52 protein-coding genes and 2 pseudogenes (2 of these 54 cut by a window edge) are annotated in these 56476 nt (G+C 74.3%); 31 read left to right on the top strand and 23 right to left on the bottom strand.

Features of this window, described 5'->3' with window-relative positions; all coding sequences use genetic code 11:
• The 3 genes from ASG76_RS05240 to ASG76_RS05230 form a co-directional block, all read right to left on the bottom strand.
• Positions 1–371, bottom strand: the beginning of a protein-coding gene (locus ASG76_RS05240) for an alcohol dehydrogenase catalytic domain-containing protein (protein ID WP_056600859.1). The gene continues 733 nt to the left of window position 1, outside the view; the window shows 371 of its 1104 coding nt (coding positions 1–371); the start codon lies at positions 369–371; its stop codon lies off the left edge, out of view.
• 44 nt (positions 372–415) lie between these two features.
• Complete coding sequence (locus ASG76_RS05235; protein WP_056600857.1) at positions 416–1981, bottom strand: peptide chain release factor 3; 1566 nt, start codon at positions 1979–1981, stop codon at positions 416–418.
• A 61-nt stretch (positions 1982–2042) separates the two neighbouring features.
• Positions 2043–3029 (bottom strand): Acg family FMN-binding oxidoreductase, encoded by a 987-nt coding sequence (locus ASG76_RS05230; RefSeq protein WP_056600855.1) that lies wholly within the window; start codon positions 3027–3029, stop codon positions 2043–2045.
• Positions 3030–3239: 210 nt separating this feature from the next.
• Here ASG76_RS05230 and ASG76_RS05225 point away from each other — a divergent pair, with 210 nt between their 5' ends.
• From ASG76_RS05225 to ASG76_RS19845, 3 genes are all read left to right on the top strand, one after another.
• Positions 3240–4847 carry a GAF domain-containing protein gene (locus ASG76_RS05225; protein ID WP_157558955.1) on the top strand — a complete coding sequence of 536 codons (1608 nt, stop codon included), beginning with the start codon at positions 3240–3242 and terminating at the stop codon, positions 4845–4847.
• Between the two features lie 81 nt (positions 4848–4928).
• Positions 4929–5483 (top strand): response regulator transcription factor, encoded by a 555-nt coding sequence (locus ASG76_RS05220; RefSeq protein ID WP_321164075.1) that lies wholly within the window; start codon positions 4929–4931, stop codon positions 5481–5483.
• Complete coding sequence (locus ASG76_RS19845; RefSeq protein WP_414858313.1) at positions 5480–5572, top strand: hypothetical protein; 93 nt, start codon at positions 5480–5482, stop codon at positions 5570–5572. The genes ASG76_RS05220 and ASG76_RS19845 overlap by 4 nt, the downstream gene beginning before the upstream one ends.
• Here the strand turns inward: ASG76_RS19845 and ASG76_RS05215 are convergent.
• Positions 5569–7038: a DUF4389 domain-containing protein gene (locus ASG76_RS05215; RefSeq protein ID WP_056601043.1), complete on the bottom strand. Its 1470-nt coding sequence runs from the start codon at positions 7036–7038 to the stop codon at positions 5569–5571. The two genes, ASG76_RS19845 and ASG76_RS05215, sit on opposite strands and share 4 nt — an antisense overlap.
• Positions 7039–7374: 336 nt before the next feature.
• Here ASG76_RS05215 and ASG76_RS19025 point away from each other — a divergent pair, with 336 nt between their 5' ends.
• The 5 genes and pseudogenes from ASG76_RS19025 (at position 7375) to ASG76_RS19555 (ending at position 10405) form a co-directional block, all read left to right on the top strand.
• Complete coding sequence (locus tag ASG76_RS19025) at positions 7375–7527, top strand: hypothetical protein (RefSeq protein ID WP_157558954.1); 153 nt, start codon at positions 7375–7377, stop codon at positions 7525–7527.
• Positions 7528–7555: 28 nt separating this feature from the next.
• The gene (locus tag ASG76_RS05210) at positions 7556–7837 is read left to right on the top strand and encodes a hypothetical protein (protein ID WP_056600850.1); all 282 of its coding nucleotides are present in this window, start codon (positions 7556–7558) and stop codon (positions 7835–7837) included.
• A pseudogene (locus ASG76_RS05205) lies at positions 7827–9383 on the top strand (cation-translocating P-type ATPase); the annotation flags it as partial. The gene ASG76_RS05210 and the pseudogene ASG76_RS05205, both read left to right, overlap by 11 nt.
• A gap of 209 nt (positions 9384–9592) precedes the next feature.
• Positions 9593–9805, top strand: a pseudogene (locus tag ASG76_RS19840) (hypothetical protein); the annotation flags it as partial.
• A 15-nt stretch (positions 9806–9820) separates the two neighbouring features.
• A complete protein-coding gene (locus ASG76_RS19555; RefSeq protein WP_162254084.1) occupies positions 9821–10405 on the top strand; it encodes a cation transporting ATPase C-terminal domain-containing protein in 585 nt (194 codons plus the stop codon).
• On the opposite strand, the gene ASG76_RS05200 is transcribed toward ASG76_RS19555, so the two are convergent.
• From ASG76_RS05200 to ASG76_RS05175, 6 genes are read right to left on the bottom strand one after another with little or no spacing between them, the layout of a single operon-like run.
• The gene (locus tag ASG76_RS05200) at positions 10365–10613 is read right to left on the bottom strand and encodes a DUF1918 domain-containing protein (RefSeq protein WP_056600844.1); all 249 of its coding nucleotides are present in this window, start codon (positions 10611–10613) and stop codon (positions 10365–10367) included. The two genes, ASG76_RS19555 and ASG76_RS05200, sit on opposite strands and share 41 nt — an antisense overlap.
• On the bottom strand, positions 10610–12718 hold the full coding sequence (locus ASG76_RS05195; RefSeq protein WP_056600842.1) for a glycogen debranching N-terminal domain-containing protein: 2109 nt from the start codon (positions 12716–12718) through the stop codon (positions 10610–10612). Before ASG76_RS05195 ends, ASG76_RS05200 begins: the two co-directional genes overlap by 4 nt.
• Positions 12715–13824, bottom strand: a complete 1110-nt coding sequence (locus tag ASG76_RS05190) for a glycosyltransferase (RefSeq protein ID WP_082587263.1) — start codon at positions 13822–13824, stop codon at positions 12715–12717. Before ASG76_RS05190 ends, ASG76_RS05195 begins: the two co-directional genes overlap by 4 nt.
• Complete coding sequence (locus tag ASG76_RS05185; RefSeq protein WP_056600840.1) at positions 13821–14045, bottom strand: hypothetical protein; 225 nt, start codon at positions 14043–14045, stop codon at positions 13821–13823. The genes ASG76_RS05190 and ASG76_RS05185 overlap by 4 nt, the downstream gene beginning before the upstream one ends.
• Before the next feature lie 11 nt (positions 14046–14056).
• Complete coding sequence (locus ASG76_RS05180) at positions 14057–14800, bottom strand: universal stress protein (RefSeq protein WP_056600838.1); 744 nt, start codon at positions 14798–14800, stop codon at positions 14057–14059.
• Complete coding sequence (locus ASG76_RS05175) at positions 14797–17748, bottom strand: glycoside hydrolase family 65 protein (protein ID WP_056600836.1); 2952 nt, start codon at positions 17746–17748, stop codon at positions 14797–14799. Before ASG76_RS05175 ends, ASG76_RS05180 begins: the two co-directional genes overlap by 4 nt.
• Positions 17749–18107: 359 nt before the next feature.
• On the opposite strand from ASG76_RS05175, the gene ASG76_RS05170 reads away from it, so the two are divergent.
• Positions 18108–18830 carry a response regulator gene (locus ASG76_RS05170; protein WP_056600834.1) on the top strand — a complete coding sequence of 241 codons (723 nt, stop codon included), beginning with the start codon at positions 18108–18110 and terminating at the stop codon, positions 18828–18830.
• Between the two features lie 4 nt (positions 18831–18834).
• Here ASG76_RS05170 and ASG76_RS05165 read toward each other — a convergent pair whose 3' ends face one another.
• Complete coding sequence (locus tag ASG76_RS05165; RefSeq protein WP_056600833.1) at positions 18835–19860, bottom strand: class I fructose-bisphosphate aldolase; 1026 nt, start codon at positions 19858–19860, stop codon at positions 18835–18837.
• A 202-nt stretch (positions 19861–20062) separates the two neighbouring features.
• Between ASG76_RS05165 and ASG76_RS05160 the strand changes: the two genes are divergently transcribed.
• Both ASG76_RS05160 and ASG76_RS05155 read left to right on the top strand, forming a co-directional pair.
• Complete coding sequence (locus ASG76_RS05160; protein ID WP_056600830.1) at positions 20063–20641, top strand: hypothetical protein; 579 nt, start codon at positions 20063–20065, stop codon at positions 20639–20641.
• 12 nt (positions 20642–20653) lie between these two features.
• Complete coding sequence (locus ASG76_RS05155) at positions 20654–21532, top strand: universal stress protein (protein WP_056600828.1); 879 nt, start codon at positions 20654–20656, stop codon at positions 21530–21532.
• A 22-nt stretch (positions 21533–21554) separates the two neighbouring features.
• Here ASG76_RS05155 and ASG76_RS05150 read toward each other — a convergent pair whose 3' ends face one another.
• The 5 genes from ASG76_RS05150 to ASG76_RS05130 form a co-directional block, all read right to left on the bottom strand.
• On the bottom strand, positions 21555–22805 hold the full coding sequence (locus tag ASG76_RS05150) for an NRAMP family divalent metal transporter (protein ID WP_056600827.1): 1251 nt from the start codon (positions 22803–22805) through the stop codon (positions 21555–21557).
• Positions 22802–23650, bottom strand: a complete 849-nt coding sequence (locus ASG76_RS05145; protein WP_056600825.1) for a hypothetical protein — start codon at positions 23648–23650, stop codon at positions 22802–22804. The genes ASG76_RS05150 and ASG76_RS05145 overlap by 4 nt, the downstream gene beginning before the upstream one ends.
• Complete coding sequence (locus tag ASG76_RS05140) at positions 23650–24525, bottom strand: universal stress protein (protein WP_056600823.1); 876 nt, start codon at positions 24523–24525, stop codon at positions 23650–23652. Before ASG76_RS05140 ends, ASG76_RS05145 begins: the two co-directional genes overlap by 1 nt.
• A 5-nt stretch (positions 24526–24530) precedes the next feature.
• Positions 24531–24824: a DUF1876 domain-containing protein gene (locus tag ASG76_RS05135; protein ID WP_056600821.1), complete on the bottom strand. Its 294-nt coding sequence runs from the start codon at positions 24822–24824 to the stop codon at positions 24531–24533.
• A 146-nt stretch (positions 24825–24970) separates the two neighbouring features.
• Entirely contained in the window at positions 24971–26476 is a 1506-nt protein-coding gene (locus ASG76_RS05130) for an AAA family ATPase (protein ID WP_056600819.1), read from the bottom strand.
• Between the two features lie 279 nt (positions 26477–26755).
• Between ASG76_RS05130 and ASG76_RS05125 the strand changes: the two genes are divergently transcribed.
• On the top strand, positions 26756–27766 hold the full coding sequence (locus ASG76_RS05125) for a hypothetical protein (protein ID WP_157558951.1): 1011 nt from the start codon (positions 26756–26758) through the stop codon (positions 27764–27766).
• Here ASG76_RS05125 and ASG76_RS05120 read toward each other — a convergent pair.
• Together ASG76_RS05120 and ASG76_RS05115 are read right to left on the bottom strand one after the other, a co-directional pair.
• Complete coding sequence (locus ASG76_RS05120) at positions 27742–28077, bottom strand: cupin domain-containing protein (RefSeq protein ID WP_056600814.1); 336 nt, start codon at positions 28075–28077, stop codon at positions 27742–27744. The two genes, ASG76_RS05125 and ASG76_RS05120, sit on opposite strands and share 25 nt — an antisense overlap.
• A 54-nt stretch (positions 28078–28131) precedes the next feature.
• Entirely contained in the window at positions 28132–29730 is a 1599-nt protein-coding gene (locus tag ASG76_RS05115; RefSeq protein ID WP_056600812.1) for a PucR family transcriptional regulator, read from the bottom strand.
• A 102-nt stretch (positions 29731–29832) separates the two neighbouring features.
• Here ASG76_RS05115 and ASG76_RS05110 point away from each other — a divergent pair, with 102 nt between their 5' ends.
• A complete protein-coding gene (locus ASG76_RS05110; RefSeq protein WP_235529412.1) occupies positions 29833–31245 on the top strand; it encodes an NAD(P)/FAD-dependent oxidoreductase in 1413 nt (470 codons plus the stop codon).
• A gap of 30 nt (positions 31246–31275) precedes the next feature.
• Here the strand turns inward: ASG76_RS05110 and ASG76_RS19250 are convergent, their stop codons facing one another.
• Both ASG76_RS19250 and ASG76_RS19245 read right to left on the bottom strand, forming a co-directional pair.
• Positions 31276–31923 carry a response regulator transcription factor gene (locus ASG76_RS19250; protein ID WP_056600811.1) on the bottom strand — a complete coding sequence of 216 codons (648 nt, stop codon included), beginning with the start codon at positions 31921–31923 and terminating at the stop codon, positions 31276–31278.
• The gene (locus ASG76_RS19245) at positions 31923–32327 is read right to left on the bottom strand and encodes a hypothetical protein (RefSeq protein WP_162254083.1); all 405 of its coding nucleotides are present in this window, start codon (positions 32325–32327) and stop codon (positions 31923–31925) included. The genes ASG76_RS19250 and ASG76_RS19245 overlap by 1 nt, the downstream gene beginning before the upstream one ends.
• A 90-nt stretch (positions 32328–32417) precedes the next feature.
• On the opposite strand from ASG76_RS19245, the gene ASG76_RS05095 reads away from it, so the two are divergent.
• Together ASG76_RS05095 and ASG76_RS05090 are read left to right on the top strand one after the other, a co-directional pair.
• Positions 32418–32879 (top strand): response regulator, encoded by a 462-nt coding sequence (locus tag ASG76_RS05095; RefSeq protein ID WP_162254082.1) that lies wholly within the window; start codon positions 32418–32420, stop codon positions 32877–32879.
• A gap of 18 nt (positions 32880–32897) precedes the next feature.
• The gene (locus ASG76_RS05090; RefSeq protein WP_056600806.1) at positions 32898–34526 is read left to right on the top strand and encodes a GAF domain-containing protein; all 1629 of its coding nucleotides are present in this window, start codon (positions 32898–32900) and stop codon (positions 34524–34526) included.
• A gap of 183 nt (positions 34527–34709) precedes the next feature.
• Here the strand turns inward: ASG76_RS05090 and ASG76_RS05085 are convergent, their stop codons facing one another.
• From ASG76_RS05085 to ASG76_RS05075, 3 genes are all read right to left on the bottom strand, one after another.
• Positions 34710–35915, bottom strand: a complete 1206-nt coding sequence (locus ASG76_RS05085; RefSeq protein ID WP_056600804.1) for a thiolase family protein — start codon at positions 35913–35915, stop codon at positions 34710–34712.
• 161 nt (positions 35916–36076) lie between these two features.
• The gene (eboE, locus tag ASG76_RS05080) at positions 36077–37282 is read right to left on the bottom strand and encodes a metabolite traffic protein EboE (protein ID WP_200948064.1); all 1206 of its coding nucleotides are present in this window, start codon (positions 37280–37282) and stop codon (positions 36077–36079) included.
• A gap of 4 nt (positions 37283–37286) precedes the next feature.
• Positions 37287–38357, bottom strand: a complete 1071-nt coding sequence (locus ASG76_RS05075) for an SDR family oxidoreductase (protein WP_056601035.1) — start codon at positions 38355–38357, stop codon at positions 37287–37289.
• Between the two features lie 216 nt (positions 38358–38573).
• On the opposite strand from ASG76_RS05075, the gene ASG76_RS05070 reads away from it, so the two are divergent.
• The 16 genes from ASG76_RS05070 to ASG76_RS04995 form a co-directional block, all read left to right on the top strand.
• On the top strand, positions 38574–39296 hold the full coding sequence (locus tag ASG76_RS05070; protein ID WP_056600802.1) for a helix-turn-helix domain-containing protein: 723 nt from the start codon (positions 38574–38576) through the stop codon (positions 39294–39296).
• Positions 39297–39400: 104 nt separating this feature from the next.
• Positions 39401–40381 carry a zinc-dependent alcohol dehydrogenase gene (locus ASG76_RS05065; protein WP_056600800.1) on the top strand — a complete coding sequence of 327 codons (981 nt, stop codon included), beginning with the start codon at positions 39401–39403 and terminating at the stop codon, positions 40379–40381.
• Positions 40378–41424 (top strand): zinc-dependent alcohol dehydrogenase, encoded by a 1047-nt coding sequence (locus ASG76_RS05060; protein ID WP_056600798.1) that lies wholly within the window; start codon positions 40378–40380, stop codon positions 41422–41424. Before ASG76_RS05065 ends, ASG76_RS05060 begins: the two co-directional genes overlap by 4 nt.
• Entirely contained in the window at positions 41417–42304 is an 888-nt protein-coding gene (locus ASG76_RS05055) for an NAD(P)-dependent oxidoreductase (RefSeq protein WP_056600796.1), read from the top strand. Before ASG76_RS05060 ends, ASG76_RS05055 begins: the two co-directional genes overlap by 8 nt.
• Positions 42305–42462: 158 nt before the next feature.
• Positions 42463–43494: an ABC transporter permease gene (locus tag ASG76_RS05050; protein ID WP_056600795.1), complete on the top strand. Its 1032-nt coding sequence runs from the start codon at positions 42463–42465 to the stop codon at positions 43492–43494.
• A 96-nt stretch (positions 43495–43590) separates the two neighbouring features.
• Positions 43591–44706 carry a substrate-binding domain-containing protein gene (locus tag ASG76_RS05045; protein ID WP_200948063.1) on the top strand — a complete coding sequence of 372 codons (1116 nt, stop codon included), beginning with the start codon at positions 43591–43593 and terminating at the stop codon, positions 44704–44706.
• A gap of 80 nt (positions 44707–44786) precedes the next feature.
• Positions 44787–47288 (top strand): ATP-binding cassette domain-containing protein, encoded by a 2502-nt coding sequence (locus tag ASG76_RS05040; protein ID WP_056601033.1) that lies wholly within the window; start codon positions 44787–44789, stop codon positions 47286–47288.
• A gap of 18 nt (positions 47289–47306) precedes the next feature.
• The gene (locus ASG76_RS05035) at positions 47307–48380 is read left to right on the top strand and encodes a 2,3-butanediol dehydrogenase (RefSeq protein ID WP_056600791.1); all 1074 of its coding nucleotides are present in this window, start codon (positions 47307–47309) and stop codon (positions 48378–48380) included.
• Positions 48377–48925: a VOC family protein gene (locus ASG76_RS05030; protein WP_056600790.1), complete on the top strand. Its 549-nt coding sequence runs from the start codon at positions 48377–48379 to the stop codon at positions 48923–48925. The genes ASG76_RS05035 and ASG76_RS05030 overlap by 4 nt, the downstream gene beginning before the upstream one ends.
• Before the next feature lie 25 nt (positions 48926–48950).
• A complete protein-coding gene (locus tag ASG76_RS05025) occupies positions 48951–50324 on the top strand; it encodes a M24 family metallopeptidase (protein ID WP_235529411.1) in 1374 nt (457 codons plus the stop codon).
• Positions 50325–50328: 4 nt separating this feature from the next.
• Complete coding sequence (locus tag ASG76_RS05020; RefSeq protein ID WP_056600788.1) at positions 50329–51393, top strand: thiamine pyrophosphate-dependent dehydrogenase E1 component subunit alpha; 1065 nt, start codon at positions 50329–50331, stop codon at positions 51391–51393.
• Entirely contained in the window at positions 51381–52358 is a 978-nt protein-coding gene (locus tag ASG76_RS05015) for an alpha-ketoacid dehydrogenase subunit beta (RefSeq protein WP_056600787.1), read from the top strand. The genes ASG76_RS05020 and ASG76_RS05015 overlap by 13 nt, the downstream gene beginning before the upstream one ends.
• Positions 52355–53029: a 2-oxo acid dehydrogenase subunit E2 gene (locus tag ASG76_RS05010; protein WP_157558948.1), complete on the top strand. Its 675-nt coding sequence runs from the start codon at positions 52355–52357 to the stop codon at positions 53027–53029. The genes ASG76_RS05015 and ASG76_RS05010 overlap by 4 nt, the downstream gene beginning before the upstream one ends.
• On the top strand, positions 53026–54504 hold the full coding sequence (locus ASG76_RS05005; RefSeq protein WP_056600784.1) for an NAD-dependent succinate-semialdehyde dehydrogenase: 1479 nt from the start codon (positions 53026–53028) through the stop codon (positions 54502–54504). Before ASG76_RS05010 ends, ASG76_RS05005 begins: the two co-directional genes overlap by 4 nt.
• Positions 54505–54603: 99 nt before the next feature.
• On the top strand, positions 54604–56070 hold the full coding sequence (locus ASG76_RS05000) for a phospholipase D-like domain-containing protein (protein ID WP_162254081.1): 1467 nt from the start codon (positions 54604–54606) through the stop codon (positions 56068–56070).
• Positions 56071–56157: 87 nt separating this feature from the next.
• Positions 56158–56476: the 5' portion of a 2-oxoacid:acceptor oxidoreductase family protein gene (locus ASG76_RS04995; RefSeq protein ID WP_235529410.1), read on the top strand. It continues 281 nt past the right edge of the window; 319 of the gene's 600 nt are visible here — the first part of the coding sequence; its start codon is at positions 56158–56160; its stop codon lies beyond the right edge, outside the window.

The raw sequence follows: 56476 nt of genomic DNA, 5'->3' as shown, positions 1-56476 counted from the left end.
TCGCCGGCGGCGTTGCTCGCCGACCCCGGCACGCACGGCATGCGCCCGCCGGTCGCGCACCCGGCGCACTGCCCGCAGCGCGGGAGGAACGTCATGACCACGCGCTGGCCGACCGCGAGGTCGGTGACGCCCGGGCCGAGGACGCTCACGCGTCCGCTCGCCTCGTGGCCGAGCAGCATCGGCACCGGGCGGGCGCGGTTGCCGTCGACGACCGAGAGGTCGGAGTGGCACACCCCCGCTGCCTCGATCTCGACCAGCACCTCGCCGGGACCGGGGGGCGCCAGCTCGAGCTCCCCGACGGTGAGCGGTCGGGTCCGCGACCACGGGCCGGGTCGTCCGAGCTCCTCCAGCACTGCTCCGGTGATCCTCACGCCGTCACCATCTCACGAGCCTTCGCGCGCGAGGTCGTACGTCGTCAGGCGCCGCCGGCCGGCAGGGCCTCGAGCATGAGGTCGGGGTTGTCTCGGGCGGTGACCATGGCGCGCCACTGGTCGACGAACAGCGCCAGGTGGGTGCCGTCGCTGCGCTGCAGCACCTCGACCCCGCGCATCCCGGCCAGCGCGGAGGCGCCGGCCGCGTCGGTGCGGCGCGCGACCTGGTAGTCGAGCCGGGAGAAGCGGATGGGGGAGTTGAACTCGTTGGTCATCCGGTCCTCGACGACCTCGAACTGCATGGGACCGACGGCCGCGAGCACGGGGTTCTGGTCGCCGCGCAGGTCCGAGCGGAGCACCTGCACCACGCCCTCCTGGTCGAGCTGCTCGATGCCGCGGCGGAACTGCTTGTAGCGACCGATGTCGCCCGCGCTGGCGGTGACGAAGTGCTCGGGCGCGAAGCTGGGGACGGGCGGGTAGGCGATCGAGTCGCCGACGTAGACCGTGTCGCCGACGCGCAGCGCCTGGGCGTTGACGAAGCCGACGATGTCGCCGGGCTCGGCGGTCTCGACCGAGGAGGTGTCGCGACCGAACACCGACTGCGCGAACTTCGTCGCGAAGGGCTTGCCGGTGCCGGCGTGGGTCACGACCATGCCGCGCTCGAAGGTGCCGGAGACGACACGGGCGTAGGCGAGGCGGTCGCGGTGGGCGTTGTTCATGCCCGACTGCACCTTGAACACGAAGGCGCTGAAGTCGTCGGAGACCTCGCGCACCGAGCCGTCGACGCCCTCGGTCGCGCTCGGGTCGGGCGCGATGTCGAGCAGCAGGTCGAGCAGCTGGGCGACGCCGAAGTTCTGCAGCGCCGAGGCGAACATCACCGGCGTGGTCTCGCCGGCCAGGAAGCGCTCCTGGTCGTGGTCGGCCTCGTCGAGCTCGAGCAGCTCGTGCTCCTCGACCGCGGTCGACCAGGCGACGGCGTCGGCCTCCTCGACCTCGTCGGCCCCCATCCGCCGCTCGGGGGCGCGGGTCGCGCCGCCCGCGGTGCGGGTGTACTTGACGAACTCGCCGGTGCGCCGGTCGAGCACGCCGCGGAAGTCGCCGGCCTCGCCGACCGGCCACGTGAGCGGGGTGGGGCGCAGCCCGATCTTCTCCTGGATGCGGTCCATCAGCTCGAGCGCGGACAGCCCGGGCCGGTCCCACTTGTTGATCACTGTCATCACCGGGATGCCACGCAGTGCGCACACCTTGAACAGCTTGAGGGTCTGCGGCTCGAGCCCCTTGCCCGCGTCGACGAGCATCACGGCGGAGTCGACGGCCGAGAGCACGCGGTAGGTGTCCTCGGAGAAGTCGCTGTGGCCGGGGGTGTCGACGAGGTTGACCACGTGGTCGCGGTAGACGAACTGCAGGGCCGCCGACGTGATCGAGATGCCGCGGGCCTTCTCCATCGCCATCCAGTCCGACACCGTCGCGCGACGGTCGCCCTTGCCGTGGACCGCTCCCGCCTCGGTGATCACCCGGGCGTGCAGGGCGAGCGCCTCGGTGAGGGTCGACTTGCCCGCGTCGGGGTGGCTGATGACGGCGAACGTACGGCGTGGGCGGGTGTCGGGCACCGGCTGAATCTACCGGCCGGAGCCGTCGTACGCCGCTTCGGCGGCCGTCGGCCGAGCAGGCTCAGGGGAGCTCCAGCACCTCGGCGAGCGGACGGCGGGGCGTGCGGACGAGGTCGCTCCGACCTATGGCCTGCCACCCCACCCGCGTCAGCAGGAGGGGGTGGCCCAGGCCCGCCAGGACCTGCGTGCGGAAGGACGCGCGGGTGGTCTCGTCCTCGACGACCTGGGACAGCGGGACCACGGACAGCCCGCCGGCGGTCGCGGCGAGCCACATCGCGCTCAGGCCCTCGCCCGCCCGCAGCCAGCTCGCGCGGTCGTCGTCACGTCCGCACAGCACCACCAGGCCGTCGGCCAGCTGCACGTCCTGGCCCTCGAGGTCGGTGTCGGGCACGTCCTCGAAGCGGGTGCGGTGGGCTCCGGCGGCCACCTCCGAGCCCGTGAGCGCACCCGTCGGCACGCCGTCCACCGCGCTCCGGTCCAGCCAGTCCCGCTGCTCCGCCACGGCGGCGGGCCGGCGCGCCTGCCGGTCGGCGGCCTCCAGGATGAGGCGCTCGGCGCGGAAGCGCTGCGAGGTGTCGGTCAGGGCCACTGCGGTCGTGCCCCACTCTCCCGCGACCGCGGCCAGCCGCTGGACCCGCTCGTCGGGGACGGGCCAGGAGGTGAACCGGCGCCGGTCGGTGCAGCGCTGCTCCACCGTGTCGAGGAGCTCGCTGCCCCCCGGAGCGGGCACGCCGGGAGCCAGCACGAGGCGCGCGAGGAGGTCCGGCCGGTCGGGGTCGGGGTGGCGGGTGACGACCGGGGGCCAGCCCAGCGCGGTGGCCACGACCTGCGCGTGGTGCAGCGCCGCCCCGCAGCTGATGACCATGTTGCGACCCGCCGGGTCGGTCGCGGCCAGGCGTCGACGCGGGTCGGCCAGCAGGTCCAGGGTCCGGTCTGTGGCGCGCCACCGCCACGGCTGCGTGTTGTGCACGCTCGGCGCTCGGGTCGCGCCCTCGACGATGCGGTGCAGCACCGCGAGCGGCAGGGTGCGGGTGCGGGTGCGGGACATGGCTCTCCTCCATGCGGGTCGGGGGTGCCGCACGATCCTGCGCCCCTCACGACGTCCGGACCAGAGTCCATGGTCCCGGCCGGACGTCCCACTGAATGGGGACGGCGGCCCGCGCGCATTCCCAAGGCCCGGGGCAGCCACTACCGTCAGGTGAGTCTTGGCTCGTGAGGGGAGGGCAGGGCCGTGGAGGGGGTCGACGACCGTGAGCGCATGCAGCACGTGCTCGAGGCCGTGGTGGCGATCACCTCGGAGCTGTCGCTCGACGGCGTCCTCGACCGGATCCTGACCGCAGCGCGGACCCTGGTCGGAGCACGGTACGCCGCACTGGGGGTGCCGAGCGACGACCCGGACCGGCGGCTGCGGACCTTCGTGCACCAGGGCATGGACGCCGACACCGTCGGCCGCATCGGCGACCTGCCGGCCGGGCACGGGCTGCTCGGGCTGCTCGTCGACGACCCGCGCCCGATCCGGCTGCGCGACCTCTCCGCCCACCCGGCGGCGTACGGCTTCCCCGAGCACCACCCCCCGATGCGGTCGTTCATCGGTGTGCCCGTGGCCACCAGCGACCGCGTCTTCGGCAACCTCTACCTGACCGAGAAGGAGGGGGGACGCGAGTTCACCGAGGAGGACGAGGCGGTCGTGGTGGCGCTCGCGGCGGCCGCCGGGGTCGCGCTGGAGCACGTCGAGCTCTACGAGGACGCCGGGCGGCGCCAGGCGTGGCTGACCGCCACCGCCGAGATCATCGCGCTCCTCGCCGACGACACCTCGGTCGACCGCGCGCTGCACGCGGTGGCGGACCGGGCCCGCGCGCTGTCGGGCGCCGACGTGGCGTGGGTGGTGACCGGCGCCGATCCCCAGGCCCTGCACCTCGAGACGGTGTCCGGGGCGCCGACCGACCTGGGGGCGATGCGTCGGCTGCGCATGGACGAGTCCCTGGCCAGCATCGTCCTCCGCACCGGTGAGGCGCTCGCCGTGGATGACCTGGCCAGCGATCCCCGCGCCGTCGACCCGTCGTCCATGGAGGGCTGGCCGCGGCTGGGCCCGGTGATCGTCCTGCCGCTGAGGTCCAGCAAGGGTGTGGAGGGCGTGCTGTCGCTCGCGTGGACGCCCGAGCACGTCGGCGACTACCGCCGCGTCGACCCGGCCCTGCCGGCGAGCTTCGCCGAGCAGGCGACGCTCGCCCTCCAGCTGGCCCGCGTCAGGGACGACCGGCAGCGCCTCTCGCTGCTCGAGGAGCGCGACCGGATCGGGCGCGACCTGCACGACCTGGTGATCCAGCGCCTCTTCGCCGTCGGCCTGGGGCTCCAGAGTGCAGCGAGGCTGGCACCCGACGGCGAGCTGGCCGAGCGCCTCCAGCGTGGCATCGACGACATCGACGACACCATCAAGGACATCCGGCGCACGATCTTCGCCCTCGGCACGCTCGACACGGCCAGCGACGTGCAGAGCGAGATCGAGGGGTTGGTGGACCGGGCGGGCACGGTGATGAAGCTGCGGCCCAGGCTGCGCATCGACGGTCCGCTGCGCACCGTGGTCACCGACGACCTGGCTCCCGACCTGCTGGCCGTGCTGAGCGAGGCGCTGACCAACGTCGCGCGGCACGCCCACGCATCGGCGGTCGACGTGCACCTCACGGTGGGAGCCGACGAGGTGGAGCTGGTCGTCGCCGACGACGGCCGCGGCATGGCGCCCGGCGTCCGGGAGAGCGGACTGCGCAACATGCGCGCGCGGGCCGAGCGGCACGGGGGCGCGCTCGCGGTGGGTCCGGCCGACGGCGGCGGCACGGCAGTCAGGTGGCGCGTCCCGGTCGCGTGGTGAGCCCGCGCCTGGGACGAAGGTCCCGACAGCCGTGGACCCAGGACCCCACCCTTGCGCCGCGGCGCGCGACAGCATGTGGGCATGAGCCGCGACCCGATCCGTGTCTACCTGCTCGACGACCACGAGATCGTGCGACGCGGGATCCGCGAGCTGCTCGAGGCCGACGGCGACATCGTGGTCGTCGGGGAGTCGGGCTCGGCGCTCGAGGCGGCCCGGCGGATCCCGGCGCTGCGGCCCGACGTCGCGATCCTCGACGGCCGGCTGCCCGACGGCTCGGGTGTCGACGTGTGCCGCGAGGTCCGCTCGGTCGACCCGGGCATCAAGGGCCTCATCCTGACCTCGTACGACGACGACGAGGCGCTGTTCGCCGCGATCATGGCCGGGGCGTCGGGATACCTGCTCAAGCAGGTCCGCGGCAACGACTTCGTGGCCGGCGTGCGGCGTGTGGCGTCCGGGCAGTCCCTGCTCGACCCCGCGCTGACGGCCCAGGTGCTGGAGCGGATCCGCAACGGCCCCCGGGAGGACGAGGACCTGCACGGCCTCACGCCCCAGGAGCGGCGGATCCTGCAGCTGGTCGGCGAGGGCCTGCCAATCGCGAGGTCGCGCGCCGGATGTTCTTGTCGGAGAAGACGGTGAAGAACTACGTCTCCTCCGTGCTCGCCAAGCTCGGGCTGACCAGCCGGACGCAGGCCGCGGTCTTCGCGGCGCGCCACCAGGCGGGCTAGCCGGTCGTCCGGCGAGCCGCACGCGTCGGCACGACCACCAGCGCGACGCCGGCCGCGAGGGTGGCTGCGGCGAGGAGCAGCAGCACCGCGATGGCGGTGTCGAGCACCGGCACCTCCGCGCCGGCGCGCACGTCGGCCTCGACGGGAGCGCTCGCGTCGGCCGACATGAGCACGACGGTCCAGTCGCCGTCCTCGACGCTCCAGGTCAGCCGGGGCCGGGTGCCGGTGTCGGAGGCCGCCCAGATCGACGCCTCACCGGGCGGCGTCGCCGGCCGGCCACCGCCGGACTCGTCGTAGACCGGCGTGCCGTTGCGCACCTCGAGCACCCGGGCGTGGCGTACGCCGTCGAGGTAGGCCGCCACGTCGCGGGCGCGGGCGATGCCCACGAAGAGCCGCTCGCCCGGTGGGGCCGACGCGACGACCTCGACGTCGCCCAGGATGCGGTCGGGCCACCACCCGGTCCCGCCGGTGGTGCCGGTGTGCACCTCGAGGTCGCTGGAGGTGAGGGCGAAGGCGTCGGTGGAGAAGCTGCGGGTCGGGCCGGTGAGGAACCCCTGCGCGTCGCGTCCGAGGCCGTCGGCCACGGCGAGGGTCGCCCCCGTGCCGCCGAGGCCGCAGGACATCACCACGAGCAGCGCCCCCACCACGACGGCGGTGACCCGGCCGGTCGTCCACCCGCGACGACCGGGGCGGGCGTAGGGCTCGTGCGGCTCGGTGGCAGGCGCGGGGGCGACCGGCGCGGGCGGGTGCACCGCCACGCCCCCCGGTGCGGGGTCGTGGGGCCCCTGGTCGAGCCGGAAGGGCGGGTAGCGGTCGGTCATCAGGGCGGCGTAGGCGGCCACCCGGAGCACCCACCGGTCCACGCCGAGCAGCAGGTCGAAGAGGGGCCGGGGGTAGCGGCCGGTGACCAGCAGCACCACGCCGGCCACCAGCACAAGGATCCCCACCAGACTGACGGTGACGACGGGGTCGTCGTCGGCGCCGCTGACGCCGTAGCCGATGCCGCCGACGAAGAGCGCGAGCACGAGGTAGTGCGGCAGCGCCAGCAGCCACCACTTCACGAGGGCGAGGCCGCGCGAGAGGTGCTCGGGGTGGTCCACCGACAGGTGGGCGGGGTAGTCGGGCACCTCGGCGAGCGTGAACGGCGGGTAGCGGTCGGTGCCGAGGGCGCCGTAGGCGTAGAACGACACCCGCCAGCTCCACCGCATCACGCCCACGTTGAAGTCGAAGAGGGGTCGCGGGTAGTGCCCGGTCAGCACGATCGCGACGAACGCGACGAGCGTGACCACGGCGAAGGCCACCCAGAGGAAGGCCAGCACGACGTAATGGGGGATCGCGAGCAGCCACTTGACCAGCCACAGGCCCCGGCTCACGTCGGGGTCGAGCTCGGCGTCGACGTGGACGGGGTAGGCGTCGGGCTGCGGGTCGGGGGCCGGCGCGGCCGGCGCGACGGTGCTGGCGTTCATGCGTGCCTCGCTCACATGGGGGAGGAGTCCTCACTCCACCTTCCTCCGCCTGCGAGCGCGCCCACAGGGCCGTTCGGGCCGGATCGTGGCGCCGGTCGTCCCGGGTGCGGGCTCGTGCCTCCTCGGGCCCAGCGTCCCGAAGGACTCGGGACCTTGGTCGGTGGTGCCGCCGCGCAGTATCGGGTGGAGTGGGAGTCGCATCAGGGGATCAGCCCGGGTGCCCCGTCCACCGGACCGTCGCAGCCGTACGCCGCGCTGCGCCCTCCCGGCACAGGGGGTGGACGACGGGGCACCCGGGCTCTGGTGCAAGAAGCGCCAGCGACAGGAGTGACAGCGATGACCACCAGCCTCCACGCCGACGAGCACCGCGAGGGGCTCGTGGACGACACCCGCCCGGCCCGGACCGAGCCCGACGCGCCCGCGCCTGCGTCGTACGCCGTGCAGGTGCCGATCGCCCGCTCGAGCGTGTCAGCCCTCGGCGAGGAGTAGCGGTGGTCCGCACGGGGGAGGCGGCACGATGACGCACGCCGCGAAGATGGCCAGCCAGTCGATCCAGGACGCCGCCGCGCGCCTGGTGGCCGAGCGCCGCGACCTGCCGCCCGGATCGGTGCTGAGGTGCTTCTGCCGGTCGGTGCGCATCGCTCTGTTGCGCGGGTGCCCTCCGGCGCAGGTCGCGTCCGAGGCGGAGCGCATGACCCGCGAGCTCCTGGCGCGCCGCCCCCAGGGCGGGTCGCGCCAGCACGTGCTCGGCCAGCGGGCGACGGGGCCACGCGTGCCCGTGCCCCGACGTGCCTCCTGACACCTCAGCAGGGCTCCCCCGTGCGGGGCCACGGGGCAGGGGAGGGCTGACGTCGGCCCAGGCCGAGGCCAGGCTGCGCGAGGTGGGGCCCAACCACCCGCCGGCGCCGCAGCGGCGCAGCACCGCGGGCCGCGTCGGCGACCAGCTGCGCGACCCCATGATCCTGCTGCTGCAGGGGGCGGCGGTGCTCAGCGCGGTGCTGCGGGACTGGTCGAGCACCGCGATCATCGCGACCGTCGTCGTGTTCAACACCACCGTCGGCGTGCTGCAGCAGCATCGCGCGGACCGGGTGATGGCCGAGCTCGGCCGGCTCTCGGCCCCGACGGCGCTCGTGCGTCGTGACGGGGTGCTCGCCACGGTGCCGGCGAGCCAGCTCGTGCCCGGCGACGAGGTGGTGCTCGCGAGCGGCGACGTGCTGCCGGCCGACGGGGTGGTGGTCGAGGCCCACGACCTCGAGGTCGACGAGTCGCCGGTGACGGGGGAGTCGCTGCCGGTCCCGAGGCGGGAGGACGAGGAGGTGCTGGCGGCGACGCGGGTCACCCGCGGCCGCGCTGTCGTCGTGCTGACCCGCACCGGTGCCGCGAGCAGCCTGGGCCGGATCGCCTCGCTGATCGTCGGGGTCGGCGCGCGGCCCACGCCCCTGCAGCGCCGCCTGACCCGGCTGAGCCGGCTGCTCGTCGTCCTCGTGGTGGCCCTCACGGTCGTGGTGGTGGGCCTCGGTGTCGCGCAGGGACGCCCGTGGGGCGAGATGGTCCTGGTGGGCCTCAGCCTGACGGTGGCGGCCGTGCCCGAGTCGCTGCCCGCGGTCGTGACGATCGCGCTCGCGCTCGGTGCGCACCGCATGGCGCAGCGCCACGTCGTCGTACGCTCCCTGCCGGCGGTGGAGACGCTCGGCTCGGTCACGGTCGTGGCCACCGACAAGACCGGCACCATCACCGAGGGCCGGATGTCGGCGCAGGTCCTCTGGGTGGCCGGTGAGCGTCTCGAGGTCGCCGGGTCCGGCTACGCCCCCACGGGCGAGGTGCGTGCCGCGGACGGCGCGCCGCCCCCGGACCCGGTCGCGCTGGGCCGGCTGCTGCGTGACGTGGTGCTGTGCAACGACGCCGACCTGGTGCGCGACGAAGACGGGGAGTGGTCGGTCGTCGGCGACACCCTCGAGGGGGCGCTGCTGGCGCTGGCCGGCCGCGGCGGCGTCGACGCCGACACCGTCCGGTCGCAGTGGCCGCGCACCGGCGAGGACCCCTTCGACCACGCAACCCGCGCGATGACCAGCCGCCACCGCAGTGCCGACGGGCAGACGTTGTGGGTGCGCAAGGGGGCGCCCGAGGTGGTGCTCCGCGCGGTCGGCGGGTCGCAAGGCCCGCCGGAGCAGGTGCTGGCGGTGGCCACCGCCCTGGCGGGCGCCGGGCTGCGGGTCATCGCGGCGGCCGACAGCGCCGACGGCCGGGCCTGGCGGCTCGTCGGGCTCGTCGGCATCGGCGACGCCCCGCGGGCCGCGGCTCGCGACGTGGTCGCGACGCTGAGGCGCGCCGGGATCCGGCTGGTCCTGGTCACCGGCGACCACGCCGGGACCGCAGGTGCCGTCGCCGAGCAGGTGGGGATCACCGGACCGGGGGCGGCGGTGCCCGTCGAGGGGCACGAGCTCGCTGCGGTGCCGCCTGCCCAGCGCCGTGCGCTGACGGTCGTGGCCCGGGTCGTGCCCGAACAAAGGTGCACGTCGTGGAGTGGCTGCAGGAGGCGGGCGAAGTGGTCGCGATGCTCGGCGACGGGGTCAACGACGCCCCGGCGCTGCGTCGCGCCGACATCGGCGTCGCCGCCGGGCGCAGTGGCTCGGAGGTCGCGAAGGAGGCTGCCGACCTCGTGCTCACCGACGACGAGCTGGGCTCGGTGGTCGCGGCCGTGGAGGAGGGGCGCCGCATCTACTCCAACATCCGCGCCTTCCTGCTCTACGCCGTGTCGGGCGGCCTGGCCGAGGTGGGCGTCATGGTGGCCGGCAACCTGGTCGGCCTCGCGGTCCCGCTGCTGCCCGGGCAGATCCTCTGGATCAACCTGCTCACCCACGGGCTCGTGGGCGTGGCGTTCGGCTCGGAGCCGATCGACTCCCGGGAGATGACCCTGCCACCGCGACCGCCGACCGAGCCGGTCTTCACCCGGCCCGCGCTCGTGCGGCTGGCCTGGGTGACGCTCGCGCTGGTCGCCGCCGCCCTCGCCGCGGGTGCGCTCACGTCGGGCGCCGACGACGTACGCCGCACCGCGATCTTCGCCTCGCTGGGCGTCGGTCAGCTCGGTGTCGCGCTGGCCCTGCGCGCGCGGCGTGGCCGGCGGGTGGGCGCGGAGCGCGGCGGGCACGGCGTGGACCTGGCCGTGCTCGGGGCGCTGGTGCTGCTCGCCGCCGCGGTGTGGGTCCCGCCGCTGCGCGCCCTCGTGCACACGACCGCGCTCGACCTGCGCACCACCCTGGTGGCGCTGGCCGCCGGCGTCGTCCCGGGGTGCGTCCTGCAGCTGTCGAGGGGTCGCGTCGACGAGGTCAGCTCGTTGCGTCGGTCGGGCTCGCCTCCTGGTGGTTGAAGTGCTGGACGAAGGCGTCCGCACCGGGGTAGACGAGCGCCTCGTGCCCGGTGTCGGACCACCGCACCGTGTAGGGCGGGGTGCCGTCGGGGTGGCGCACCTCGAGGATCTCGGCGTCGCGCGCCGGTCCTCGCAGGCTCTGGATGACGAGACGGTCGCCGGCCGTCGCGTGGAGCGATCCGTCGCTCCCGCGCGGGTTCGTGCTCATGCTGCTCCTCCTTGTCCGGACGTCGCGCCGGCGCGGGTGCGCCAGCCCCGGTCGTCCACGTCGATGTCGTACGAGGTGCCGCGGCACCTCACGCGGGCCAGGTGCAGCGGCAGGAGCCGGTCGGGCACCGCGGGGTCGCACTCCAGCCCGGAGGTCCCCGCGCGCAGCCCCAGCAGGGCGCTGAGCAGCAGGAAGGGGGCGGCCGAGGCCCAGGCCTGCGGGGAGCAGGCGGCGGGGTAGGGCACCGGGGCCGGCTCGTCGGCGCGGTCGAACCCCGAGAACAGCTCGGGCAGCCTGCCGCCGAACGCGGCGGCCGCGTCCAGCAGGCCGAGGGCCACCATGCCTGCCTCGTCGTCGAAGCCGTAGCGACGCAGCCCGGCCACGCACAGGGCGGTGTCGTGGGGCCAGACCGACCCGTTGTGGTAGCTCATCGGGTCGAAGGCACCCATGCCGGAGGCCAGGGTGCGGATGCCGAAGCCGGTCCACATCTCCGCCGAGGTGAGCCGGGCGGCGACCTCGCCGGCGTGCTCGTCGCTGACGATGCCGGTCCACAGGCAGTGACCGACGGACGACGTCAGCGCGTCGACCGGTCGCTTGTCGCGGTCGAGCCCGGCGGCGTACCACCCGCGCTCGGGCAGCCAGAAGGCGCGGTCGAAGGCGCTGCGCAGCTCGGCCGCGCGGGCGCGCCAGAGCGATGCGGTGCCCGCGTCGGCCCGGGCGTCGGCGAGCTCTGCGCGGGCGAGGTAGGCGGCGTAGGCGTAGCCCTGCACCTCGGCCAGCGCGACCGGCGCCCGGGCGAGGGTGCCGTCCGCGTGGTTGACCCCGTCCCACGAGTCCTTCCAGCCCTGGTTGACCAGGCCGTGGTCGGTGGCCCGCTCGTGCTCGACGAAGCCGTCGCCGTCCGGGTCACCGGGGCCGCGCACCCACTCCAGCGCGCGGTCCGCGAGCGCGACGAGCTCGGGGCCCACGCGCTCGGGTGCCCATCGCGCGACCTCGCCGACCGCCATCACGAACAGGGGGGTGGCGTCCACGCTGCCGTAGTAGGCGTTGCCGCCGCCGACCAGCGACGTCCCGGCCGGGCCGAAGCGGAGCTCGTGCGGGACCCGGCCCGGCTGCTCCTCCGACGCCGCGTCGTCACGCACGCCCATCCGCGCGCCGAGCGAGGCGAGCGTGCCGACGGCCAGGCTGGTGTCCACGGGCGCGAGCATGAGCGAGGTCAGCAGCGCGTCGCGCCCGAACAGCGCCATGAACCAGGGCGCGCCGGCCGCGATGACCGGGTCGCCCGGCCGGTCGGGGTCGAAGATCCGCAAGGTGGCGAGGTCGTCGATGCTGCGTGCGAGGGCGTCGGTGAGGTCGCGGTCGGCCGTGGTCAGCCGGGGCGTCCCGGCCCGGAAGCGGCGGGTGCGCCGCGCGGGCTCGGTGTGCTCGGCCGGCACCCCGGGCGCGTGGTGGGGCACGAGCGCCCGTCCGCGCACGGTCGGGACGACCTGCACGGTCGTGGACCAGCTGCCGTGGGCCGCGAGCTCCACGCTCCAACGCAGCACCTCGCCCTCGCCGCACTCGTCGTCGCTCGTCAGCACCGTCACCGCGTAGTCCGCGCCGTCGCGGACCGCGTGGAGCACCAGGCCCGCGGCCGTACGCCGCGCGAGCGCCGGCTTTGCCGGCGTGGTTCCCTCCTTCACCTCGAACAGGTCACCGAAGTCGGCGGCGACGTCCAGCTCGAGGTCGACGCGGGTGGACCACCCGCGCGTGTTGCGCAGCGTCAGGTCCTCGCGCATCCCGTCGCCGACGAACCGCTCGCGCACCACCAGCACGTCGCTCGGTCGAGCCTCGTGGGACGAATGCGGAGCCGGCGCGGGGGACAGCAGCACGAAGCGGGCGCCGAAGGCGTCGTCCTGGTGCACCCGCAGCGCGTCGAGCCGGCGCCCGGGCAGCGCGAGGTGCCAGGTGTGGAGGACCCTCGTGTCGCGCACGAACAGCCCGCTGGCGCGCTGCACGCCGAGGTTGCCGTGGTCGTCGCTGATGCAGAACGTGGTGCCCTCCATGAGGGTGACCTCCCCGCCGGTCCGCGCCGGGGCCGCAGCCAGCGTCCAGGGCGAGGTCACGGGGTGGAACCGGTCGGGCGGGGCGTCGCCCCGGAGGCGACCGCGCGCTGCGGCAGGCGGCGTACGGTGCCGCTGCGCGGCTGCGGGACGACGGGCCGGGCCAGGACGCGCTCGTAGAGCTGCTCGTGGTCGCGGGCCATGCGCGCGAGCGAGAACCGCGCCTCGGCCTCGTGCCGGCACGCACGCCGGTCGAGGAGCGGCACCGCTCCGACCGCGGTGACCCCGGACGCGACGTCGTCGAAGAACCACCCCGTCCGCCCGGGCGAGACGATCTCGGGAGCAGCGCCCTCGGGCCGGACGAGCACCGGGGTGCCGGCGGCCAGCGACTCGGGCATCACCAGGCCGAAGGGCTCGGGCCACCGGATCGGGTTGAGCAGCGCCGCAGCCCCGCCCACGACCTCCACCCGCTCGTCCAGGCCGAGCTCCTGCACCTCGTGGCACCGCCCGAGCAGGGGACGCACCACGGCCTCGAAGTAGGCGCGCTCGTCGCCGTCGCGCATCCGGGAGACGATCCGCAACGCGCGCCCGGACCGCTGCGCGATGCGGACGGCGTCGGCCACTCCCTTGTCCGGCGACATCCGACCGACGAAGACCAGGTCGTCGCCACCGGGGCCGACCCGGTGGCGCTGCAGGTCGATGCCGTGGTGGATGACCGCGGCCACCGGCACGTCCCCCGCGCGCCGGGCGTGGTCGTGGGAGATGGCCACCACGCTCGCGGTGCGCGCCACGGCACGGTAGACGCGGCGGCTCACCTCGGTGAACGTGCCGTGGTTGGTGGCCACGACGGGAGGCGTCGCGAAGCCCGCGGCGGCGGCCACCAGCGGGCCGAGCACGGTGTGGTCGTGCACCACGTCGACGTCGCGCAGCGCGTCGTACGCCGCCAGCACGTGGGCGGCCTCGAGGAGGGACTGGCCGAGCGGCTCGACCGCGTGCGGGAAGAGCGAGCGCTGCGCAACCGGGCACGCCGACTCGCCCACCGTGAACAGCACCACCTCGTGACCGCGCTCGCGCAGCCCCCGGGCGAGGTTGTCGATCACCGACTCCGTGCCGCCGTAGAGCGGGGGAGGGACCGGGATCCAGGGCGGTGCGACCAGGCCGATCCTCACGGCGACGACCTCGGTCGCGGCATCGCGACGACCGGTTCCGGCTGCTCGGCCGGGAGGAGGGCGCCCAGCTCCGAGACCCACGTGCGGCGGCATCCCGGGCACAGGAACACCAGCCCCTGCTCGCCGCACACGGGCCGCAGGTCCGAGGACCGGCAGGCCGGGCACGCGTGCGGGGGTGCGAGCGCCGCGTCGAGGTCGAGGTCGATCGAGTGGTGACCCATGTCTCCCAGAATCACCGGCTCCCGGGGTCCGGCGGGAGGGCGGAAGGTCCCGCGTCCGGCTCGGGCGGGGTCCCGGGACCCGCGCGGACCAGCAGCACGGGCACCGAGGCGCCGACCAGGGCGTGTCGCACGACGTCGGCGTGGCCCGGGCTCAGGTCCTGGCCCCAGGCCACCAGGACGAGGTCGGCGCGCGCCCGGTCGAGGGTGGACAGCACCTCGACGACCGGCCTGCCGCGCCGGAGGTCGAGGCGTACGCCGCCGAGCTGGTGCCGGCGCAGGAACTCCTCGGTGAAGGCGAGGTGGGAGTGGCCCGCGTGGTCCCAGAAGGCCGGCGCGGTCGAGGTGTCGAACACGTGCACCGCGGCGACGTCCGCGCCGGCGTCGAGCAGGGAGCGGGCGAGCGGTCCGACGGCCGCGGCGGTGGCCGGGGTGCCGTCGAGGGGCACGACCACCCGGGCGACGGACCGCATCGCGCCGACGACGCCGCGGGCCAGGACCAGCACCGGCACCGGCGCCCGGGTGACGACCTGCCAGACCACGGGGTGGTCGCCGTGGGCGCTGAGCACGCCGCCCGCGACGCCGTCGGCGGCGAGCGCGTGGAGGACGTCCGCGGCCGGGTCGTCCGGCCCCGGCGCCAGGAGCGCGGTGTCGGTGCCCAGGCGCTCGCCCAGCGCCCGCGCCGCCGCGAGCACCTGCTCGTCCGGGCCGTGACCGCCGTGCTCGACGACGGCGATCCAGCGCTCGGTGGCGCTCATGGCGTGCTCCTCTCGTCGGCGAGGTCCTCGGGAGCTCGCTCGAAGGTGACCCGGCTCCCGGTGCCCGCCTGCAGCCGGCACCCCGCCCCGAGGCGTACGACGAGCGGCGCGGAGGCGTCGACGACGAGCCGGGGTGGCTCCACCCGGACGACCACGTCGGCGCCCAGGCACCGCAACCGCACCTGGAGCGTGGGCCACGCGTCGGGCAGCACGGGGTCGAGGTGGAGGCGCCCGTGCTCCACCTCGGCGCCGAGGAAGCCCTGCACGACGGCGGTCCAGGCGCCCGCCGCAGCCGCGACGTGGATGCCGGCCGCGGCGGTGCCCCCGATGTCGTCGAGGTCGATCGCGAGGGCGAGGTCGAGGAGCTCGAGCGCCCGCGAGGTCTCGCCGGCCCGGGCGTGGAGCGCGGCCATCACGGCCGGCGACAGCGACGACCCGTGGGCGGTGCGGGGGCCGTAGCGGGCCAGGCACGGGCGCAGCGAGCCCGGCGCGACCTCGCCCGGCACGAGGTGGTGCGCCATCAGCACGTCGGGCTGCTTCACCAGCTGGGAGCGCTCGACGCGCGCGCGGCCCAGCAGCACGTCCGCCGCGATCGGCGGCGGTCCGACGTCGGCCATCGTCAGTGGCTCGAGCGTGGAGTAGCCGCGGAACTGCTCGTAGGTGCCGGTGCCGGCGTCGTGGCCGTCGAGCAGCGCGTCGGCGAGGTCGGACCACGCGGCCCGCTCCGGCTCGGAGGCCGGCGCGTGCCGCGCGGCGTGGCGCAGGTTCCAGCGCGCCATCACGTTGGTGAACATGTCGTCGTCGACGTCCTCGTGGTACTCGTCCGGGCCGATCACCCCCAGCAGGTGCGCCGCGCCGTCGGGGGTCCGGACCGCCCGCGAGGCCCAGTAGCGCGCGGTGTCGCCCAGCAGCTCGCCCTCGGTCGGGGTGAGGCCGCCGCCGGGGCGGGTCCAGGCCGCGTGGCGCACCACCGCCCACGCCACGTCGGCGGTGATGTGCTCCTCCATCTCGCCGGTGCGGATGGTGACCGCCTCGGCCCCGACGAAGCCGGTGCGGGGCGTCACGTCGCGCCCGTCGTGCGCCGACTCCCACGGGAAGCGGGCACCCGCGCGACCCTCGGCGCGGGCCCGGTCCCGTGCCGCCGGGAGGCGCCGCAGGCGGTAGCGCACCATCGCCGCGGCGCTCGGCGGGTCGATCGTCACCAGCGCGGGCAGCACGAAGGCGTCGGCGTCCCAGAAGACGTGGCCGGCATACCCCGTGCCGGTGACCGAGCGGGCGCCCACCGCGAGCTCGCCGTCGCGCACCGCGAGGTTCCAGAGGTGGAACAGGGCGAAGCGCAGCCTCAGCTCGAGCCGCGGGTCGCTCGGGATGCTCACCCCCACGCGATCCCACCGCGCGGCCCACGCGGCGCGCTGGGCGGACAGGAGCCGCTCGAAGCCGAGCACGCAGGCACGGTCCAGCCCGCCGCTCGCGGCGCTGCGCGCAGGCGCCCGGTGGGCGTCGGCGCGGACCATGGTCAGCCGCTCCAGCGCCGAGGTGCCGAGGTCGCGGGCGCTGCGCTGGCGGGTGAGCGCACCGATCCCGCCCCCCGTCGCGGAGGTGACGAGGCTCCACGTGTCCGGCCCCTGCCCCGGCGGGCGCAGCCGGGCCTCGTCGGCCTCCACCCTCATGGCGAAGACGCCCGGCTCGGTGGCGCTCGCGAAGCGCGCGGAGCGCAGCGTCGCGCCGGGCCCGGTCTCCTCGCGGTGCAGCACACCGGTGCGCAGGTCGAGGGTGCGCACGTCGCGGCGCACCGGCTCGGTCAGCGACACGTCGGCGAGGTCCGGGCCCTCCAGCAGGCCGCTGGCCGGGTCGGCGCCGGCGTACACCCCGACGCTGGTCACCAGCGGCTGGCCCAGCACGGCCGTCTCCTCGGTCGAGCCGCGCCACCCGGTGCCGTCCGAGCCGAGGGTGAACAGGCTCTCGGTGACCCGGTGCCGGGCGGGGTCGACGCCCGGCTCGACCACGGTCCAGCGTGGGTCGTGGCAGACGTCGGGCACCCGCAGTCCCTCCGCGCGGTGGAGCTGCTCGTCCAGCAGCGCGAGCAGGACCGGCGGACCGCCACCCAGGAGGCGTACGCCGTCGGGCACCCCGTGCGGCTCCACGCCGACCGAGACCACCACCGGTGCCGGCGTGCCCCCGACCAGCATCCGCGCGTCGCTGCCCGGCAGCCCCGCGAGGTCGCCGAGCTCGTCGCCCACCACCAGCACCAAGCCCGTGCCGACGCCCACGCTCGCCAGGACCGCCAGCACCGACCGCATCGAGTCGCCCTTGTCGGTGGTGCCGATCTCGAGGTGCTTGGCGTCGGAGGTGATGCGGACGTCGAGGAGGCCGTGGGAGGCCGCGACGCGCCGCGCCAGCGTGGCCGTGTCGGCCAGCGAGCCGCAGCCGGTCGCGGCCAGCCGCCGGCCCAGCTCGTCGAGCACCTCGCCGAGGCGCGACTTGGGCGGGTCGCGCCACGCGGGGTCGGGCAGCAGGTCGATCTTGGTGCGGTTGAGGCGGTGCGCGACGACCGCCACGTCCAGGCCCCGCCGACGCAGCTCGTCGGCGACGTCGCGCGCGATGGCGTCGAGCTGCTGCCGCTCGTGCGGGTCCTCCTCGCGGCGGTGCAGCAGCACCGGCCCCGAGCGGGTGACCTCGAAGAGCTCCGAGCCCCGGTTGAGGGCGAGGAGGAGGCGGCCCGGGCCCGGCGGTCGCGCGCCGAGCTGCCCGTCCACGTTGGCGAGGTGGGTGCCGCTGACGACGGCCGTGTGCACACCGAGGGCCGACAGCCGCTCGACCCGCTCGCGCACCGGCGCCGCCGGCACGGAGCGGTCTGCGACAGCCGTGCCGTCCCAGTCGAGCACGACGGCCGCGACAGTGCGCCCCAGCAGCGGCGGCGGGGCGGGCGGGACGGCTGCCTCTGTCACCTTTCGAGCGTCCCCACCGCGCGGTCCGGTCGCCAGAGCACTACGTCCCGGGGCCCGGCTCGGCCCGGGCAGCGTCGGGACGGCTCGTGACGTTGGGCTCTGACCTGTGTCGGTGGCGCCGCCTAGCGTGCTGGACGGCACACGTCGTCGTCACCGGAGGTCCGCACGTGCTCAGCACCACCGCACACCACCCGTCCCGGAGCCCGTCCGACGCGCAGGTCTGGTCGCGCTGGCGCGCCCGCACCGCCCTGCGCGTGGCGCACCTGATCGCCGTCGTCGGCGAGGGGGGCCGTTCGGCCCGGGCAGACCAGTAGGGAAAGCCCGGTGCCATCGGCCCGGATCAGGCCTATGGTCGGGGTATGTCGGACGCCGATCCGCACGCCCCCGACGAGGAGCCGGTCACGGTCTTCCTCCTCGACGACCACGAGCTGGTCCGTCGGGGCATCCGGACGCTGCTGGAGAGCGAGGACGACATCGAGGTCGTCGGCGAGGCGGCGCTGGCCGCGGAGGCGGTCGCCCGGATCCCCGCCCTGCGTCCGACGGTGGCGGTCCTCGACAGCCGGCTGCCCGACGGCTCGGGGATCGAGGTGTGTCGCGAGGTCCGCTCGATCGACCCGGGCATCGCCGTGATCGTCCTGACCAGCTATGACGACGACGACGCGCTGTTCGCCGCGATCATGGCGGGCGCCTCGGGCTACGTGCTCAAGCAGGTGAGCGGCAGCGACCTGGTCGCGGCCGTGCGCCGGGTCGCCGCGGGCCAGTCGATGCTCGACCCGGCGGTGACCGCGCGCGTGCTCGCCCGGCTGCGCAACGGTCCCCGCCAGGACCCCCTCACCAAGCACCTGACGCCCAAGGAGGAGCAGATCCTGGGCCTGGTCGGTGAGGGCATGACCAACCGGCAGATCGCGGAGCGGCTCGTGCTGGCGGAGAAGACGGTGAAGAACTACGTGTCCATCCTGCTGGGCAAGCTGGGCGTGGAGAGCCGCACCCAGGCGGCGGTGCTGGCCGCACGGCGGCCCCAGGCGCACCAGGGAGCCCGGGGCTACGACAGCGGACGCGACGACGGGTGGAAGTCGAGCTGACCCCTCACGCGACCAGCGGCGGGGGTGAGGGCTCCAGCGCGGCCGACCAGCGACCGCGGCGGGCCAGCCCGTTCATCCGTGCGCGGTGCAGCAGCGCTGCCTGGGCGGCGTCGCGGTGGTCGTGGTGCCCGCCCCAGGCATCGAGGACCGGCGCCTGGAGCGCGCGACCGAACGAGAAGCTGAGCTGCCACGGCTGGTGGCCGCTCCTGTTGAGCGCGTCGAGGCGCGCGGTCGCCTCCTCCGCGCTCTGGCCCCCGGAGAGGAACACCAGGCCCGGCACCGACGCGGGCACGGTGTCGCGCAGCACGGCGAGCGTCGCGGCGGCGACCTCGTCGTCACCGACGACCTGGCCCGAGTCCGTGCCGGGCAGGACCATGTTGGGCTTCAGCAGGGTGCCCCCGAGGTCGACGCGGTGGCGGGCGAGCTGGTCGTAGACGGCGCGCAGCACCGCCGCAGTGACGAGCGCGCACCGCTCCAGGGAGTGGTCGCCGTCCATGAGCACCTCGGGCTCCACGACCGGCACCAGGCCCTGCTCCTGGGCGGCCGCGGCATAGCGCGCCAGCGCGTGAGCGTTGGCCGCGATGCAGGTCGACGAGGGCCGGCCCGCGCCGATGCGGATGACCGCGCGCCACTTGGCGAATCGCGCGCCGAGGGCGGCGTACTCCGCGAGCCGGTCGGACAGGCCGTCGAGGCCCTGGGCGACGCTCTCGTCGGGGAAGCGGGGGAGCGGGGCGAGGCCGGCGTCGACCTTGATGCCGGGGATGATGCCGGCGCGCAGCAGGCCCTGCGCGAAGGGCATGCCCGAGCTGCGCGTCTGCCGGATCGTCTCGTCGAAGAGGATGACGCCGCTGACGTGCTCCGAGAGCCGCGGCGTCGCCAGCAACAGCTCGCGGTAGTCCCGGCGCACCCGCTCGCTCGACTCCACACCGATGCGCGCCAGCCGCTTGGCCATCGTGGGGTGGCTCTCGTCGGCGGCCAGGATCCCCTTGCCCGGCGCGACCAGCGCCGCAGCTGTGGCGTGCAACGACATGACCGCCTCCTGTGGTGTGGCTGGATCCTCCCCAGCATGCGGTCGCGGCGACGCGCCCCGACACGGCCGTGGGTCCCGTGAGACCGGGACCTCGGGCCCCCGGGTCCCGGTCGATGGACTCTGGGGAGGCGTCGCCCGCACGCGCACCGTGGAGCCCAGAGGGATCGGGCGTCCGGTCCCGGCCCGGCACCGGGAGGCCCCCGTGGAGATCTACCGCTTCGTGTGGGGCGTGGTGGCCGTGGTCGCCACGGCCACCGCCCTGGTCTACGACGTCGCCACCGGCGGCCTGGCGCGCCTGGCGCTGATGGCCCCGGTCGTGGCGGTGTTCGGTGCGCTGCTCGGCTTCTCGATCGCCGAGGAGCGGCCCGACCGCTGGACGTGGACGCGGCGCGCAGCCGTGTGGACGGCACTGGCCGCGGTCGCCGCCGACGGCCTCGCCGCGACCGCGGGTGCCCTCGGGCTGCTGGCCGGCACGGTGCTGGTGCTGGTGTCGCCGCCGGCGATCGGCCTGGGCTGGCGCTGGGTCTTCGCGTGGTCGTCGCGCCGCTCGACCGGCCCCCCGGAGGTCATGGTCCGGCGTGACCTGCTGCGGCGCTGGGAGTGGACGACCGCCGAGGTGCGGCGCTCCACCACCCCCGTCGCGCGGCGGCTGGTGCTGGTCGAGGAGCGGCGCCAGCTGCTCGACGAGCTGCAGCGTCGCGACCCGGCGTACTTCGCCGAGTGGGTCGTCACGGCCGTGCCGGAGGGTCCCCTCGACCGGCGTCGTCTCCGCGATCGCTGAGGGGCTGATGACGTGGGACTGACGAACAAGGTGGACGGCGCCGTCGTGGTCGGCGTCGACGGCTCCGCCTCCAGCCTGGGTGCCCTCGACTGGGCGGCCGACCAGGCGCGCCTCGAGGACCGTCCGCTCACCCTCGTGCACGTGAGCACGCTCGGCGGGCTCACCAGCCCCGACATCGACTCGGGCACCATCTCGGCGGTGATGCACGCCGAGGGGCGCAGCGTGCTGCAGCGTGCCCACGCCCGTGCCGCGGCGCACCAGGTCCGCGACCTGCGCTCCGACCTCGTCATGGACGACCCGCGCCGCGCGCTGCTGGAGGCCTCCCGGCGCGCGCACCTGCTGGTCGTGGGCTCCCGCGGTCGCGGGCCGGTCGCCAGCCTGCTGCTCGGATCCGTCGGCACCGCGCTGAGCCAGCACGCGCGCTGCCCCGTCGTCGTACGCCGCCCCGGCGCCGGCACCGGGGCGGAGGACCCCGACGGTCCGGGCGTCCTGGTGGCGACCGACGGGCTGCCGCACTCGGAGGCGGCGGTGGCGTGGGCGTGCCACCTGGCGGCGCTGCGGCGCCTGCCGCTCACAGTGGTGCGCACGGTCTTCGACGGCCTGCCGCCCGGCCCCGTGGCGGCCGACGACCCGGCCCACAAGGACGTCCGCGCCCGGCTCGACGAGCTGGCCGCGCGCCTGCGCCACCACCACCCGGCGCTCGAGGTGTCGGTGTGGCTCGAGCGCGGCCTGGCCGACGACGCGCTGGTGCGGGCGGCCGCCGGGGCCGACGTGGTCGTGCTCGGCGCCCACGCGCGGCGCTCGGTGCTCGACCTGCTCGACCTCGACGTCACCACGAGCGTGGTGGAGCGGGCGCCGGGGCTGGTCGCGGTGGTGCCGGAGCCGCGGTGACCCTCCGGACACGCCGGTGATGTCACAGCACCGTCAGCACCAGCAGCGCGACCACGCAGGCGGTGACGAAGGCGATCACGGCGAGCCGGGCGACCCGGCCGGCGCGTGACGAGACCGCCGTCCCCATCACCTCCGGGTCGCCCGAGAGGCGGTGCATGAGCACCAGCAGCGGCAGCAGCAGGACCGCGTTGAGCACCTGGGTCAGCACCAGCACGGGCACCAGCGGCATGCCGGGGACGAGCACCACCGCCGCGGCGACCGCGGTGACGCCGATGAAGGTGGAGTAGAACAGCGGGGCCCGCCGGAAGCCGTCGTCGAGGGCGCCCTCGTGGCCGGTGAACTCGGCGACGCTGTAGGCCGTCGAGAGCGGCAGGACGGCCGCCGCGAGCAGCGCCGCGCCGACCAGGCCGACGCCGAACACCGTGCCGGCGAACCGTCCGGCCAGGGGCTCCAGCGCGGCAGCGGCGTCGGCGGCCGACTCGATCCGCACCCCGGTCACGTGCAGGGTCTCCGCGCACGTCACCACCACGAAGAACCCGATGACGCCGGTCAGCACCGACCCGGTCACCACGTCCACGCGCTCGTAGGACAGGTCGGCGGTGGTGAGCTTCTTGTCCACTGCGTAGGACTGGATGAAACTGAGGCCCCACGGCGCCAGGGTCGTGCCGACGACGGCCACGAGCACCGTGAGTGACTCCCGGTCGAGCGGAGTCGACGGCACGAGCAGCCCCCTCGCGGCACCACCCCAGTCGGGACCGACCGCGAGGCCTGCGACGACGTAGGCGACGAAGACTGCGGCGAGGGCCATGAAGAGGTGCTCCACGCGGTGGAAGCGCCCGCGCAGCACCAGCACGCACACCAGCACCGCGGCCGCCGGCACCGAGACCTGGCGCGGGACGCCGAAGAGCTCGCCCCCGGCCGCCACCCCGGCGAGCTCGGCGCACGCGGTGCCGACGTTGGCGACCAGGAGCAGCAGCAGCGCGGCCGCGCCGGTGCGCACCCCGTAGCGGTCGCGCACCAGGCCCATCAGTCCCTGGCCGGTGGCGACGCCCATCCGCGCGGCGAGGTCGTGGAAGAGCACGAGGGCGATCGTGGACAGCAGGAGCACCCACAGCAGCTGGTAGCCGTGGTCGGCCCCCAGGACGCTGTACGTCGTGATGCCCGCGGGGTCGTCGTCCGACAGCCCGGCGAGCAGCCCCGGCCCGACGACGGCCACCAGCGTGGCCACCCGGGTCCGCCGCCCGGTGCGTGCGGGGGCCTCCTGGGTGGTCATCGGCCGCCTCCGGGCGGCCGGTGCAGGCGCCAGCCCTCGGTGCGGCGGAAGCGGCGGCGGGCCACGGGGGAGCCGCCCCGGCCCAGTCGGCGTACGGTCCGCGCGTGCTCGTCGGCCGCCTCGACGACCAGTCCCTCCTGCTCGGCGTGCGACAGGCCCGCCACGATGCGACGGCCGGTGCGCGGGTGGCTCTGGTGCAGCGCGGCCGCCGCGTGCGCCGGCTCCACGGCACGGACCACGTCGAGCGCACGCGGCGTGCTCAGCCGGGTGAGGAGCTCGGCCAGGCCGCGCGGGTCCAGGCGGCGGAACGGCGCGGCGTCGGCGTCGAGCTGCACCAGGTGCCCCCGCGGCGAGGTGAGATGCAGGTGCTGCCACTCCAGGGCGAGCACGCCGCGGCCGACGAAGCCGAGGCCGAGGCGACGCAGCAGGCCCGCCGTGCCGAGGTCCACGCCGACGACCTCGAGACCGCCGCCGGCGTCGCGGCGCAGGAGGACGTCGGAGACCCGGGACAGGCGCCGGCCCCGGAGGTCGACGACCTGCGTGTCCAGCACGTCGCGCGCCAGCAGCAGCTCGTCGCGCGCGAGCGGGAGGTGGTGGGCGTCGACGCCCCAGGCCGCCAGGTCGAGCGGGCGGTCCTGCTCGACCACGTCGCGCGGCACGAGTGCCGTGACGTCACCGGCGCGGACCAGCACCCGCAGCACCGGGGGCCGGTCGGGCCTCAGGCGCACGGTCAGGTCCGTGACGCGGCCGGACCGGTCACCGCCCGCGGTCGCGACACGTCGCCCGACCTCGTCCGTGAGCAGCAGGTCGGCCCCCGCCGGTCCGGGGGCGCGTCCGGGCCCCATCAGGGCGTCGTACGACGCGGGCGGGGCTCGGGGACCACCGCCACGGGTGCGTCCGCGCGCTCGAGCACCGCGGTCGCGACCGACCCGGTCAGCACGCGGTCGAGCGAGGTCATCGGGTGGCGGCCCACCACGATCAGCTCCCACCCGCCGTGGCGTGGGTCGAGGGCCTGGTCGGCCAGCCCCTGGCGCACGGTGAGGGTCACCGGCACGCCGGGGTAGTCCTCCGAGAGCCCGGCCACCGACTCGGCCAGGGCCGCGTGGAGCTGCTCGAGCCCCGGGACGTCGGGCTCCGCGTCGTCCGTGCTGCGGGCACGCGCCGCGACGGCGACCGCGTCGTAGACGGAGTGCAGCACCGTCAGCGGCTCGCCGCGCAGGAAGGCCTGGCGGTAGGCGAACTCGACGACCGGCAGCGACTCCGGGGTGCCGTCCGCGCCGACCACCACGCCGCCGCGGCGCTCGACGTCCTGCAGGGGGCGGCACACCACGACGGGGCAGGCCGCGTGGGCGCTGACTGCCGCGCTGACGGAGCCGAGGAGCATGCTGCTGAGCGGTCCACGCCCGCGCGAGCCGAGCACCACCATGTGCGCGTGGGCGCTGGCGTCGACGAGCAGCTGGCGGGGGTCGCCGACCCCGACCAGCGAGACGACCGGCCCCTCGGGGTGCAGCGCACGCGCGGCCTCGACCGCCTCGGCGGCGGCGTCCGGCGCGGTGGTCGCCTCGTCACCGGTGACCGCGACGGCCAGCACGGTGAGCCGCCGGTGCTCGAGGGCGGCCTGGTCCGCGGCCCACCGCACGGCACGTCGCGCGTGCGCGGACCCGTCGACGGCGACGGCGACCGCACCTCGCAGGTGCTCGGGGTCCCACGGCCGGGGCATGGCCGTCAGGAGGGTTCGGACCAGCCGGCCGCCACCCCGGTGCTGGTGGCGTCGGTCGGGTCGTTGGCGGCGATGTCATCGATGGCGGCGTCCAGCAGCTCGTGCGCCAGGCCAGCCAGGGCGCGGGAGACTGCCAGCTCGTCTCCGATCTCCGGGACCTCGCGGTCGGTCGGGTGCTTGCGGGCCGAGGCGTCGTGGTGGCGCTCGGGACCCGCGTCGGTGTGCAGGACGGCGCGGGCCCGGGTGCGCCCGTCGTCCTCGAACAGGTTGATGGTCACGTGCCACGTCCGGGTGTGCATGGCGTCCTCCTGGGGGCCGGGTTGTCCCTGCTCCCATGCTGCGGCTCCGCGGCGCTGCGGGCAGCGGTCGGACGGCCCACGTGCCCGGGACGTTGGTCCCACGGGCCTGCGTCTCCCGAAGCAGCGACAACGAGGGGAGTCCCGGCTCAGTCGGGCTCCAGCCGCGGACGCCGCCGCAGCAGCGGCGCCCGACGGGCACCGGGGCGCACCTCGGCGCACGCCCGGTCCGCGCAGTCGGCGGGGGAGCGGCGCATGTCGACCGCCGTGCTGCCCGGCCACGGTGCCTCGCGCCGCCGCAACCTCCGGGCCACCTCCTCGTCGGCGTCGGAGATGCCGGCGCGCCCCCGGATCCGCTCGGCGGCGGCCTCCGCGCCCAGCTCGCAGCGCAGCTGCACCAGCCGGGCGTGGGCGCCGGCCGCGAGGTCGACGGCGAGCTCGCGCTCGGCCGCGTCGGTCCAGGACGCGTCCAGCACCACCGACTCCCCGCGTCGCAGGAGCAGCTCGGCGCGGCGCAGCATGTCGGCGTACGTCGCGCGCGTGCGCTCGGGGCTGTAGATGCCGGCTCCGAAGCCGGCCGCGGCGCCCGCCTCGGGGTCGAGCCCCGCGGCCTCCTTGCGGAGCCGGTCGCTGCTGAGCACGACCATGCCGAGACGGTCGGCCAGGTCGTGGGCCAGCGTCGTCTTGCCGACCCCGGGCGGGCCGCCCACGAGCACCAGGGCGACGGCGCCGGTGAGCAGGTGGTCGCGCGCCATCTCGGCGTACGCCGTGACCCGCTCGGGAGGGGGGCGGTCGAGCTGGGCCCCGCTGAGGCAGCCGACCTTGGCGCGCACGAAGGCGCGGTAGGCGATGAAGTGGTGCACGAGCGCCGGAGGAGCTGTGTCGCCGACGAGGTCGGCCCAGGTCTCCACGAGCTGCGCGGCGAGGCCCGGGGCGCCGGCGTCCTCGAGCCCCATCGCCAGGAAGGCCACGTCGTCGAGCCGGTCGAGGTGGCGCAGGGCGTCGTCGAACTCCAGGCAGTCGAGCAGCCGCGGCCCGTCGGGCAGGCAGAAGATGTCGTCGAGCGTGAGGTCGCCGTGCCCGTCCACGACCGCCCTGCGTCGGACTCGGTCGGCGAACAGGTCGTCGCGGCCCGCCAGGAACTCGTGCACGAGGGTCTCCACCTCGGTGAGGAGCACACCGGGCAGCGCGGTCCCGGCGTAGGGACGGGTCTGGGCGAAGCTGGCGTCCCAGCGGGCGGTGATCGCCATCCGGCTGCCCTGCACGTCGATGTGGGGGCCGCGGGCGGCGCTGCTGTGGAAGGCACCCAGCACGCGGGCGATCCGGTCCACCTCGTCGCGTACGTCGACGCCGCGCCGCAGCAGCCCGGAGAGCCGGGCGTCCTCGGGCATCCGCCTCATGACCACGGCGGGCTCCGTGGTGCCGTCGGGGTCGACGAGCCCGCCGACGCCGAGGTAGACGTCGGGCGCGAGCCGTCGGTTGAGCGCCACCTCGCGCTCGCACACCCGCCGGCGGGTCTCGGGCTCGGTGAAGTCGAGGAAGCCGAGCGCGACGGGCTTCTTGACCTTCCAGGCCCGCTCGCCGAGCAGCACGACGGTGCCGGAGTGGGTCTCGCGGACGGCAGCCCACGGCTCGCGTGACGCGGTGGCGTCCATGCCTCCAGCCTCGTCCGGGGCACCCCCTGGCGCCAGCGGCGATGTGCCTGCCCGGTCGGGTCCCGGGTCCCGGCCTCCCGGGCGTTCCGGCCCTGCCGGAGGGCGGCGGGTCCGGTCATGCTGGAGGGGCGGGCAGGAGGAGGTCGGACGATGCACCGGACCGGATCCCTGCCGCGTGGCCGGTCTCCGCACCGGTCCGCGGCCCGGTCCAGGCCTGTCGCCCGCGTCGTCCGGACGGCACTTCTCCTGCTCGTCCTGCTCGTGACGAGCCTCGGGACGGTGTCCGTCGGGGCCGCGCCGGGCGCCGTGCCGTCGCCGCTGGATCCCGGTGCGCTGCCGCGCGGCCCCGACCCCGCGCTCGCCCACCTCGTCCACGGCTGGATCCGGGACGGCGACCAGCGCGTGCGCGCACCCCTGGGCCGCGCCACCCACCAGTCGCTGTGGGCGGTCGACGGCGGCTACGTCGTCCGAGACGTCGACGTCGGCGTGCACCACCGCGTGCGGGTCCGCTTCGTCGCCGCCGGCTCCGAGCGCAGCCTCGTCACGCCGACGCAGAGGTGGGTGGGCGTCGCCGTGTCGCCCGACGGCCGGCAGGTGGCGCTGCAGGAGGAGGTCGGCGGCACCGGTGTGCGGTCCCGCGTCACGGTGGTGCGCCCGGCGACCGGTCGGGTGCTCGCGCGCCGCACCTTCCGGCTGGCGTCCCTGGTCGCGGTGACCCGGGACCGGGTGCTGCTGGGGCGGCGTACGCACTGGCGTGACCCGGCCACCGTCTGGTGGACCTACCGCGGCCCGGACCGCGACCGGATGCGCCGGATCCACGACCAGGCGGCCGTGCGGGCCGACGTGGTCCACGACCGGGTCGTGCTCTCCACCTCGCCACCGGGGGAGTTCTGCCTGCGGGTGGCCGCGCTGTCCCGCCCGGCGCACACCCTGTGGCGCTCGTGCCGCCTCGCCCCGCACCAGTGGTCGCCCGACGGCACCCACGTGCTGCTGACCCACACCTACTTCGACGCCGCCGGCACCGACACCTGGTGGGTCGCCGACGGGCGCACCGGGCGGGTGGTGGCGGAGGTCTCCGGGCGGCTGGACTGGCACGCGGTCTGGGAGGACGACTCCCACTTCCTCACGCTCGCGCAGTCGTCGACCGGTACGGCGGCCGCCGTCCGCTGCGACCTCACCGGTGCCTGCGAGCGGGCGAGCAGGACGTGGGACGTGCCGCTGCCCGACCCGTCGGTCTACTACGCCCCGCCCCCGGTCGTGCTGGCTCAGGCCTCGATGCCGGTGAAGTAGACCTTGCGCAGCGTCTCGTGGACCGTCCAGGTCGTCCGGTCGCCCGCGCGCAGCCGGACCGTCGAGGACGGCCCCAGCTCCAGGACGGTGCCGTCGTCGAACGCCACGCTCGCCGACCCCGACAGGACCACGAAGACCTCGTCGACCTCCACGTCGGTGGCCGTGCCCGGGGTCATCTCCCACACGCCGACCTCGGCGCCGGCGACGGCGGCGAGGGCCCGTGACCCGGTGCGCGGGTCGCCGCTGACGACCGTCGACGGCTCGACCGGCGCCAGGGGACAGGGCTGGCCGGTGTCCAGGACGCGCTGCATGGAATGAGATCCTGCCGTGCTGCCGGCGCCGCGACGCCTGACGCGCTGTCGGGGTCAGGACCGCTGGCGTGACACTTCGTCGGCCAGCAGGGCCAGGTGCAGCGAGAGCCGCACCTCGGCGTCGTCGAGGTCGACGCCGAGCACGGCCTGGATCTTGGCGAGCCGGTCGTAGAAGGCCGCGCGCGAGAGGTGCAGGCTCGCCGCGGCGTCGGTCTTGCTGGCGGGGTGGTCGAGGAACGCCCGGAGCGCCACGAGCAAGGTCCCGCGGTCCGCGTCGGCCTCGCGCAGCCGGTGCAGCTCGCGCTCGACGAAGACGCGGATCCGGTCGTCGTCGCCGAGGAGGGCCAGCAGGCCCCGGACGTGCAGGTCCGCGAGCCGGCGCACCGCGGCGCCCGCCGGTCCCGTGGTCACCGTCGTCGCCGGGACCGCGTCGGCGACCTGGCGCGCCTCGAGGAGCGAGGTGCCGATGCCGTCCAGCGTGGGGCTCGCTCGTCCCGCGGCGACCAGGAGCGGCGTCACGCCCTGCACCCGTGCGGCGAGCCGGTCGGCGACGGGGTCGGGGTCGGACGTCGCCGGCACCGAGACCAGCACCCGCACCTCGCGGTCGGCCTCGCACACCAGCGCCGGGACCCGCAGCCCGTGGGCGGCCCGGACGAAGGCCGACACGACCTCCCCGACGTCCTGAGGACCGGCCGCGACAGGTCGGCGCGCGACCATGCCGAGGAAGCGTCGGCGACGCGTGGGGAAGCCCGCCACCTCGCACCGGTCGAGCAGGCCGGGGGTGTCCGGGGCGGACTGCAGGGCGGTCATCAGCTCGTGGTGCACGCGTCGCACCGCGTTGTCGCGGTCGCGGTCGTGCAGGCGGTGCAGCGCGAGGGCGGCGGCCGCGCGCTCCGCGACCGCGACCAGCCGCTGGGACGGCCGCTCCGGCGAGGCGATCACCAGCCGGCCCCAGTCGCGCTCGGCCGTGCCCAGCCGGGTCACCAGCCAGCCGGCCTTCTCGTCCCAGCCGGTGCGCCGGGCGACGGTGACGCGCGAGGACCGCGCCTGCCAGTTGTCGAGGAACCCGGCAGCCGGTGCGGAGCCGGTGAGGAAGTCCAGCGGTCGGTGCTCGGCGTTCTCCAGCACCACCGGACCGCCGGTCAGTCGGCACACGGCGTCGAGGATCTCGGCCGGACCGGCCTGGGCGAAGCTGAGCTCGGTGAAGGTCTCGTGCACGCGCTGGGCGTCCACCAGCTCGTGCAGCTGCGCGTCGACGACGCGCTCGCCGATGGCCTGCGTGAGGGCGGCGAAGCGGGTCACGTGGGTGAGCACCACCAGCGGCACGGACTGCTCGCGGCACGCCTCCACCAGGCTCGAGGGCACGGCGTCGGTCCAGCGGGTGCCGAGCTCGACGACCAGCCCCGAGCTCTCGGCCTCGGCGAGGTCCTCGGCGAAGCGCCGCAGGCCCTCGACGTCGGCGTCGTCGGGCAGCCCGGTGCCCATCGTGAGCACGAGGTCGCCGGGACGCAGCAGCGGCACGACGTCGCGCTGCTCGGTGGCGTGCGCCCAGCGCACCGGCCGGCCGAGCAGCTCCTCGCCGACCACGACGACGGGCTCCGCGCGCTGGAACGCGGGCAGCTGGAGCGCTTCGGCGACGGTCAGCGAGGACATGGCGCGAGTGTCGCAGACGGCCCGACGAAGTGTCGTGCTTCGCGCACGGTGCCGGACGTTGTGGCGGGCCGTGCGCCGATGGTCGCACGGCAGACTCCGGACGTGTCCCGAGCCCCCGCGACGACTGCCTACGAGCGGCACGCCCCCGACCCCCGCGTCGTCGAGCACGCGCTGCGGCCCTCGCGGCAGGCGGTGTTCTGGCTCGAGGGCGCCGGGACGCCCCCCGTCGCGGCCCCGCTCACCGCCCCGACCCGCGCCGACCTGGTCATCGTCGGTGGTGGCTACCTGGGGCTCTGGACCGCGGTGGGGGCCAAGCGGCGCGACCCCGGCCAGCACGTGGTCCTGCTCGAGGCCGAGCGCGTCGGGTGGGCGGCCTCGGGGCGCAACGGCGGGTTCTGCGAGGCCTCGATCACCCACGGCGAGGCCAACGCGCGCGCCCGCTGGCCCGAGGAGCACGACGTCCTGCACCGGCTCGGCGCGGACAACCTGGACGGCTTCGCCGACGACGTACGCACCCTGGGCCTGGACTGCGAGTGGGAGCGCACCGGCGTCGTCCAGGCGGCGGTCGAGGAGCACGAGCTGGACTGGCTGGGCGCCGACCGCCTCGACGCGGCGCAGGTGCGCGCGCTGGTCGACAGCCCGCTCTTCCTCGGCGGCACCAGGAACGCCGACGAGGCAGCGCTGGTGCACCCCGCGCGGCTCGCGCACGAGCTGGCCCGCGTCGCCCAGGAGCTCGGAGTGGTGGTCCACGAGGGCTCCCCGGTCGAGGGGCTCGGCCGTGACACCTCGGGCCGGGTGCGGGTCCGGACCGCGCGGGCCTCGGTCGTGGCCGATCGCGGGGTGCTGGCGACCAACGTCTTCCCCTCGCTCCTGCGCCGCAACCGGCTGATGACCGTGCCGGTCTACGACTACGTCCTGATGACCGAGCCGCTCAGCGCCGCTCAGCGCGCGGCGATCGGCTGGGCCGGGCGCGAGGGCCTCGGCGACCTCGCCAACCAGTTCCACTACTCCCGGCTCACCGCCGACGACCGCATCCTCTACGGCGGCTACGACGCGATCCACCACCTCGGGGGCCGGCTGCGCGAGCGCTACGAGGACCGGCCGGCGAGCTTCGCCCGGCTGGCGTCGCACTTCTTCGCGACCTTCCCGCAGCTCGAGGGCCTCACCTTCACCCACCGCTGGGCAGGCGCGATCGACACGTGCACCCGCTTCGCGGCGTTCTACGGCCTCGCGCACGGCGGCCGGGTGGCGTACGCCGCCGGGTTCACCGGGCTGGGCGTCGGGGCGACGCGCTTCGCCGCCGACGTGCTGCTCGACCTGCTCGCGGGGCAGCCGACCGAGCGGACCGCGCTGGAGATGGTGCGCCGCCGCCCGCTGCCGTTCCCGCCCGAGCCGGTCGCGGCGCTCGGCATCGAGCTGACCCGTCGCTCGCTGGACCGCGCCGACCACCGGCAGGGGCGGCGCAACGCCTGGCTGCGCGCGCTCGACGCCGCCGGCCTCGGCTTCGACTCCTGAGTCGCCCGGACGGCCCTGGCCGGCTGCAGGTCAGCGCCCGGGCAGCAGCCCCTCGCGCACGGCGATCGCGAGCGCCTCGAGCTTGGAGTGCGCCCCGAGCTTGGCCGAGAGGTTGGCGATGTGGTTGCGCACGGTGTGCACGCTGACGGTCAGGCGCTCAGCGATGGCGGCGTTGCTGAGGCCCTCGGCCACCAGGTCGAGTACCTCGCGCTCGCGCTCGGTGAGCTGCTGGCGGTCCGCGCCGCCGCCTCCGCGCAGTCGCGGCAGCAGCCGCGCCAGCAGCTCGGGGGAGATGACCGCCTCACCCGCGGCGGCGGCGCGCACGGTGGCCGCCACCTCGGCCAGGCTGCGGGTCTTCGACACGAAGCCGCACGCCCCGGCCTCGATGGCCTCCACGAGCAGGTGGTCGCCGGGGCTGGCGGTGAGGACCGCGATGCGCAGGCCCGGTCGCAGCCGGAGCAGCTCGGGGATGGCCGCCACGCCGTCGCCGTCCGGCATCCGGTGGTCGAGCAGCAGCACGTCGGGCGCCGCGGTGCCGATCATGGTGCGCGCCTGGGCGAGCGTCCCGGCCACGCCGACGCTGACCAGGTCGTCCTCCTGGTCGAGCACGGTGGCCAGGCTGGTGGCGAGCACGTCGTGGTCGTCGGCGATCATCACACGGATCGGGGAGCCGGCCATCAGTCCCTCCCCAGGGAGCGGTTGGCCATGGCGGGCGCCGGGACGTTGAACACCACGTCGTGCACGCCGGTCACCATCCGGTTCCCCGCGGCGATGACGAAGGCGCCGGTCGCCGCGTTGGTCTCGCGGGTGCGGCTCGCCTCGAGCTCCTCGAGGCTGGCCCAGTAGACGGTCGCGCAGAGCTCGTGCGAGCCGCGGTCCATCAGCATCGTCGCGCCGCGGTAGCCCGGCAGCGCCGCCACCTCGGGGAGCAGCAGGTCGAGCATCATGTCGATCGCCTCCCGGTCGGGGGCCGCGTCGACCTGCAACCGCCACGTGCGCGCGTAGAGCACGCCGGACGCGTCCGTCGCGACCGTGTCGTCGTTGTCGCCGTCGTCCGTCCGGTCGTGTGCCTGGTCGTCCACCGTGCCCCCCGCCGACTGGTACATGGGTACTAGAGCGTGCCATACGCCGAGGGGGCGCGCGCGGGCCTGCGCATCCGAGATCATCGACAGGTGAGGTCAGCAGGGCTCGGCGCGCCGGTGACGGTGCTCGTCGCCGACGACGACGCCGCCTTCCGCGAGGCCCTGGTCGACGTGCTGTCCGCCGACGAGCGGTTCACGGTGGTCGGCACCGCCGCCTCCGGCGCCGAGGTTCCCCCGATGTGCGCGCGGCTGCGCCCCGACCTGGTCCTCGTCGACGTACGCATGTCGGGAGGGGGCGTCGACCTCGCGCGCGCCCTCCGCGCGCAGGAGGGCAGGCGTCCCCTGGTCGTCGCGGTGTCGGCGCAGACCGGCGTCACCACGGTCGCGGCGATGCTGTCGGCCGGGGCCCGCGGATACCTCGCCAAGGGCCGCCTCGGCGCCACGCTTCCCGACTCCCTGGCGCGGGTGGCGGCGGGCGAGCGCGTGCTGGAGGTGCCGGGGGCCGAGGAGGCGCTGCGGCTGGTGGAGGAGCCCCTCGCCCCCGGGTCCTGAGGCGTCTACGGTGACGAGGTGGACGCAGGAGGGGGCGACGCGCAGCAGGCGTCCGGGCTGGCCAGCGAGGCCGTCTTCCGGGTGCTCGACGCCACCCCGAGCGCCATCGTCGCGCTCGACCCCGACCTGGTCGCGGTGTACGCCAACAGCCGCGTCACCGAGCTCTACGGGCACGAGCCGCACGACCTGGTCGGGCGCCCGCTCTCCGAGCGCCTTCCCGGCCTGGCCGCCTTCGTCGAGTCGGTGCGCGCGCTGGACGGCCAGCGCGCCGCGCGCGCGGAGCTGACGAGGCCCGACGGCCGGGCGCTCAGCGTGATGGCGCGGCTCACCCGCTTCGAGACGGACCGGGGCGAGCTCCTGGTGGTGACGGCCAGCGACCTCGGCCCCCGCGAGGAGGCCGAGCGACGTCGGCGTACGACCAGCCGGGCCTACCTCACCCTGGTGCGCATCACCCAGGCGGTCGCGCGGGCCAGCACCGAGCGCGACCTCTACGAGGCCGCGTGCCGGGCCGCGGTGGAGGAGGGGGAGTACCTCGGCGCGTGGGTGTGCCGTCCGGGCCCCGGGCACACCGTGGTGACCGAGAGCCGTGCCGGGCGGCTCGACGACTACATCGACTCCCTCGAGATCTCGACCGACGCGGACGACCCGCGGGGCAACGGTCCGACGGCGCTGGCGCTGCGCACGGGCAGGCCCTACTTCGCCACCGACTTCCAGCGCGACGACGCGACCGCTCCCTGGCGCGAGCTGGCGCGCTCCCACGGCATCGCGGCGTCGGCGACGATGCCGCTGCGCCGCGGCGGTCGCACCACGGCGGTGCTCACGCTGTGGTCGCGCAGCGCGGACGCCTTCGACGCCGAGATGCGCAGCCTGCTCGACAGCCTCGCCGGCAACGTCTCCTTCGCGCTCGACACCCTCGCCACGCGCGACCGGTACCAGCGGGTGGCGGCCCAGCGCACCGACCTGCTGCGCCGTCTCGTCGTCGCCCAGGAGGAGGAGCGGGCCCGCATCGCCGCCGACGTCCACGACGACTCCGTGCAGACCATGGCCGCCGTCGACCTGCGCCTGGGCCTGCTGATGAGGCGGGTGCGTGAGGTCGCGCCCGAGCTCGAGCCGGCCGTCGCCCAGCTGCAGGAGATGGTCTCCGCCGCGACGGCGGGGCTGCGTGACCTGCTCTTCGACCTCGAGCCCGTGGCCGCCGGCGTCGACCTGGCCCAGCTGCTGCGTGACGTGCTCGACCGCACCTTCGAGGACGCCACGACCACGTGGACCCTCACCACGCCGCCGGGAGGGGCGCCCACCGAGCTCGCCGACGAGGTCAGCGTGCAGGGCATCCGCATCGTGCAGGAGGCGCTGCTCAACGTACGACGTCACGCCCGCGCCGGGCACGTCGAGGTCACCCTGCGTCCCGACGACGCCGGGGTCGAGGTGGAGATCGCCGACGACGGCGTGGGCCTCGACGCCGAGGCCCTGGTCGCCCGGCCCGGCCACCGCGGTGTGCGCACCATGCAGGACCGCGCCGAGATCGTCGGCGGCCGGTGCCGCATCGAGTCGGCGCCCGGGGCCGGGTGCACGGTCACCGTGTGGCTGCCGCGGGCGGTCACGCCGGTCGCGACGGTGCAGGGGGCCCCGGCCCGGCGGAGTCGATGACGGGGGATGACGACCACCCCGGGCCGGGGGTGTTGCACCGACCCGCTCCAGGGGGGCACATCAGAGGGCCGGCACCATCCAGTGTGCGCCTCCGCCGGCCCGCGTGCATGCCCCTGAGGCGTCGACTGCTCTGGTGCTGATGCACTAGGGAGCACCAGCCCCGGCAGCGCGGCTGGCCCGAGGTCAGGCGGCGTCCTCGTTCTCCAGCACCACCGCGAGCCCCTGCCCCACGCCGATGCAGATCGCGGCCAGGCCCCAGCGGTGGCCGTCGGCGCGCATCGCGGCGGCCAGGGTGCCGAGCACCCGCCCGCCGGAGGCGCCGAGGGGGTGGCCGAGCGCGATCGCGCCGCCCCGGGTGTTGACGACCTCGGGGTCCGACAGGCCACGTGCGAGCCAGGCGTCGACGCAGACGAGCGACTGGACGGCGAAGGCCTCGTTGAGCTCGACGACGCCGATGTCGGACCACGCGATGCCGGCGCGGGCCAGCGCCTTCTCCGCCGCCTCGACGGGGGCGTAGCCGAAGCGGTGCGGCTCGACGGCGTGGGTGCCGCGACCGGCGATCCGGGCCAGCGGGTCGAGGCCGATGCGGTCCGCGGCGGCGGCGGAGCCCAGCAGCACCGCGGACGCGCCGTCGCTGAGGGGGGAGGCGTTGCCGGCGGTGATGGTGCCGTCGGGGCGGAACGACGGCCTCAGCGCGCCGAGCGACTCCGGCGATGCGTCGGGCCGGATGCCCTCGTCGCGGGTCACGTCGGCGCCCTCGACGCCGACCACGAGGTCGTCGTAGAAGCCCGCCTCCCAGGCCGCGTGCGCGAGCTGGTGGGAGCGGGCGGCGAAGGCGTCCTGGCGCTCGCGCGGGACGCGGTGGATCTCCTGCAGCTGCTCGTTGGACTCGCCGAGCGAGACCGTCCACTCCGCCGGCATGCGCGGGTTGACCAGCCGCCAGCCGAGGGTGGTCGAGACGAGCTCGGCGTTGGCGGCAGGGAAGGCCCGCTCGGGCTTCGGCAGCACCCACGGTGCGCGCGTCATCGACTCGACGCCACCGGTCAGCACGATGTCGGCGTCGCCGGTCTCGATCGAGCGGGAGCCGAGCATGGCGGCGTCGAGGGACGACCCACACAGCCGGTTGACCGACGTGCCGGGCACCGAGACCGGGAGGCCGGCCAGGAGCGAGGCCATCCGCGCGACGTTGCGGTTGTCCTCGCCGGCACCGTTGGCGTTGCCCAGCACCACCTCGTCCACCTCACCGCCCTCGAGCCGCGTGCGCTCGAGCGCGGCCCGCAGCACGCCGGCGGCGAGGTCGTCGGGACGAGTCTTCGCCAGGGCGCCGCCGAACCGGCCGAACGGCGTGCGCGCGGTCGCGTAGAGGTGGGCCTGGGGGCTGGTGCTCATCAGCGTGCGTCCTTCGTGCGTGCGGGGGCAGGGGACGGCGGCCCGTGCTGCGTCGGACGCACCGCTGGGTCGCAGTCTGCAGGATCCGGAAGCCCACTCCGGACGCCCTCCCCGGACGAGCGCACCTCGGCGCCGCCGATCACGGCGGCACGTACGTCACCTCACGACCTGACGAGCAGGTCGCGCACCCACTCGAGCTCGCGGGACACGTAGTCCACGATGTCGCCGGTCTTGAGGTGTGCCGGCAGGACGTCCCAGGTGTAGGTCTCGATCTCGAGGTGCTCCGACAGCGGGGTGCTGGCGTGCAGTCGCATCGCGTCCTCGATGCCCGAGCGCGTGGTGCCGAACGGGCCGAGGTCGTCGAGGAAGACCGGCAGGTGGAAGTGCGTGCGCCACTCGCGCGGTCCATCGGGGTCGCGTCGGTAGGCGGCGATGGCGTCGGCCAGGTGGAGGTGGTGCACGTCGACGCCGTCGCGGCGCTCGGTCGTCTGGCTGAGGTAGATCGTGTCGGTGAAGGCCTCCAGGGCCTCGACCACCTGCGCGTCGACCCGGGGCACCCGCAGGGCCGAGGCGGCCTGCAGCTTGAGGATCGGCACCCCGGCGTCGACCAGCGACCCGAGCGACTGGCCCACGTCCTCGAAGCCGACCGACTGGTGGCAGATGTCGAACACCACGCCCAGGTGCCGGCGCACCAGGTCCTCGACCCGCGAGAGCGGCTCGCCGGTCAGTCGCGCGAGCGTCGTACGACCCGTGCGGGAGTGGACGTGCTGCTCGAAGAAGCGCACCGTCTCGTCCGTGGTCTCCAGCCAGCAGGCGGGCTCCGGCTCGAGCGCGAGCGCGACCTGCACCCCGGTGCGTCGCTCGAGCGCGACGAGGTGGGCCACGGCGCGCAGCAGGTGCTCGACCAGCGACTGCTCGTAGGCGTCGTCGACCACGTTGGCCCGGTAGGCCAGCGGTGCGGTCTGGATCGTGGGTCGGATGCCGGGCGCCGCGATGTCGGCCAGGACGTCGGCGACCTGCGTCGTGTAGTCGAGCCGCTCCTGGGTCGTCCAGTCGGGCTCGTAGACGTCCTCCATGACCGTGCGGCCCTTGAAGGGACCGTGCGGGAAGGCGTTGACGGTGTAGACGTAGAGGTCCTCGGCCGCCAGGAAGTCGCGCAGCTCGCCGCGGAGCCCGGCCGACCCGGCCAGCGTGGCGGCGGAGCTGCCCGAGAGCCGCAGCGACACCCCGAACGGCGCGTCGGGGGAGACCCGCGCCTTCACCGCGGGCACGAAGGTGCGCAGGCTCTCCCACATCTCCGGCCAGGTGTCGCCGGGGTGGACGAGCGTGGAGTACGTCAGGTGGCCGAGGCCGTCGGGAAGCAGCACGGGCCTAGTCCAGCCCGGGGATGATGCGCGCCTCGCGCAGCTGCTGGAACAGGTCGGTGAACGAGCCGATGGTGCTCTGGTAGTCGAGGAACCCCATCGCCCGGCTCTTCGACATGTCGGCGAACGTCTCGACCTCGCGGCCCAGGTCGGCGTCGGTGTGCCACCAGGAGGCGAGCTCGGAGGCCTTGTAGGGCGCGAGCCCGTGCTTCTCGACCAGCCCCGCCCACACCTCGTCGGCATGGCCCATGCGGCCCTCGAGCGGCTGGGGGTGGCCGGGGTAGTCGGCAGCCGGGACGCCCAGGGCGTCGGCCACCTCCGGCCACAGCTGGCGCCAGCGCACGACCTCGCCGTTGACGGTGTTGAAGGCCTGGTTGCGGGCCTGAGGCTCGGTGGACGACCACAGCACGTGGCGTCCGAGCAGGCGGGCGTCGGTGAGGTCGGTGACGCCGTTGAGCTGCTGCGGGCTCCCGGGGAAGACGAAGGGCTCGCCCGTGGCCCGGCAGATGGCGCCGTAGACCGCGAGGGTGACCCCCATGTTCATCACGTTGCCGAGCGCGTAGCCGATCAGGGTGTGCGGGCGGTGGACCGACCACGTGAAGCCCTGTCGCTCGGCCTCGGCGAAGAGGATGTCCTCCTGGTCGTAGTAGAAGTTGTCGACCGGGAGCCTGCCCTGGCTCTCGCGGAACGGCGTGTCGGCGGGCGACGACGCGTAGGCGTCGAAGGGGCCGAGGTAGTGCTTGAGCCCCGTCACGAGGGCGACGTGCTCGAGCTTCGAGGCCCGGCCGGCAGCACCCAGCAGGTTGGCCAGCATGGCGCCGTTGACCCGGCGGTTCTCGGTCTCGGTCTCCTGGCGCGACCACGTCGTGAACACGACGTGGCTGAACTCCTGGGCGTGCAGCGCACGGTCGAGCGACTCGGGGTCGAGGACGTCGCCGCGCAGCTGCTCGACACCGGGGATGTCGTAGCGGTGGGAGCGCGAGAGCCCGAGGACCCGCCAGCCGGCGGCGGACATCGCCCGGGCCGTGTTGAAGCCCGCGATGCCGGTGACGCCGACGATGAGGACGGTTCGTTGCACGGGTCCCTCCTGGGAGCTCGGGGCGACCCGGGGGTGCGGGTCGTTGCGGCTCATGGTGATCCGCAGTGGACAATTCGTCAAGTGTGGGTGAACAATACGGGACCAGCCCGCCTCGGCGTTCGCTGATGATGATCAGGGCGGGCCGGTGTGCCGGCTCGCAGCCCGCAGGTCGGCTCTCGCTAGCGTGGGCAGCACCGACGACGAAGGGGACACCAGATGAGCGAGCCGGAGCACGGGCCGGGAGAAGGGCTGGGAGACGGCGGCGGCGTCGGCCAGCTGGGAGCCAGGCTCCGGGTGGCCCGTCGGCAGGCGGGGCTCTCGCTCCGCGAGCTCGCCCGTCAGCTCAGCGTCTCGCCGTCGTTCCTGTCGCAGATGGAGAACGGCAAGTCGCAGCCGTCGGTCGCCACGCTCTACTCGATCGCCCAGGTGCTCGGGGTCTCGATCGACGAGCTCTTCCACGTCGACGACACCGCGCCGGCCACGGAGCTGCCGGCGCACGGAGCCACCCCCGCGGTGGCCGCAGCGGCGCCGCGTTCGCATCCCGGTGCGGTCAGCCGCTCCGCGATGGCCTCTCCGGCCGAGGCGTTCGAGCGCGAGCCGCGGCGGCTCACCGTCAGCCGCCCCGCGCAGCGGCGCCGCCTGGAGATGGACTCCGGCGTGATCTGGGAGCAGCTCGCCGACTCCGCGCCCGACGTGGACTTCATCGAGATCATCTACCCCGCCGGGAGCAGCTCCACCAACGACCAGAAGATGATGCGGCACGCGGGCCAGGAGTACGGCTACCTGCTCGAGGGCGAGCTCGAGGTGACCGTGGGCTTCGAGGTGTTCACCATCGGCCCCGGTGACGCGCTGAGCTTCGACTCCTCGGTCCCGCACCTGCTGCGCAACCGCACCGACGTCGATGCCCGCGGCATCTGGTGCGTGCTCCACCCGCACTGATCGCGCGTCGAGAAGTTGGCCCGAAGGCCTTGACTGCGACTGAACGTCTGTGAAGTATGAGTTCACAGTCGCAGGGTGCGACGTCCGTCACAGAGCGAGGTCCCGTGAAGGCTCTCCAGTTCCTCGGCGACAGCCGGTACGCCGTCTCCGAGCTCCCCACGCCCACCATCGAGGACGACGAGGTCCTGCTCGCCGCCCGCAGCGTCGGGATCTGCCACTCCGACGTCGACCTGCTGCAGGGGCGCTACATCATCCCCTTCAGCTTCCCGGTGATCCCCGGGCACGAGTGGTCGGCAGAGGTGGTCGCGACCGGTCGCAAGGTGACCCGCTTCGCCCCCGGTGACCGGGTGGTCGGTGAGTGCGTGATCGGCCAGGAGCACTTCGGCTTCAGCATCAGCGGCGCGGCCGCCGAGCTCTTCGTGGCCAAGGAGGGCTGGCTGCACCAGCTGCCCGACGACCTCACCTGGACCCAGGGCGCCCTCGTCGAGCCCTTCAGCTGCGGCTACTACGCGACGGTGCGAGCCGACAACCTCGACGCCAGCGACACCGCGGTCGTGCTCGGCGCCGGTCCCATCGGGCTCGGCGTGGTCGCTGCCGCCGCCGCCCGGGGCGTACGGGTCATCGTCGCCGAGCCGGACCCGACCCGGGCTGCGCTGGCCCAGTCGCTCGGCGCCGAGCTCACCCTCGACCCGACCGCGCCCGACGTCGGCGAGCAGCTCGACGAGATGACCGGAGGGCGGCGCGCCGACGTGGTCTTCGAGGCGAGCGGCAAGCCTGCCGCGATGGCTGCAGCGCTCGACCTCGCCGGGTTCCGGGCACGGCTGGTCTACATCGGCATCGACGTGGGGGGCTCGGCCCCCGCGGCACTGGGCCAGATCCAGTCCAAGGAGCTGCAGGTCCGCGGCATCATCGGCTCCCCGGGCGTGTGGCCGCAGACACTGCGGTTCCTGGCCCGCAGCGGCGTCGACCTGAGCCCCCTCGTCACCTCGTCCTACGACCTGGCGTCGGCGGGGGAGGCCGTCGAGGCCGTGCTGCAGGACCGGTCGCAGGTCAAGGTCCACATCACCTCCTCGGCCACGCCATGAGGGCGGGCGTCCTCCACGAGCCCGGCGACCTCCGCATCGAGGACCGCCCGGATCCCGTGGCCGGGCCGGGCGAGGTGGTGATCGAGGTGGCCTACAACGGGCTCTGCGGCACCGACGCCACCGAGTTCACCAAGGGTCCGATGATGGTGCCGCTGCACACCCGCCACCCGGGCAGCGGCCACGTCGGTCCGACGGTGCTGGGCCACGAGTTCGTCGGCACCGTCGTCGACGCCGCTCCCGAGGTCAGGCACCTGGTGGGCCGCAGGGTCGCCTGCGGCGCCGGCGTCTCGTGCGGGGAGTGCGCGTGGTGCCGGCGCGGCCGCACCAACCTGTGCGCCCGCTACTTCACGCTGGGCCTCAGCACCGACGGCGGCCTCGCGACCTTCGTCGCCGCGCCGGCGACGACCTGCGTGGAGATCCCCGAGGGCTGCACCCTGGAGTCCGCGGCGCTCGCCCAGCCGCTCGCCGTCGGCATCCACGCCGTACGCCGCTCCGGCGTGCGACCGGGTGACTCGGTCGTGCTGCTCGGGGCCGGGGCCATCGGGTCGTTCGTGTGCGCCGGGCTCGAGGGCCACGACGGTCCGGTGCTGGCCATCGACGTCGACGCGGGGCGGCTCGAGGCGGCCCGCGCACTGGGCGCCACCGACACCGCACTGGTGAGCCCGACGGCGGGTCCGGACGAGGTCCGGGACCTGGCCGGCGACGGCGCCGACGTGGTCTTCGAGACGTCCGGCGTGCCCGGTGCGGTCGAGCGAGCGTTCGCCCTCACTGCACGCGGTGGCTCGGTCGTGCTGGTGGGGCTCAACAGCGCACCCACGACCCTGAGCCTGGCTCCGGTGGTCCTGCGCGAGGTCGACGTGCGCACCACCGTCGCCCACGTGTGCGGCGACGACCTGCCCGCCGCGCTCGACCTGCTGACCCGTCGCGACCTGTCGGCGATGGTCGACCGCGTGGTCCCGCTCGAGGACGTCGTCGAGCGCGGCCTGCGCCCGCTCGCCGCCGGCGAGGTCGCCGGCAAGGTCCTGGTGGACCCCCGTGGCTGAGGTGGCGGTGCTCGGCGCCGGCCGGATGGGTGGCGCCATGTGCGCACGCCTGGTCGACGCGGGCCACCGCGTGCGACTGTGGAACCGGACCCGCCAGCGCGCCGAGTCGGTGCGCGACGCCGTCGGTGCCGGCCTCGTCGTGGCGGACACGCCCGCCGCGTGCGTCGCGGGGGCGGACGTCGTGCTGAGCATGCTCGCCGACGGTGGAGCAACTACCGCGACGCTCCTGGACCGCGACCTCCTCGAGGCCCTGGCCCCGGAGGCCGTGGTGTGCGACATGGGCACGAGCGGGGTGGACGCGGCACGCTCGATCGCGCGCGCCTACGCAGCCGCGAGCCGTCGCTTCGTGGACGCTCCCGTCTCCGGCAGCGTCGCCTCGGTGGCCGCGGGCCAGCTGCTGGTGATGGCGTCCGGGGTCGAGGCCGACGTCGCGTCCGTGACACCCGTCCTGTCGGCCTTCGCCGCCCGGGTGATCAGGGTGGGCGACGCCGGGCAGGGCCAGGCGATGAAGCTCGCGGTCAACCTCGTCGTGCACGACCTCAACTCCGCGGTGTCGGAGTCGCTGGTGCTCGCGGAGGGGGCCGGCATCGACCCGGCGACGGCCTACGACGTGCTGGAGAACAGCGCGGTGGGCGCGCCCTTCGTCCGCTACAAGAGGGCGGCGTTCCTCGAGGCGGACCAGCCAGTGGCGATGAGCCTCGCCCTCGTGGCCAAGGACCTCGGCCTGATCGCCGACCTCGCGGCCGCCCAGGGGCGCGAGGTGCCCGTGACCCGGGCTGCCCGGAGGGTCGTGGACGCCGCGGTCACGGCCGGGCACGGTCCCCAGGACATGGCCGACCTGCGCGCCTACCTGGCGTCGCGGCTTCGTGTCGAGGACTGACGCGGTCCGTCGACCGGGACGTGCCGACGGCCGTCACCACTTCGTGATGTGAACCTCTTGTGAACACCTAGGCCCGTGTGTACAGTCCCACCTAACGTGTGACGGTCACCACAGTGAACGCCCGGCCCGTCGCACACCCAGCAACCGAGGAGGGGCAGATGGCCACCACCACACCGGCACCGGAGACCGAGCGGACGCGCGGCGTCCGGCCCGGCCCCCGGATCGGCGTCTCCCGGGGCCTGCTCACCATCACCGTCGCCACGGTGGCCCTGTTCGTCGCGAGCGCCCTGCTGGCCTCCACCAGCGTCAGCCAGGGAGCGCTGCGGGGGATGCTCCCGTTCGCGGCGGTGCTGGCGATCGCAGCCCTCGGCCAGACCCTCGTCATCCAGCAGGGCGGCATCGACCTCTCGGTGCCGGGCGCGATCTCCCTGATGGTCGTGATCGTGACCCACGAGCCGAAGGGCGACGACGGCAAGCTCCTCGGCGCGGTGCTGCTCGCGCTCGGCGTGGCGATCGTCGCCGGCCTGCTCAACGGCTTCCTCGTCGGGCGCCTGCTGCTCAACCCCATCGTCGCGACGCTCGGCACCAACGCGCTGATGTTCGCCGGCGTCCTGGGGATCTCGGGCGGGTCGCCGCGTCGCACGACCGACCGGCTGGCCTCCATCGCCGGCGGTGAGTCCCTCGGCATCCCGAACGGCGTCTTCTTCGCGCTGCTGGTGCTCCTGGTCACCTCCGTCGTGGTCAAGCTGACCCCGGCCGGCCGGCGCTTCGAGGCCGTGGGGGCCAACCCCGCCGCCGCCTGGGCCGCCGGGCTGCGGGTCCGCACCTACAAGGGCGCGGGTTACCTCGGCGCCCAGCTGCACTACTGGGTAGCCGGGGTGGTGCTGGGCGGCATCCTGGCCCAGCCCACCGCCTTCCAGGGCAACGCCTACCTGCTGCCCAGCGTCGCCGCCGTCGTCCTGGGCGGCACCTCGCTGCTCGGCGGGCGGGGCAACCTCGTGGCGACCGCCGTCGCCGCCCTCTTCCTCAGCCAGCTCGAGCAGTTCGTGCTCGCGCTCGGCGTCAGCTTCGCCGTCCGCACGCTGGTCGAGGCCGCAGCGCTGGCCATCGGCGTACTCCTCTACTCCGTCGACGTGCGTTCGCTCGTCGCACGGCTGCGCAGCCGGCGTCGGGTGCCGGCCGCGACCTGACCCACCCCACCCCTTCTCGGGAGCCCCGTCTCGGGAGCCAGGCGTCCACAGCTCCACCCCCACCTCATCCGAGCACGAAAGAAAAGGGACACCCACATGTTGCGACGACTCTCACGCCGCCCCACCTCGATGACCGCCGTCGTCCTCACCGTCGCGGCCATGGCGCTCGCCGGCTGCGGCTCGGACAGCGGCGGCAACGACCAGGGCGAGACCTCCCAGGCCGACCTCGAGGGAGCCCCGTCCTGGTGCGGGCCGAAGAAGATCACCCTCGGCCTCACCGACGGGTTCGGCGGCAACAGCTGGCGGCTCGTGACCACGGCCTCGGGCAAGGACGAGGCCGCCAAGTGCCCCAGCGTGACCGACGTGCTCTACGCCGACGGCCAGGGCGACACCCAGAAGTCCATCGCCGACATCCAGGGCATGGTGGCCAAGGGCGTCGACGCCCTCGTCGTCTTCCCCGACGCCGGCGAGGCGATGCTCCCGGCCCTGCGCTCGGCCTTCCAGGCCGGTGTGGTGACGGTGCCCTACCGGGTGAACCCGGGCGGCAAGGACGGCGTCGACTACACCAAGTACATCGCGCTCGACTCGGTCAACGACGGCGTCAACTGGGGCAACTGGATCAAGGAGATCCTCCCCGACGGCGGCAACGTGCTCTTCCTCAGCGGACCCAAGGGCAACAGCCAGGGGCTCGGCGAGGCGGAGGGCCTCAAGCAGACCCTCGACCCCGAGAAGTACACGATGATCGGCGAGCAGCCGTTCGAGGTGACCAACTGGGACCCCGCGCTGAGCCAGAAGGTGCTCTCGGCCGCCATCGCGAAGTACGACAAGATCGACGTCATCGTGAGCGACTTCGGTCCCTCGCTGGTCGGCGCGCTGCCCGAGTTCACCAAGGCCGGGCGCTCGATCCCGGCGCTGGCGACGTCCGACGGCAACGTCCTGGGGTGCTTCTGGAAGGACAACGAGAAGGACAACCCCGACTTCAAGCTGATGACGATCGCCACGGGCAACGACCACGTGCGCCTGGCGATGCAGTACGCCATCGCGGAGGCCACGGGCGGTGAGCTCCCGAGCTCCGACACCCACCAGCACGACCTGTTCGAGAACTCCGTCACCGGCGACCCCAACCCGGTGGAGTGCGAGCCCGACCTGCCCGGCGACATCTACCTCTCGGCGGAGATGTCCCCCGAGGACCAGGCAGCGCTCCTCAAGTGAACGCCGTGGCCGGTCGGGAGACCCCCGACCCGGCCGGCCACGGTCACCAGACGCGACGGGAACCAGACGTGGAGGACGACATGACCGAGACGACCGCAGTGGCCGTGCGGCAGCCGACGATGGTGCTGAGCGGGATCTCCAAGAGCTATGCCGGTGTCGCCGCGCTCACCGACGTCTCGCTCGAGGTGCTCCCGGGCGAGGTGCACGCCCTGCTGGGCGAGAACGGCGCCGGGAAGTCGACCCTCATGGGCGTGGCCTCCGGCACGGTCGAGCCCGACGCCGGGGTCCTCCTCGTCGACGACGAGCAGCACAGCTCGCTCACCCCGGCCGCCGCGACCCGCTCGGGCATCGCCATCGTGCACCAGCACCCCGCCGTGCTGCCCGACCTCACGGTCGCCGAGAACCTGCGGCTCGCCCTGCCCGCCGAGGTGCTCACCGCGGGGGACAGGTCGGAGCGCGACGGCATGCGTGCCGTGCTGGACGACATCGACCTGCGCGTCCATCTCGAGGAGCGCGTCGACCGGCTCTCGGTGGCCCAGAAGCACCTGCTGGAGCTGGCCAAGGCGTTCGCCGTCCGGCCCCGGATCCTGATCCTCGACGAGCCCACGGCCCCGCTCGGGCCCGACTCGGTAGACCTGCTCTTCGAGCGCGTGCGCTCGCTGGCCGCGTCCGGCACCGCGGTCATCTACATCACCCACCGCCTGGCCGAGGTCAGGCTCCTGGCCCAGCGCGTCACCGTGCTGCGCGACGGACGGCTGCGCGGCAGCAGCACGGTCGACGACGTCAGCGACGATCAGCTGCTCGCGATGATCGTCGGGCGCCAGCTCGACGCGACGTTCCCCCCGAAGCCCGACCCGGACTCCTTCGGCGACACCGTCCTCGAGGTCACCGACCTGTCGGGCGAGGGGTTCTCCGACGTCTCGATCGTGGGCCGGCGCGGGGAGATCATCGGCATCAGCGGTGTCGTCGGCAACGGCCAGAGCGACCTCCTGCGCGCACTCGCCGGGCTGTCGGCCTTCGACGGCCGCGTGGTCGTCGGGCCCACCGAGCGCAGCCAGCGCCAGCTGCGCAAGCACTCGGGATACATGCCGGCCGACCGCCACCACGACGGCCTGATGATGACGCTCTCGGTGCGGGAGAACGCCGCGCTGAGCGGCCTGGGATCGATGACGAAGGGCCCGTTCCTCAGCCGCTCGCGCGAGCTCGAGCTCGTCAACCGCGAGCTCACCGAGCTCGACGTCCGGGCACCGTCGATGGAGGCCGTGGTCGCGGCACTGTCGGGCGGCAACCAGCAGAAGGTGGTGCTCGCCCGTACGCTGCTCGCCAAGCCCGCGATCCTCCTCGCCGACGAGCCCACCCAGGGCGTCGACGTCGGCGCCCGTGCGGAGATCTACCGGATCCTGCGCGAGGTGGCGGCCGACGGCATCCCGGTCGTCGTCGCGTCCTCCGACGCCAAGGAGCTCGAGGGACTCTGCGACCGGGTGCTCGTGATGTCGCGCGGCCACGTCGTCGCCGACCTGGCCGGCGACGAGGTGACCGAGGAGCGGATGATCCGCGCCGCGGTGGCGTCCACCCAGCACACCCGCCAGGTCGCCGAGCGCCGGCGCGACACCGGCCGTCCGGCCCTGCGCCGCTTCCTCGCGGGCGACTACGCGCCCGTCGCCATCCTCGCCCTCGTCATGGTGGGCCTCGGCGCCTACGTCTACAACGAGAACGAGCTCTACCTCTCGGCGTTCAACATCACCTCGATCATGATGCTGGTGGCCGCCCTCGGCTTCATCTCGCTGGGGCAGAACGTCGCCCTCCTGACCGGCGGCATCGATCTCTCCGTGGGGCCGCTGGCCGGCTTCCTGGTGGTGGTCGCCTCGTTCTTCGTCAACGACGGCGCGGCCGTGACCACCATGCTGCTCGGCTTCGGGTTGATGATCGCCGCCGCGGTCGGCACCGGCCTGGTCAACGGCACCCTGATCAGGTGGGGCAACTTCACGCCGGTCGCCGCCACCCTGACGACGTACATCGCGCTCCAGGGCTTCAGCTTCCTGCTCCGCGACGCCCCCGAGGGCGTCATCTCCGCCGACGTGACAGGCCTCGTCATGCGCAAGGTCGGTCCGGTGCCGGTCATCTTCCTCGCGCTCCTCGTCGTGGTCGCGATCATGGAGTGGACGCTGCGCCGCAGCTCGTGGGGCCACCGGGTCCGCGCGGTCGGCTCGCACGAGGACTCGGCGCGCAAGCTCGGCGTCGCGGTCGGCCGGACCGTGGTCGGGTCCTACGTCATCACCTCGCTCTTCACGTTCCTCGGCTCGATCGTCCTGCTGGCCCAGCTCGGGATCGGCGACCCGGCCCAGGGCGTGAGCTACACCCTGAGCAGCATCACCGCGGTCGTGCTCGGCGGCACCAGCCTGCTCGGCGGGCGCGGCACGTTCGTCGGCACGCTGCTGGGGGCGGGGCTCATCGTGCAGCTGCTCAACGCCACCACCTTCCTGGGGCTGACCCAGACGTGGCAGTACCTCTTCCAGGGCGGACTGATCGTGATCGCCGCCGTCCTCTACAGCCGCGTCCGCGGCTCCCACTCGCCCGCCTGAGGGTCGGAAAGGACCACCATGCTCGCCGCTCGCTTCCACGGACAGCACGACATCCGCATCGAGGACGTCGCCACGCCGGCTCCCACCGCGCCCGACGACATCCTGGTCGAGGTGCACTGGTGCGGCATCTGCGGCACCGACCTGCACGAGTACGCCGTCGGCCCGATCGTCACGCCCACCTCACCGCACCCGCTGACCGGGGTGACGCTGCCGCAGACGCTGGGCCACGAGTTCTCGGCGACCGTGGTCGAGCTCGGCTCCGACGTGCGCGACGTGGCCGTGGGCGACCGGGTCGCGATCATGCCGGCGATCGTGTGCGGTCGCTGCTACTTCTGCCGGCGCGGGCAGGGGCACCTCTGCCTGGTCTTCGCCTGCACCGGCCTGAGCGCCGAGACCGGCGGACTGGCGCAGTACGCGGTCGTCAAGGAGTACCAGGTGGCCAAGCTCCCCGACGAGGTGTCCGACCTCGAGGGCGCGGTCATCGAGCCCGCCGCGGTCGCGGCCTACGGCGTCGACCGGGCCGGCGTCACGGGCGGCGACGTGGTGCTCGTCACCGGGGCCGGACCGATCGGCATCCTGTCGGCGATGTACGCCGCCGCGGTGGGCGCCGGTGCGGTCGTGATCGCCGAGCCCAACCCCAACCGCGCCGCGCTCGCGGCCTCCCTCGACATCGGCGAGGTGCTCGACCCGACGGCCGACGGCTTCTCGGAGCGCCTCCTCGACCTCACCGACGGCGTCGGCGTCGACCTCACGGTGGAGTGCTCGGGCACCAGCCCGGGCCTCGCGACCGCCATCTCCTCGACCCGCAGGGCGGGCTCCGTCGTCCAGACGGGCCTCCACACCAAGCCCGCCCAGCTCGACGCCATGGCGCTGGCGGAGAAGGACCTCTCGCTCCACGGCAGCTGGTGCTACCGGCTCACCGACTGGCCCCGGATCATCCGGATGGTGGCCGCCGGGAGGTACCCGGTGGCGCGGGCCGTGACGGCACAGATCGACCTGGCCGACGTGGTGACCCGCGGCTTCGACGTGCTCGTCGACCCGCAGGGCGACCAGCTGAAGGTGCTGGTCAGGTCCGGGGGAGGGGCGTCATGACGCTGCGGGCCATCCACCACACCGGCCTCGTCGTCACCGACCTCGACCGCTCGATCTGGTTCTACCACGACCTCCTCGGCCTCCCCTTCGCCAACGAGCCCACCCCGTGGTTCGACGGCGAGGACCTGGCCCGCGGCGTCGGGGTGCCGGACGCCCGCCTGCGGCAGGTGTCGCTGTGGGTGGGCGAGCACGCGACGCTCGAGCTCATCGAGTACGCCAACCGGCCGGCATCCAGCACCGCACCGGTGCCCAACCACCACCTCGGCGCGGCCCACGTCTGCTTCCGCGTCGACGACGTCCGCGCCAAGAAGGCCGAGCTCGAGGCGCAGGGGGTCGAGTTCTACTCCGACGTCAACGTCGTCGACGACGGCCCGCTGGCCGGCTGGCGCTGGTGCTACTTCTCCGATCCCGACGGCCTCGCCCTCGAGCTGGTCGAGATCGCCTACTACCTCGAGGACGAGCGCCGCGCCGCCGCCGAGGCGTACGTCCGCTCGCGGCCCCCGCTCGCCGAGGTCGGCACCCGGTCGCAGGTCGACCGCGCGTGATGGCCACCGTCCCCACCCTTCCCTCGTGCGCCCGCGCACCGCAGCCCCGGAGGTCCTGATGCTCACACCCACCTACGGCGTCACCCAGGTCGACTGGGAGAACCGGCTGGACATGCCACGGCTGCGCGCCGAGCGCCTCGCGCGGCTCACCGCCGAGCTCGAGCGCTCCTCGCTCGGCGCCGTCCTCACCTTCGACTTCCACAACATCCGCTACATGACCGGCACCCACATCGGCACGTGGGCGATGGACAAGATGATCCGCTTCGCGCTGCTGCCCCAGGGCGGCGCGCCGGTCCTGTGGGACTTCGGCTCCGCGGCCCGCCACCACCAGCTCTACGCCCCGTGGCTCGACGAGGGCCACCCCGACCGGGAGGCCGAGCACTACGGCGCCCGGGCCGGCATCTCGACGCTGCGCGGGGCCATCTCCCCGTCGGCCGGTCGCGCCGAGGACGTCGCCGCCAAGGTCTACGAGGTCCTGGCCGAGCACGGCCTCACCGGCCAGCCGCTCGGGGTCGACATCATCGAGCCCCCGGTGATGTTCGCCCTGCAGGCGATGGGCATCGACGTGGTCGATGGCCAGCAGGTCTTCCTCGAGGCCCGCCGCATCAAGACCGTCGACGAGGTCGGGCTGCTCACGCAGGCGGCCTCGATGGTGGACTCCGCCTACGAGAGCCTCTACGAGTTCCTGCGTCCCGGTGTGCGGGAGAACGAGTGCGTCGGCCTGGTCAGCAAGGTGCTCTACGACCTCGGCTCCGAGCACGTGGAGGGCGTCAACGCCATCTCGGGCGAGCGGTGCTCGCCGCACCCGCACGTCTTCTCCGACCGTCTCATCCGCCCCGGCGACCCCGCCTTCTTCGACATCCTGCACAGCTTCATGGGCTACCGCACCTGCTACTACCGCACCTTCGCGGTGGGCAGCGCGTCTCCCGGGATGGCCGACGCCTACAAGATCTGCCGCGAGTACATGGACCGGGCCATCGAGCTCGTGAAGCCCGGCGCCACCACGGCCGACATCGTCTCGGTGTGGCCGACGGCCCAGGAGTTCGGCTTCCCCGACGAGGAGGCGGCCTTCGCGCTGCAGTACGGCCACGGCGTCGGCCTCAGCATCTGGGAGCGGCCGATCTTCAGCCGGCTCACCTCCCTCGACGCCCCCGAGGTGCTCGAGGAGGGCATGGTCTTCGCGCTGGAGACCTACTGGCCGGCCGCGGACGGCTGGGGTGCGGCACGCATCGAGGAGGAGGTGGTCGTCACCGCCGACGGCGCCCAGGTGATCACCAAGTTCCCCGCCGAGGAGCTGCTCGTCGCCGGGCGGCGCTACTTCACCACCGGTGGCGCGCTCCCGACCCTGCGCGACAGCCAGTCGCACCTCAACACCCGCGCCGCAGCGGTGGAGGCCTGACCCGATGAACCTGCCACTCAGCAACCACGCCTACGGCGAGCACGCGCTCGTCCTGCCGCCCGACGACCCGACGTCGCACGACGACGCCGACATCTCGATGGAGACGCGGCTGCGGATGTATCGCATGCTCCAGGAGATGCGCCAGTTCGAGAAGCGCGCCTACGACCTGTTCATGCAGCAGCTGGTCAAGGGCACCACGCACCTCTCGCTCGGGATGGAGGCGGTCGCCGCCGGCTTCGGTGCCGCCATGGACACCGACGACTACACCTTCGCCACCTATCGCGGCCACGCCCACACGCTGGCCCGCGGGGTGCCGATGGAGGGCGTGCTCGCCGAGCTGCTGGGGCGGGCCAACGGCCTGCTCGGCGGCAAGGGCGGGTCCATGCACCTGACGAGCGTCGAGCACAAGGTGATGGGGTCCTACGCCATCATCGGCGCCCACCTGACCATCGCCAACGGCGCCGCCTGGTCCGCGCAGTACCGCCGCAGCGGACAGGTCGCGGTGTGCTTCTTCGGCGACGGCACCACCAACATCGGCGCCTTCCACGAGGCGCTGAACTACGCGGCCGTCTTCAAGCTGCCGGTTGTCTTCGTGTGCGAGAACAACCAGTACATGGAGTACACCGCGATCGGCGACATCACCGCCGTACGCCGTCCTGCCGCGGACCGCGCCCCGGCCTACGGGCTCGAGCCGATCGTCGTCGACGGCAACGACGCGGACGCGGTGCACCTCGTGGCCGCGGAGGCCCTCGCGCACGCCCGGTCCGGCAAGGGGCCGGTGATGGTGGAGGCCCTGACCTACCGCCACGGTGGCCACTCGCGGGCCGATCCCGGCAAGTACAAGCCGCCGGGGGAGCTGGAGGCCTGGCTGGCCTACGACCCCATCAAGGTCTACCGCGGACGACTCGAGCGCCTCGGCGTCGCCGCCGCCGACATCGACGCGATCAACGCCGAGGTGGCCGCGGCGGTCGACGAGGCGACCGAGGCTGCCAAGAACGGACCACTGCCCGACCCGCGAGCAGCCTTCACCGACGTGTGGGCAGACGGAGGACACCAATGGCGATCCTGACCTACCGCGAGGCGGTGGCCCGCGGCATCGCGCAGGAGATGGAGCGCGACGACTCGGTCGTGCTGATCGGGGAGGACGTCGCCGGCGCCGGCGGTGTCTTCAAGACGAGCGCCGGGCTGCTCGAGCGCTTCGGGCCCGAGCGCGTCATCGACACCCCCATCGCCGAGCAGGCCATCCTCGGTGCCGCGATGGGTGCCGCGATGACCGGCCTGCGACCGATCGCCGAGATCATGTTCTCGGACTTCTTCGCCGTCTGCTGGGACCTCGTGGTCAACGAGATGGCCAAGACGCGCTACATGACCAACGGCCAGGTCACCATCCCGCTCGTCGTCAAGAGCGGCAACGGCGGCAGCCTGCGCTTCGGCGCCCAGCACTCGCAGTCGATCGAGAACTGGGCGATGGCCGTGCCCGGCATCAAGGTCGTGGCGCCGTCGACGCCCGAGGACGTCGTGGGCCTGATGGCCGCCGCGGTCCGCAGCGACGACCCGGTGCTCTTCTTCGAGCACAAGGGCCTCTACTCGTCGAAGGGCGAGGTGCCCGACGGGCCGATCGTCGACGAGCTCGGCACCGCGCGCGTACGCCGTCCCGGCAAGGACGCGACCGTCGTCGCCCTGGGCCTGATGGTCAGCCGCGCGCTGGCGGCCGCCGAGCAGCTCGCGGAGCGGGGGATCGACTGCGAGGTCATCGACCTGCGCTCGTTGGTGCCGCTCGACGCGGCGACGGTGCTCGAATCGCTCGGCCGCACGGGCCGGCTGTTCACCGTCGAGGAGAACCCGCGGATGCTGGGCTGGGGCTCGGAGCTGGTCGCCATCGCCGGCGACGACGGCTTCTGGGACCTCGACGGGCCGATCGTGCGGATCACCACCCCGCACATCCCGCTGGCGTCCGCCGACTCGCTCGAGGACCTGATGATCCCGTCGGTGGACCGCATCCGCGACGAGATCGAGCAGGCGCTGAAGCCATGAGCGTGACGACACCCACCGGTGCCCGCCCCCGGCGCGGCAGGCCGCGGCACCACGAGTCGCCCCGTGCCCGGGCCCGGGCCCGCGCCCGCGCCCGCGCCCACAGGGAGACCGCGACCCTCGCGACCGAGGCGCCGGGCGCCCCGGCTGCCGGCGCCCAGCTGACCTCCGTGGTCGAGGTCGACCTGACGGGTGCGCCGGCCGGAGCGGTGGTGGCCACCGTCGCCGCGGCAGCCGTCCGCGCGGCAGCCGAGCACCCGGTCGTCGTGGGCTCCCGTGGGGTCCACCTCGCAGTCCTGGCGGCCGACGGCACGACGCAGGCCGTCGTCGCGGACGCGGACGAGCTGACCGCCGCCGCCCTCGCCACGCGCATCGACGCCGGCCACAAGTCGGGGCACGACTCCGGCGCCGTCCCGACCCTCAGCGTCGTGGACACCGGCAGCCGCGGCGTCCTGGCCGACACCCCCGCGGTGGGCCCGGGCCGGACGGCGGTGCTCGGCATCGGCGCGGTGGTGCGCAGGCCCGTCGTGATGGTGGTGGAGGAGGGTGAGGCGATCGTCGTGCGCGCGATGGCGCACCTGTCGCTGAGCTATGACGCCCGCCTGCTCGGCGGGGGCGACGCCGCCGACTTCCTGCGCGCCCTGCAGCGCCACGTCGGGGAGGTGGCGGCATGAGCGTGTCCCCTGCCGACGAGCGTCGGGTGCTCGACGCCGTGCCCACCGGCCTGTGGATCGGCGGTGGCGAGACCTCCGCCGACGGGGCCCGCACCCTGACCGTGCACGACCCCGCCACCGGGGGGGTGCTCGCCGAGGTGGCCGACGCCTCGCCCGCCGACGGCGTACGCGCCCTGGACGCGGCCGTCGCCCAGCAGGACTCCTTCGCCGCGATGCCGCCGCGCGAGCGGGGCGAGATCCTGCGCCGCGGGTTCGAGCTGATGCGCGACCGGATCGACGACCTGGCCCTGCTGATGACGCTCGAGATGGGCAAGCCGCTCGCCGAGAGCCGCGCCGAGGTCACCTACGCCGCAGAGTTCCTGCGGTGGTTCAGCGAGGAGGCGGTGCGCATCTCCGGGCGCTGGGCCACCTCGCCCGACGGAGCGACGCGACTGCTGACCCTCAAGCGTCCGGTCGGCCCGACGCTCATGATCACGCCGTGGAACTTCCCCCTCGCGATGGGCACGCGCAAGGTCGGGCCCGCGGTGGCCGCCGGCTGCACGATGGTCGTCAAGCCCGCCGCACAGACCCCGCTGTCGATGCTGGCGTTCGCCGGCCTCATGGCCGAGGCAGGCCTGCCCGACGGCGTCCTCAACGTCATCACCACCAGCTCCAGCGGTCAGGTGATGGAGCCGCTCGTGCGCGACCCCCGCACGCGCAAGCTGACCTTTACCGGATCGACCGACGTCGGACGCCGCCTGGTGGAGCAGTCCGCCGAGCGCCTGCTGCGGGTGTCGATGGAGCTCGGCGGCAACGCGCCCTTCCTGGTGCTCGCCGACGCTGACCTCGACGCGGCGGTCGACGGCGCCATGCTCGCCAAGATGCGCAACATGGGCGAGGCCTGCACGGCCGCGAACCGTTTCCTCGTGCACGAGAGCGTGGCCGCGGAGTTCTCCTCCAGGCTCGCGGCCCGGATGGGTGCGCTGGTGGTCGGACGAGGCACCGACGACGGCGTGCAGGTCGGCCCGCTGATCGACGAGAAGGCCCGCGACACCGTCACCTCGCTGGTCCAGGACGCCGTGGATGCCGGGGCCGAGCTCCTGGTCGGAGGTGAGCCGGCCGGCGGTCCGGGGTGGTTCTTCCCGCCCACCGTCCTGCGCGACGTACCGGCCGGCGCCGCGCTGCAGCGCGAGGAGGTCTTCGGGCCCGTCGCCCCGGTGACGTCGTTCGCCACCCTCGACGAGGCGGTCGAGCTGGCCAACGACACCGAGTACGGGCTGGCGGCGTACGCCTTCACCCGCGACCTCGACACCGCGGTGGGGCTGATGGAGCGCATCGACGTGGGGATGGTCGGCATCAACCAGGGCATCGTCTCCAACCCGGCGGCGCCCTTCGGCGGGGTCAAGGCGTCCGGCTTCGGGCGCGAGGGCGGCGCCGAGGGGATCGAGGAGTACCTCGAGACCAGGTACGTCGGGATCCGACCCTCCAAGGGGTGACCCCGGAGCCGGAGCGCGCCCACGTGCGGGCGCGGCTCCACGCTCGTGCCGGAGGCGTGCTTATGCTGGCACGGCGTTGCTCGCTGAAGGGGTGTGTTCGTGTCGAAGCTGTCGACTCTCGTGTTGTCCGTGTGCCTGGTGCTCCTCGCCTCCCTGGGGGCCGCGGCCCCGGGATCCGCGTCGTCGACCGGGTCGGCCTCGGCCGGCCAGGCGTCGACCGGCGCCGCGGTGCAGGCGCGGGCCTCGAAGCCGGAGCGGTGGAAGGCGCCCAAGGGCCCCTACTTCAACGACCCCCACCTGAGGAAGGGCTGGTTCCGCATCGAGCGGAAGGTGATCGACACGATCAACCACACGCCGAAGGGCTCGACCATCCGGATCGCGGTCTACTCCTTCGACCGGATGCCTGTGGCCGACGCGCTCATCGCTGCGCACCGTCGCGGCGTCAAGGTGCAGATGCTCCTCAACGACCACTGGGACACCGCGGCGATGCAGCGGATCCGTGCCGAGATCGGCACCAAGCGGTCGGCGAAGAGCTTCATCTACAAGTGCAAGGCGAGCTGCCGCGGGACGGCGAGCCCCTACAACAACCTGCACTCGAAGTTCTACATGTTCTCCCAGGCGGGCAGCGCCCAGGACCTCCTGGCGGTGGGCTCGGACAACATGACGCGCAACGCCGACCTGCACCAGTGGAACGACCTCTACTTCAGCGCCGGCGACCACGAGCTGTTCCGCCAGTTCGTGGCGCTGTTCAACGACATGACCAACGACTACGACACGCGCCAGCCCCCGCTGTTCTTCTGCGGGACGCCGGTCGCCGGGGTGTGTGACGACTCGGTCGACAAGCACACGGTCTGGGCGTTCCCCAAGCCCTCGGGACCCAAGAACGACCTGGTCCTGGACACGCTGGCGAAGGTCCAGTGCCTGACTCCCGACGGCGCCGGCGGGCACACGCGGACCAAGCTGGCGGTGTCGATGCACACCATGCGCGGGCGCCGCGGCGACTACCTCGCCGCTGCCATCCGGCAGAAGTGGGTCGAGGGCTGCGACGTGCGGGTGATGTTCGGTCTCATCGGCTACCACACCAAGGGTGTCATCGGCGCGCCCACCCGTCGCGGCCGGATCCCGCTGCGCTCCACCGGCCTGGACTACAACCTCGAGGACGACTTCGACCTCAACAGCGACGGGATCGACGACCTGATCCTCAGCTTCTACAGCCACCAGAAGTACCTCATCGTGCAGGGCACCTACAACGGTGTCCCGGACACCAGCATGGTGGTCACCGGGTCGTCGAACTGGGCCAGCCTCAGCACCGGCAACGACGAGATCTGGATGACCATCCGCGGCGCGCGGGTGGCGAGCAAGTACCTCAAGAACTACGACTACCAGTGGTTCAACACCCGCAACTCGCGCAACGCCTACACCACGACGTACGCCAACTTCCGCGTGCTGCGCACGGTGCGCCACGCGGACGGGACCACCTCGAAGGTCTGGCGCACCGTGCGCCGGCCCGTCACCACGATCGAGCGCGACCACTACCGCAAGGGCCCCTACTGGGAAGACGACTGAGGCACGACCTTCGTCCCGGGCGCATGGTCCCGCGCGCAGGGGTCCAAGGGCACTGACCCGCGCCCTGCCTGCGGCCTAGCGTCCGAGGTGACGACAGGAGGAGACGTGTTCTCCGTACGCATCCACGGGCGGGGCGGTCAGGGGGCCGTGACCGCCGCCGAGCTGCTCTCGGTCGCCGCCTTCGCCGAGGGGCGCCACGCGCAGGCCTTCCCCACGTTCGGCTCGGAGCGCACGGGCGCGCCGGTGGTGGCGTTCTGCCGCATCGACGAGCGCCCGATCCGGCTCCACGAGCCGATCACCCACCCCGACGCCCTGATCGTCCAGGACCCCACGCTGGTCCACCAGGTCGACCTCTTCGCCGGCATCGGGTCCGGCGGCTACCTCGTGGTCAACACCTCGTCGACGC

This window comes from Nocardioides sp. Soil774, from assembly GCF_001428125.1.
In the GTDB taxonomy this organism is placed as follows: Bacteria; Actinomycetota; Actinomycetes; order Propionibacteriales; family Nocardioidaceae; genus Nocardioides.
The sequence above is the reverse complement of the archived record's forward strand: the minus strand, read 5'-3'. Positions and strand labels throughout refer to the sequence as shown.

Coding starts and splice junctions, on each gene's coding strand:
- ASG76_RS05085 (WP_056600804.1), bottom strand. CDS start 35,915: ATGAGCACCAGCCCCCAGGCCCACCTCTACGCGACCGCGCGCACGCCG.
- ASG76_RS05165 (WP_056600833.1), bottom strand. CDS start 19,860: ATGTCGTTGCACGCCACAGCTGCGGCGCTGGTCGCGCCGGGCAAGGGG.
- ASG76_RS05115 (WP_056600812.1), bottom strand. CDS start 29,730: ATGTCCTCGCTGACCGTCGCCGAAGCGCTCCAGCTGCCCGCGTTCCAG.
- ASG76_RS05020 (WP_056600788.1), top strand. CDS start 50,329: ATGAACCTGCCACTCAGCAACCACGCCTACGGCGAGCACGCGCTCGTC.
- ASG76_RS05045 (WP_200948063.1), top strand. CDS start 43,591: ATGTTGCGACGACTCTCACGCCGCCCCACCTCGATGACCGCCGTCGTC.
- ASG76_RS05030 (WP_056600790.1), top strand. CDS start 48,377: ATGACGCTGCGGGCCATCCACCACACCGGCCTCGTCGTCACCGACCTC.
- ASG76_RS05130 (WP_056600819.1), bottom strand. CDS start 26,476: ATGGACGCCACCGCGTCACGCGAGCCGTGGGCTGCCGTCCGCGAGACC.
- ASG76_RS05070 (WP_056600802.1), top strand. CDS start 38,574: ATGAGCGAGCCGGAGCACGGGCCGGGAGAAGGGCTGGGAGACGGCGGC.
- ASG76_RS05210 (WP_056600850.1), top strand. CDS start 7,556: ATGACGCACGCCGCGAAGATGGCCAGCCAGTCGATCCAGGACGCCGCC.
- ASG76_RS05170 (WP_056600834.1), top strand. CDS start 18,108: ATGTCGGACGCCGATCCGCACGCCCCCGACGAGGAGCCGGTCACGGTC.
- ASG76_RS05185 (WP_056600840.1), bottom strand. CDS start 14,045: ATGGGTCACCACTCGATCGACCTCGACCTCGACGCGGCGCTCGCACCC.
- ASG76_RS19555 (WP_162254084.1), top strand. CDS start 9,821: ATGGTGGCCGGCAACCTGGTCGGCCTCGCGGTCCCGCTGCTGCCCGGG.
- ASG76_RS05200 (WP_056600844.1), bottom strand. CDS start 10,613: ATGAGCACGAACCCGCGCGGGAGCGACGGATCGCTCCACGCGACGGCC.
- ASG76_RS05140 (WP_056600823.1), bottom strand. CDS start 24,525: ATGCCCCGGCCGTGGGACCCCGAGCACCTGCGAGGTGCGGTCGCCGTC.
- ASG76_RS05225 (WP_157558955.1), top strand. CDS start 3,240: ATGCAGCACGTGCTCGAGGCCGTGGTGGCGATCACCTCGGAGCTGTCG.
- ASG76_RS05010 (WP_157558948.1), top strand. CDS start 52,355: ATGAGCGTGACGACACCCACCGGTGCCCGCCCCCGGCGCGGCAGGCCG.
- ASG76_RS05060 (WP_056600798.1), top strand. CDS start 40,378: ATGAGGGCGGGCGTCCTCCACGAGCCCGGCGACCTCCGCATCGAGGAC.
- ASG76_RS19250 (WP_056600811.1), bottom strand. CDS start 31,923: ATGGCCGGCTCCCCGATCCGTGTGATGATCGCCGACGACCACGACGTG.
- ASG76_RS05220 (WP_321164075.1), top strand. CDS start 4,929: ATGAGCCGCGACCCGATCCGTGTCTACCTGCTCGACGACCACGAGATC.
- ASG76_RS05150 (WP_056600827.1), bottom strand. CDS start 22,805: ATGACCACCCAGGAGGCCCCCGCACGCACCGGGCGGCGGACCCGGGTG.
- ASG76_RS05135 (WP_056600821.1), bottom strand. CDS start 24,824: ATGCACACCCGGACGTGGCACGTGACCATCAACCTGTTCGAGGACGAC.
- ASG76_RS05180 (WP_056600838.1), bottom strand. CDS start 14,800: ATGAGCGCCACCGAGCGCTGGATCGCCGTCGTCGAGCACGGCGGTCAC.
- ASG76_RS05215 (WP_056601043.1), bottom strand. CDS start 7,038: ATGAACGCCAGCACCGTCGCGCCGGCCGCGCCGGCCCCCGACCCGCAG.
- ASG76_RS05040 (WP_056601033.1), top strand. CDS start 44,787: ATGACCGAGACGACCGCAGTGGCCGTGCGGCAGCCGACGATGGTGCTG.
- ASG76_RS05035 (WP_056600791.1), top strand. CDS start 47,307: ATGCTCGCCGCTCGCTTCCACGGACAGCACGACATCCGCATCGAGGAC.
- ASG76_RS05230 (WP_056600855.1), bottom strand. CDS start 3,029: ATGTCCCGCACCCGCACCCGCACCCTGCCGCTCGCGGTGCTGCACCGC.
- ASG76_RS05015 (WP_056600787.1), top strand. CDS start 51,381: ATGGCGATCCTGACCTACCGCGAGGCGGTGGCCCGCGGCATCGCGCAG.
- ASG76_RS19025 (WP_157558954.1), top strand. CDS start 7,375: ATGACCACCAGCCTCCACGCCGACGAGCACCGCGAGGGGCTCGTGGAC.
- ASG76_RS05145 (WP_056600825.1), bottom strand. CDS start 23,650: ATGGGGCCCGGACGCGCCCCCGGACCGGCGGGGGCCGACCTGCTGCTC.
- ASG76_RS05005 (WP_056600784.1), top strand. CDS start 53,026: ATGAGCGTGTCCCCTGCCGACGAGCGTCGGGTGCTCGACGCCGTGCCC.
- ASG76_RS05050 (WP_056600795.1), top strand. CDS start 42,463: ATGGCCACCACCACACCGGCACCGGAGACCGAGCGGACGCGCGGCGTC.
- ASG76_RS05120 (WP_056600814.1), bottom strand. CDS start 28,077: ATGCAGCGCGTCCTGGACACCGGCCAGCCCTGTCCCCTGGCGCCGGTC.